47 protein-coding genes and 1 tRNA gene (2 of these 48 running past the window's edge) are annotated in these 57,671 nt (G+C 61.0%); 24 read left to right on the forward strand and 24 right to left on the reverse strand.

Going from position 1 to position 57,671, the window contains the following annotated elements; all coding sequences use genetic code 11:
* The 3 genes in view from polX to mazG are tightly spaced (at most 23 nt apart) and all read right to left on the reverse strand, a layout consistent with a single transcriptional unit that may run on beyond the window.
* Positions 1-88 carry the 5' end (the start) of a DNA polymerase/3'-5' exonuclease PolX gene (gene polX, locus N688_RS20205; protein WP_052890968.1) on the reverse strand. Its footprint begins 1,673 nt before the window's first position, so only the first 88 of its 1,761 coding nucleotides appear in the window; its start codon is at positions 86-88; its stop codon lies beyond the left edge, outside the window.
* 16 nt (positions 89-104) lie between these two features.
* On the reverse strand, positions 105-590 hold the full coding sequence (locus N688_RS20210) for a hypothetical protein (RefSeq protein ID WP_052890969.1): 486 nt from the start codon (positions 588-590) through the stop codon (positions 105-107).
* Positions 591-613: 23 nt separating this feature from the next.
* Positions 614-2,152, reverse strand: a complete 1,539-nt coding sequence (mazG, locus tag N688_RS20215; protein ID WP_052890970.1) for a nucleoside triphosphate pyrophosphohydrolase — start codon at positions 2,150-2,152, stop codon at positions 614-616.
* A gap of 239 nt (positions 2,153-2,391) precedes the next feature.
* On the opposite strand from mazG, the gene N688_RS20220 reads away from it, so the two are divergent.
* From N688_RS20220 to dtd, 8 genes are all read left to right on the forward strand, one after another.
* Positions 2,392-2,949 (forward strand): hypothetical protein, encoded by a 558-nt coding sequence (locus N688_RS20220; RefSeq protein ID WP_052890971.1) that lies wholly within the window; start codon positions 2,392-2,394, stop codon positions 2,947-2,949.
* 12 nt (positions 2,950-2,961) lie between these two features.
* Entirely contained in the window at positions 2,962-3,126 is a 165-nt protein-coding gene (locus tag N688_RS23050; protein WP_156025550.1) for a hypothetical protein, read from the forward strand.
* Positions 3,127-3,591: 465 nt separating this feature from the next.
* Positions 3,592-4,689: a prolipoprotein diacylglyceryl transferase gene (gene lgt, locus N688_RS20225; RefSeq protein WP_052890972.1), complete on the forward strand. Its 1,098-nt coding sequence runs from the start codon at positions 3,592-3,594 to the stop codon at positions 4,687-4,689.
* A gap of 314 nt (positions 4,690-5,003) precedes the next feature.
* Entirely contained in the window at positions 5,004-5,657 is a 654-nt protein-coding gene (locus N688_RS20230; protein WP_052890973.1) for an MBL fold metallo-hydrolase, read from the forward strand.
* A gap of 98 nt (positions 5,658-5,755) precedes the next feature.
* Complete coding sequence (locus N688_RS20235) at positions 5,756-7,180, forward strand: UDP-glucose dehydrogenase family protein (RefSeq protein WP_052890974.1); 1,425 nt, start codon at positions 5,756-5,758, stop codon at positions 7,178-7,180.
* Positions 7,167-7,799 (forward strand): holo-ACP synthase, encoded by a 633-nt coding sequence (gene acpS / locus N688_RS20240; protein WP_081839064.1) that lies wholly within the window; start codon positions 7,167-7,169, stop codon positions 7,797-7,799. Before N688_RS20235 ends, acpS begins: the two co-directional genes overlap by 14 nt.
* Positions 7,800-8,413: 614 nt before the next feature.
* On the forward strand, positions 8,414-9,163 hold the full coding sequence (locus tag N688_RS20250) for a 3-keto-alpha-glucoside-1,2-lyase-like domain-containing protein (RefSeq protein ID WP_052890976.1): 750 nt from the start codon (positions 8,414-8,416) through the stop codon (positions 9,161-9,163).
* Positions 9,164-9,234: 71 nt separating this feature from the next.
* Complete coding sequence (dtd, locus tag N688_RS20255; RefSeq protein ID WP_052890977.1) at positions 9,235-9,690, forward strand: D-aminoacyl-tRNA deacylase; 456 nt, start codon at positions 9,235-9,237, stop codon at positions 9,688-9,690.
* Between the two features lie 87 nt (positions 9,691-9,777).
* Here dtd and N688_RS20260 read toward each other — a convergent pair whose 3' ends face one another.
* The 6 genes from N688_RS20260 to N688_RS20285 all read right to left on the reverse strand — a co-directional run bounded on the left by N688_RS20260 (position 9,778) and on the right by N688_RS20285 (position 21,089).
* Positions 9,778-13,221, reverse strand: coding sequence for a BACON domain-containing protein (locus N688_RS20260; protein WP_238321098.1), 3,444 nt, complete (start codon positions 13,219-13,221; stop codon positions 9,778-9,780).
* 746 nt (positions 13,222-13,967) lie between these two features.
* A complete protein-coding gene (gene pheT / locus N688_RS20265; protein ID WP_052890979.1) occupies positions 13,968-16,547 on the reverse strand; it encodes a phenylalanine--tRNA ligase subunit beta in 2,580 nt (859 codons plus the stop codon).
* A 146-nt stretch (positions 16,548-16,693) separates the two neighbouring features.
* Entirely contained in the window at positions 16,694-17,740 is a 1,047-nt protein-coding gene (gene pheS / locus N688_RS20270; RefSeq protein ID WP_052890980.1) for a phenylalanine--tRNA ligase subunit alpha, read from the reverse strand.
* Between the two features lie 1,391 nt (positions 17,741-19,131).
* Positions 19,132-19,959 carry an SDR family NAD(P)-dependent oxidoreductase gene (locus N688_RS20275; protein WP_052890981.1) on the reverse strand — a complete coding sequence of 276 codons (828 nt, stop codon included), beginning with the start codon at positions 19,957-19,959 and terminating at the stop codon, positions 19,132-19,134.
* A gap of 188 nt (positions 19,960-20,147) precedes the next feature.
* Positions 20,148-20,600, reverse strand: coding sequence for a MaoC/PaaZ C-terminal domain-containing protein (locus N688_RS20280; RefSeq protein ID WP_052890982.1), 453 nt, complete (start codon positions 20,598-20,600; stop codon positions 20,148-20,150).
* Between the two features lie 39 nt (positions 20,601-20,639).
* On the reverse strand, positions 20,640-21,089 hold the full coding sequence (locus tag N688_RS20285) for an FAS1-like dehydratase domain-containing protein (protein WP_052890983.1): 450 nt from the start codon (positions 21,087-21,089) through the stop codon (positions 20,640-20,642).
* Between the two features lie 217 nt (positions 21,090-21,306).
* On the opposite strand from N688_RS20285, the gene N688_RS20290 reads away from it, so the two are divergent.
* From N688_RS20290 to N688_RS20300, 3 genes are all read left to right on the forward strand, one after another.
* Entirely contained in the window at positions 21,307-21,774 is a 468-nt protein-coding gene (locus tag N688_RS20290; protein ID WP_052890984.1) for a hotdog fold thioesterase, read from the forward strand.
* Between the two features lie 269 nt (positions 21,775-22,043).
* On the forward strand, positions 22,044-23,777 hold the full coding sequence (locus tag N688_RS20295; protein ID WP_052890985.1) for an AMP-binding protein: 1,734 nt from the start codon (positions 22,044-22,046) through the stop codon (positions 23,775-23,777).
* Positions 23,778-24,092: 315 nt separating this feature from the next.
* Entirely contained in the window at positions 24,093-25,430 is a 1,338-nt protein-coding gene (locus tag N688_RS20300) for a glycoside hydrolase family 3 protein (protein ID WP_052890986.1), read from the forward strand.
* A gap of 91 nt (positions 25,431-25,521) precedes the next feature.
* Here N688_RS20300 and N688_RS20305 read toward each other — a convergent pair whose 3' ends face one another.
* Positions 25,522-26,250, reverse strand: a complete 729-nt coding sequence (locus tag N688_RS20305; protein ID WP_202901980.1) for a cysteine hydrolase family protein — start codon at positions 26,248-26,250, stop codon at positions 25,522-25,524.
* A gap of 361 nt (positions 26,251-26,611) precedes the next feature.
* Between N688_RS20305 and N688_RS20310 the strand changes: the two genes are divergently transcribed.
* A complete protein-coding gene (locus N688_RS20310) occupies positions 26,612-28,336 on the forward strand; it encodes a peptide ABC transporter substrate-binding protein (protein ID WP_052890987.1) in 1,725 nt (574 codons plus the stop codon).
* 146 nt (positions 28,337-28,482) lie between these two features.
* Here N688_RS20310 and N688_RS20315 read toward each other — a convergent pair whose 3' ends face one another.
* The 5 genes from N688_RS20315 to N688_RS20335 form a co-directional block, all read right to left on the reverse strand.
* Positions 28,483-29,160: a tryptophan-rich sensory protein gene (locus tag N688_RS20315; protein ID WP_081839068.1), complete on the reverse strand. Its 678-nt coding sequence runs from the start codon at positions 29,158-29,160 to the stop codon at positions 28,483-28,485.
* 423 nt (positions 29,161-29,583) lie between these two features.
* Entirely contained in the window at positions 29,584-30,264 is a 681-nt protein-coding gene (locus N688_RS20320) for an alpha/beta hydrolase (RefSeq protein ID WP_156025554.1), read from the reverse strand.
* Between the two features lie 56 nt (positions 30,265-30,320).
* On the reverse strand, positions 30,321-31,547 hold the full coding sequence (locus N688_RS20325; protein ID WP_052890989.1) for a DUF4097 family beta strand repeat-containing protein: 1,227 nt from the start codon (positions 31,545-31,547) through the stop codon (positions 30,321-30,323).
* Positions 31,544-33,379: an MFS transporter gene (locus N688_RS20330; protein WP_052890990.1), complete on the reverse strand. Its 1,836-nt coding sequence runs from the start codon at positions 33,377-33,379 to the stop codon at positions 31,544-31,546. Before N688_RS20330 ends, N688_RS20325 begins: the two co-directional genes overlap by 4 nt.
* Before the next feature lie 54 nt (positions 33,380-33,433).
* Positions 33,434-34,183: an LppX_LprAFG lipoprotein gene (locus tag N688_RS20335; RefSeq protein ID WP_162179599.1), complete on the reverse strand. Its 750-nt coding sequence runs from the start codon at positions 34,181-34,183 to the stop codon at positions 33,434-33,436.
* A gap of 75 nt (positions 34,184-34,258) precedes the next feature.
* Between N688_RS20335 and N688_RS23055 the strand changes: the two genes are divergently transcribed.
* The 9 genes from N688_RS23055 to N688_RS20370 all read left to right on the forward strand — a co-directional run bounded on the left by N688_RS23055 (position 34,259) and on the right by N688_RS20370 (position 41,288).
* Complete coding sequence (locus N688_RS23055) at positions 34,259-34,402, forward strand: hypothetical protein (RefSeq protein ID WP_156025558.1); 144 nt, start codon at positions 34,259-34,261, stop codon at positions 34,400-34,402.
* Positions 34,403-34,451: 49 nt separating this feature from the next.
* Positions 34,452-35,375: an MBL fold metallo-hydrolase gene (locus N688_RS20340; protein WP_052890992.1), complete on the forward strand. Its 924-nt coding sequence runs from the start codon at positions 34,452-34,454 to the stop codon at positions 35,373-35,375.
* A 169-nt stretch (positions 35,376-35,544) separates the two neighbouring features.
* A complete protein-coding gene (locus tag N688_RS20345; RefSeq protein ID WP_052890993.1) occupies positions 35,545-36,276 on the forward strand; it encodes a site-2 protease family protein in 732 nt (243 codons plus the stop codon).
* A gap of 22 nt (positions 36,277-36,298) precedes the next feature.
* Positions 36,299-36,874, forward strand: a complete 576-nt coding sequence (locus N688_RS20350; protein ID WP_052890994.1) for an HD domain-containing protein — start codon at positions 36,299-36,301, stop codon at positions 36,872-36,874.
* 234 nt (positions 36,875-37,108) lie between these two features.
* Positions 37,109-38,137: a segregation and condensation protein A gene (locus tag N688_RS20355; protein WP_052890995.1), complete on the forward strand. Its 1,029-nt coding sequence runs from the start codon at positions 37,109-37,111 to the stop codon at positions 38,135-38,137.
* Between the two features lie 271 nt (positions 38,138-38,408).
* On the forward strand, positions 38,409-39,131 hold the full coding sequence (locus N688_RS20360) for a nucleotide exchange factor GrpE (protein ID WP_052890996.1): 723 nt from the start codon (positions 38,409-38,411) through the stop codon (positions 39,129-39,131).
* 382 nt (positions 39,132-39,513) lie between these two features.
* On the forward strand, positions 39,514-40,515 hold the full coding sequence (locus N688_RS20365; RefSeq protein ID WP_052890997.1) for a DnaJ C-terminal domain-containing protein: 1,002 nt from the start codon (positions 39,514-39,516) through the stop codon (positions 40,513-40,515).
* 76 nt (positions 40,516-40,591) lie between these two features.
* The gene (locus tag N688_RS23060) at positions 40,592-40,750 is read left to right on the forward strand and encodes a hypothetical protein (RefSeq protein ID WP_156025561.1); all 159 of its coding nucleotides are present in this window, start codon (positions 40,592-40,594) and stop codon (positions 40,748-40,750) included.
* Between the two features lie 133 nt (positions 40,751-40,883).
* Positions 40,884-41,288, forward strand: a complete 405-nt coding sequence (locus tag N688_RS20370; RefSeq protein ID WP_081839071.1) for a MerR family transcriptional regulator — start codon at positions 40,884-40,886, stop codon at positions 41,286-41,288.
* A gap of 167 nt (positions 41,289-41,455) precedes the next feature.
* On the opposite strand, the gene N688_RS23425 is transcribed toward N688_RS20370, so the two are convergent.
* The 7 genes from N688_RS23425 to N688_RS20405 form a co-directional block, all read right to left on the reverse strand.
* Positions 41,456-42,073 carry a DUF4870 domain-containing protein gene (locus tag N688_RS23425; protein ID WP_052890998.1) on the reverse strand — a complete coding sequence of 206 codons (618 nt, stop codon included), beginning with the start codon at positions 42,071-42,073 and terminating at the stop codon, positions 41,456-41,458.
* A gap of 277 nt (positions 42,074-42,350) precedes the next feature.
* Positions 42,351-42,926 (reverse strand): DUF4870 domain-containing protein, encoded by a 576-nt coding sequence (locus tag N688_RS20380; RefSeq protein ID WP_052890999.1) that lies wholly within the window; start codon positions 42,924-42,926, stop codon positions 42,351-42,353.
* 301 nt (positions 42,927-43,227) lie between these two features.
* Positions 43,228-43,791: a DUF4870 domain-containing protein gene (locus N688_RS20385; protein WP_202901981.1), complete on the reverse strand. Its 564-nt coding sequence runs from the start codon at positions 43,789-43,791 to the stop codon at positions 43,228-43,230.
* A 484-nt stretch (positions 43,792-44,275) separates the two neighbouring features.
* Complete coding sequence (lon, locus tag N688_RS20390; RefSeq protein ID WP_081839072.1) at positions 44,276-46,927, reverse strand: endopeptidase La; 2,652 nt, start codon at positions 46,925-46,927, stop codon at positions 44,276-44,278.
* Between the two features lie 437 nt (positions 46,928-47,364).
* Positions 47,365-48,645 (reverse strand): ATP-dependent Clp protease ATP-binding subunit ClpX, encoded by a 1,281-nt coding sequence (clpX, locus tag N688_RS20395; protein WP_052891000.1) that lies wholly within the window; start codon positions 48,643-48,645, stop codon positions 47,365-47,367.
* Between the two features lie 54 nt (positions 48,646-48,699).
* Positions 48,700-50,169, reverse strand: a complete 1,470-nt coding sequence (tig, locus tag N688_RS20400) for a trigger factor (protein WP_052891001.1) — start codon at positions 50,167-50,169, stop codon at positions 48,700-48,702.
* Between the two features lie 613 nt (positions 50,170-50,782).
* Positions 50,783-50,867, reverse strand: a tRNA-Leu gene (locus N688_RS20405).
* 307 nt (positions 50,868-51,174) lie between these two features.
* Here N688_RS20405 and ppk1 point away from each other — a divergent pair.
* Positions 51,175-53,343, forward strand: coding sequence for a polyphosphate kinase 1 (ppk1, locus tag N688_RS20410; protein ID WP_052891002.1), 2,169 nt, complete (start codon positions 51,175-51,177; stop codon positions 53,341-53,343).
* On the opposite strand, the gene N688_RS20415 is transcribed toward ppk1, so the two are convergent.
* Positions 53,318-54,340 (reverse strand): class I SAM-dependent methyltransferase, encoded by a 1,023-nt coding sequence (locus N688_RS20415; RefSeq protein WP_052891003.1) that lies wholly within the window; start codon positions 54,338-54,340, stop codon positions 53,318-53,320. The two genes, ppk1 and N688_RS20415, sit on opposite strands and share 26 nt — an antisense overlap.
* 7 nt (positions 54,341-54,347) lie before the next feature.
* Positions 54,348-55,196, reverse strand: a complete 849-nt coding sequence (locus N688_RS20420) for a methyltransferase domain-containing protein (protein ID WP_052891004.1) — start codon at positions 55,194-55,196, stop codon at positions 54,348-54,350.
* A 411-nt stretch (positions 55,197-55,607) separates the two neighbouring features.
* Between N688_RS20420 and N688_RS20425 the strand changes: the two genes are divergently transcribed.
* Both N688_RS20425 and N688_RS20430 read left to right on the forward strand, forming a co-directional pair.
* On the forward strand, positions 55,608-56,501 hold the full coding sequence (locus N688_RS20425) for a fumarylacetoacetate hydrolase family protein (protein WP_052891005.1): 894 nt from the start codon (positions 55,608-55,610) through the stop codon (positions 56,499-56,501).
* Positions 56,502-56,663: 162 nt separating this feature from the next.
* Positions 56,664-57,671, forward strand: the 5' portion of a protein-coding gene (locus N688_RS20430; protein ID WP_052891006.1) for an aldehyde dehydrogenase family protein. The gene runs 438 nt beyond the window's last position; 1,008 of the gene's 1,446 nt are visible here — the first part of the coding sequence; the start codon lies at positions 56,664-56,666; its stop codon lies beyond the right edge, outside the window.

Here is a 57,671-nt window from a genome sequence, read left to right on the forward strand (position 1 = left end):
CCCGCACCTCAAACGGGCTGGCCTCTTTCTTGAGTTGGAGTAAGGTGGCCATCTCTTCCAGGGCCTGAGCCACCTGGTTCTTATCCATCGGCGCTGCCTCCCCTCTACTGACGACCTTCGTCTTCCATCAGGCGGAGATCGAACATTTCCGGCTCGCGTAGCTCAACTTCGAAGGGGTTGCGCCCCTTGAGATCGCGCCCCAGATAGCGCTTACAATCAAAGTGGACAACCAGCCAGCAGTGCCAGTCGGCGCTGACGAAAACGGCGTCCCACGGATGGTCTGGCCCGTTGTCCAGTACCTGGCTGCAGACGAAACAGCGTGCGCGCCCGGCAGCGACAGCCCCTTCGAACCAGCGGAGAAGAAACCAGTGCAAGTCATCCAGAGTCATGAGTTCCAGACAGGACTCAGGATAGCCAAAGGCAACCGGATCAGGGCATTCCCGAAAGTCTTCGCGCCCTCGCCCCAGGGCCACAATGGGCGCACGCACGGTGACTTTAAGCTCATCGTGTTCAGGATCTTCTGCCCCAGTTGTAATATCTTGTAGCAGTAGCCCTTCTTGTGCAAACCAGGCGAGTAATTCTTGTCTCATGATGCCAGTAGCATTGCATCGTATCACGCCTCGGGCAGAGCGTCAACTTGCGCTTTGGCACGGCGCCAGAGCGCGCGCAGCTCCTCACGGCTGCGCTCTTGCAGGGGCCGCCCTTCGCTGCGCGCGAGTTCCTCCATGCAGCGGAAACGGCGGCGGAATTTGCGGTTGGCCTGCCGCAGAGCAGCCTCGGCATCGATGTTGAGTTCGCTGGCGGCGCGCGCGACCATAAAGAGCAGATCCCCCATTTCTTCGCGGCGCTCTTCATCGCTGCGAGCCTGGGCCAGCTCGCGCAGCTCTTCGTTCAACTTGTCAAGAACACCGTTCATATTGGCATAGGTGAAGCCCACTTTGGCGGCCCGTTTCTGGTATTCCTGGGCCACGGTGAGGGCCGGCGAGGCCAGCGGCACGCGATCGAGGACGCTTTCTTGCTGGACAGGGAGGCCCGCCGCCTGACGCTCGGCTCGCTTGATGGCCTCCCAGTTTTGGACAACCTGCCCCGCACCGCTCACTTTGACATCGCCAAAGACGTGGGGATGGCGCCGGATGAGCTTGGCATTGATCTGCTCGAAGACGTCGCCCAGGGCAAAGTGCCCCTCCTGACGGGCAATCTCGGCGTGCAGATAGACCTGGAGAAGGAGGTCGCCCAGCTCTTCAGCGAGCTTACTCATGTCATTCTCCTCCAGTGCCTCCACTACTTCGTACGTTTCTTCAAGGACAAAAGGAACAAGCGTCTGATGGGTCTGCTGGCGATCCCAGGGGCAGCCGTCGGGATCACGACGCAGCCGCTTAGTAATGGAGCGGAGGGTGTCAGGATGGCGCAGGGCAGTCAGGGCGTCTACCGGCGGCACGTAGAGCGTTGTCAGGTGATCCGCCAGTGACTGGCGATCCAGCTCGTAAAGGGCCAGGCGCTGCAGGCGGGCTGCTTCCTGAGCCTGATCGCTGAGGCGAACCAGGGTCACCTGCCACTCGTCGGGATAGCATTCACCAAGGGCCAGTTTGACAGCGCTGGCCAGGCGACGGTTGTAGAGGTGGGGGACCAGCAGGGGCGTGGTCGGTACAATCTTGCCAGCTACTTCGTCGCCGGGCAAGGCTGCCAGAGAAACGGCATCGATGATCTGAAGGCCAACCTCCAACGGATCTAGCTCCAGAGCTGTGCAGACCGGCTCGATGAAGGAAAGGCCAGCCACGAGGCGCAGCCCCAGGCCACGCTCCCTGGCCAGACGGAGCAGCAACTGCACGCTGGTGTCACCAACCAGGGGATGACCCGGGACGGCGTAGATCACAGGTCCCTCCCCAGCGCTGGCCGCTGCACAGATGGTCTCAGCCATGCGCTGATAGAGGGTCTCCCAATCCTGGGCAGCATCATAGAGGGCGTCAAATGATTGCAGCGCCAGGCCAGGAAAAGCCCGGCGCAGGGATTCTATCGTGGGATGAATCAGGGTGCGGAAGTAGATCGGCTGCCCGCGCTCTACCGCCTCAGCCAGCACCTCGTAGGCCTCGCGCGTCAGCAGCTCCCACGGTCCCGGTCCTAATCCCAGGATCGTAATCTGCGGTTCCGACATACTCTTTCTATCCTCTCTGCGACGCTCTCGCTGTTCTTGGAACAGTGTAGCGCCTGATAGGAGCGCTGTCAAAGGGGGAAAGGAGAGACCCAGATGACCAGCTAGCTCGTTTGCTTGTTGTCTAACAGCAGGGATTGTCGCCGAGGACCGGAAAATGTTATGCTTTTCTGTAGTACTATTCAGACTGGCTCTTCTGAGAAGCGAGCGCTATCCAACAATGAGGAGGTTATAGACTCACAATGGCGTCCGATCAATCCCGGCAGCAGCAGGGACAGACCGCGAAACCGCTCTGTCCACGCTGCCATAAGGCAGATCTGGTCAAGACCTCGCTGGAGGCCTACCGCAGCGGCATTAGCCGGCTGGCACCTCCCCCAATGCCTGGTCGGCAGACCCGCATGATTAATCTGGTGGGGCCTGCCGTGGTCCTGCTTGGGCTGGCAATCTTCTTTATCTTTGTGGTACTCGGCGAGAGCGTCTCTGGTATGGGCGGCCCGGGCCTGGTTGCTCAGGTCATCATTACTTTGCTGATCATCGTCGCCGCGCTGGTCGTTTCCTTTATTGCTTTCCAGCGCGTGGTGAAAAGCGACGCGGAGGCGACGCTGCGCTATCCCGCCTGGGACCGCGCCCTGGAGAATTGGCGCCATCTGTACTATTGCTCGCGCGATGATCTGATCTTCGATGGCCAACAGGGTAAGGTGGTTTCGGAGGAGGCCCTCAAGGCGCTGCTGCGCGTCGAGGCCGAGCCTCAGCAGGTTGCCCAGCAGTCGCGCTCGGCGGCTGCCCCCTCCCACTCGTAAGCGAGTCAACGCGTGAGCAATGGCGAGGTCCAGCCCCCACCGCACTCGCTACCAGCCCCGGCAGCGATTGCTGCACTGGAAGACAGCGAGTTGATCTGCGGCGCGGCTCCATCCGTCTGCGACGCGCCCGGGGAGGATTTTGCGCTGCGCATCGGCTCTCGCCATCCTGCCCGCTAGCCAAGGCCGCACGCCGATCAGCCTCTGACTGCGCTTTGCTCTTCTTCATTATTTTTCGGTTCGCACGCTTTCTTTGTCCGCCTGAAGAGGCGCCGGGGTGCTCTTCACGGTGAGCCGGCTCGCTGGGCCTCGCCATCCTCTTGCTCTCCCTGAGAAGGGCACCGCTTTCCCTTCTTTTCTTGCTCTTTCTCTTGCTTCTATTTTTCTTTTTCTGGTTCTCTTTAGTATCGTCGCTTTCTTATTATCGAGCATCCTGATGGCTGCTCGCCACAGTCCTCTTGCAGCTGGGAGAGATTGCCGTTATCATAGGGCGAGAAGGTAGTGGACCAACCAATTAACCTGGCTAGCAGGAATCTGCCGGCCCGGCTTCCCTGTGACGCTCTGGTTTCCTCACCTGGGGGAACCAGGTGCCAGGAGGGAGGAGTGAGGAAGTGGCGGTTTCTTGCGAGCGCAAGGAGAAGGGCAATGGGAAGTATCTGGCCCGTGGCTGTGGCCGACCTGATCAATTGGGGCTGGCTGCGCATCGGCCCGCCCTATATCTATATCAATATCGATCCGGTCATTGTGCACCTTGGCCCGTTGGCGCTCCACTGGTATGGTTTGATGTATGTTGTGGCCATCGTGGTGGCCCTCTGGGGCATCCAGGGCTATATTCGGCGCAAGGGCCTCAACGACGAGATCGTCTATCGCCTGCTGTGGTGGTGTATCATCGCCGGCTTAATCGGTGGCCGACTGTACTTTGTGATTCAGCAGCCGGATCTAGTCCAGGACTACTTGCTCCAGCCCTGGCGTATTCTGGCAACCTGGGAAGGTGGGATGGCCTTCTACGGCGCGATCTTCCTGGTGGTGCCGGTCCTCTTTTGGCGCGCGCGCGTCGAGGGGATCAATCCCTTTGTGGCCCTCGATAGCGGTGTGCTCTTCGCCTCGATCGGCCAGATCTTCGGTCGCATCGGCAACCTGATTAACGGCGATATTATCGGCTACCCCAGTACGTTGCCCTGGTCGACGGTCTACGTGCACCCCGCCAGCTTCGCCTGTCTGCAGGGCTACTGCAATGAGCCAGTGCAGCCCGCAGCGGCCTACGAGATGCTCTGTAACTTTGTGCTGCTGGGAGTGCTCTTTATCCTATCGCGTCGCCTGCGCCGTCCTGGTGTGCTGACCCTCGCCTATCTCTATGGTTACGCTATTACACAGTTTGTTGTTTTCTTCTGGCGTGCTAATGTTGTGGTCAGCTTTCTAGGCTTGAATTGGGGTCTGAAGCAGGCGCAGTGGACCTCGCTGGTGGTCTTGATCCTGCTGTTGCCCGTGACCTATCTGGTCCTGCGCTCGCGCTATGCGCGCCCGGTGCCGCCCGAGGAGGTTGCCGCTTTCTATGGTTTGCCACCGCGCCCAGGAAGCGAGGCCGCCGCGGCTGCAGCGAGCGCGCCGATGGAGGCTGCTGAGGAGCCAGAGCGTGCTGTCTCTGCCTCTGCTCTGTCCCCCAACACTGATGCGCGTTTGGATGAGGGGCCAGCAGCCAATCGCCGTGAGCCTCCTGCAGAGAGCCTGCAAGAACCATCCTGAGTGCTCCCCTGCCTCTGCCCAGCAGAGGCAGGCTCTTCCTGCTCTTGCCCGACGACGATAGTACTAATGGCCAGGGCCGCCAGACTGGCGCGAGCGAGGGTGATCCAGAAGCGCTACCCTGATGCCCATGACAACCAGCAGCGGGCGCGAGGGGCGGTCAGGAGAGAGGCAACAGGCGCTCTCCTGGGGTCGGACCCCAGCCAGGCCCGCCAGCCGCCCCACGCCGGGCAATGTGCTATAATAAAGCAAATCTTTCCCCGCATTGTAGTGGGAACGAAGTGAAGTTCTTTGCTGGACGTGGGAGCCTCCCTGCTATGAGTGAACGAGCTGACGCCAGGCCACTGGTTGCGACGGTCGTCGTCGGATTCCTCCAGGAGAATTGTTATCTCTACGCCTGCCCACAAACCCGCGAGGCGGTCATTATCGATCCCGGCGATGAGCCGGAGCGCATTCTGCAGCGCATTAAAGATCTGGAACTGGTTCCTCGCTATATCATCAATACACACGGTCATTTCGACCACATCTGCGCAATCGACGCAGTGAGCGAGGTCTACCCGGTGCCGCTGGCGATCCACTCCGCCGACCTCCCTTACTATACCGATGAGCACGCCGCCAGAAGCGCTGGACGAGAGCCGCCCCTCGTGCACCGTAAACCCGATATCCTGCTCCAGGATGGGCAGGTGATCACCTTTGGAACCCTGTCACTGGAGGTGCGGCATACCCCCGGACATACCCCCGGTGGCGTCTGCCTGGTGAGCCGCCCATACTGCGTCTTCAGCGGCGACACGCTCTTTGAGCGCGGCATTGGGCGCACCGATCTACCCGGCGGCAATTATGAGCAGCTGGTGCGCTCGATTCGCGAGAAGCTCTATACATTGGAGGATGACCTGGTCGTTTTTCCCGGGCACGGCGCGCCCACAACCATCGGCGAAGAAAAATATGAAAACCCTTTTGTGAGCCTGGCCTGAGCAGAACCGATCAATCAGGCAGCCAGGCAATCAGATAGACAGCCAGCCAGCCAGCAACAATCACGAAGAAGAGAGACGTAGAGGAGCAGGAAAGAGCGATGTCGAAGATTTGTGTGATCGGCACGGGCTATGTCGGGCTGGTAACCGGCACCTGTTTTGCCGATATGGGGAACGATGTCACTTGCGTGGATATCGCCGAGGAGAAAATCGCCCGGCTGAAGCGTGGCGAGGTTCCAATTTATGAGCCGGGCCTGGCAGAGATGATTGCGCGCAATGTCCGCGCTGGACGTCTCCATTTTTCTACCAGCTACCACGAGGGGCTCGCTGACAGCGAGTTTATTTTCATTGCGGTTAATACTCCCACCGGCAGCACCCAGGGCAGCGCCGATATGCGCTACGTCGAAATGGCGGCGCGTATGATCGCTGAGGAGCTGGATCACTACGCTATTATCATTAATAAGAGTACTGTGCCCGTCGGCAGCGGCGATGTGGTGACGCGCATCGTCCGCACCCATCTGGCACGTCCCGATATCTCTTTCGCGGTGGTCTCGAACCCGGAGTTTCTGCGCGAAGGGGCCGCCATCCAGGATTTCCTGAACCCCGACCGTATCGTGCTCGGCTCGTCCGATATGGAGGCCGCCCACCGGGTGGCCGCTCTCTATCTGCCGCTGCGTGCCCCCATCATCATGACCGATATCTATACGGCGGAAATGATCAAGTACGCTTCGAACGCCTTCCTGGCGACGAAGATTTCATTCATTAATGAGATCGCTCAGATCTGCGAGCGCCTGGGGGCCGATGTGAAGGAGGTGGCGGTGGGTATGGGCTACGATAAGCGGATCGGACGCGCTTTCCTCGATGCCGGCCTCGGCTACGGCGGCTCCTGCTTCCCCAAGGATGTGCGCGCCCTGGCCCATATGGCCGACGAGGCCGGGCTGCATCCGCAGCTGCTGCATGCGGTGATGGAGATCAATCAGGACCAGCGGCGCCTGGTGGTGGATAAGCTGGTTTCGATTCTGGGCTCGCTGCGCAATGCCACCATTGGTATCCTGGGCCTGGCTTTCAAGGCCAATACCGATGATATGCGCGAGGCTCCGTCTCTGGACATCGTTCGCTGGATCACTGGCCAGGGCGCACAGGTCCGCGCCTATGATCCGGTCGCCCGCGAGACAGCCCGCCAGGCAATGGAGCGCGAAGGTGTTCGCCTCGATCTGGTGACTTTTTGCTCCAGTGCTTATGAGGTGGCCGAGCAGGCCGATGCCATTATCATTGTGACCGATTGGAATGAGTTTAAGTCGCTTGATATGGTCCAGATTCGCAATTTGATGCGCCGTCCCGTGCTGATCGATGGACGCAATATTTACGAGCCACGCGAGATGGTGAGCCTGGGCTTCACCTACCGCGGCATTGGACGGGGTACAGGGCCAGCGGCAACGGTCTTGCCGGCCAGCGATAGTACGACACCGCCACCGGCCTCAATCCGCGAGCGGACCTTGATCGGGGAGGGTGATGAGTATCGCTGACGACGAGGCTGGGAGCAGCTTCTCTTCTGCTTCTTTTGACTCGCCTGGGGATGGGGCGGAGACTCCGCCTCTGTTGTTCACCCCCCTGGTGAGTCGACCAGATAGGTCGCCACCCGCCTGGCTCTTTGGTCCTGGGGGACTGGGCGCTCTCCCGGCTCCCTTCCTGCCAACTCAAGGGGTCAATGTGGCTGTGGGCATCGATATCATTGAGGTGGCGCGCGTGGCCCGAGCCTATGCCAGGCATGGCGAACGCTTCCTACGGCGCGTCTTCACAGAGGCAGAGGTGCTGCAGTGCCGTGGTCGGCGCGCGCTCAGCGGCGTCTCGCCCCTGCCGGAGCCGAAGCCTGCCCGCCTGGCTGGTCGCTTTGCCGCCAAGGAGGCGATTAGTAAGGCCCTGGGCACAGGTCTGCGGGGCGTGGCCTGGCATGAGATGGAAATTGTCCAGCTGCGCAGTGGCCGCCCTTCGGTGCGCCTCTACGGTCGCGCGCGCCGGCGAGCTGAGGAGCTGGGCCTCAGCGCTCTCGACGTCAGCATCGCCGATCTGCAGGGCCTGGCGATCGCCGTGGCTGTCGCCGTGCAAACAAGCGGCCAGGACGACAGTCCCCGCCAGCTTCGCTAAGGGCCTGGCCTCCACCGCTAAAGGACTTGGCCCGGTCCGCTTCCGGCCTGGCCCGGCCTAACGGCTCGCTGTCGTTCGACTGCAAAGTCGTCCGCTAGCCAGCTAGCCGGCGCCAGCCCAGGAGCGGAAGAGAGCTGGCTAGCAGGGCCACCCGCTGCGCTGGTAGAGAAAGGTGCTGCCTGTCTGTCCTGATGTTGTCTTGCTCCTTGCTTACAGCCCCGGCGGGCTAGAAAGGCTTTTTCCTCATGGAGACTGCTAACCCTGATCGCCTCTGCCCTATCTGCGGCAGGCACCTCGGGCCTTACGAGCTTTTCTGCAGCGACTGTGGCACGTACGTAGCTGCTTCCACTTTACCAGCAGCTTCTCCGGCTCCGCCCAAGCCGGAGGACGGCGAGGCCCCCCCTGCTCCGCCTCCTTCTGACCAGTATGGTCAGCAGCCCAACTGGCCCGTCAGTGCCTGGTCAGCAGCGTCGCCGCCCTCACCCCCCTCCTGGCCAACACCTTCGAGCGGCCTCAGCGAAAGGGGAGGCTCGTACCCCCCGCCCCCACCAGCCGTCTGGACTGCTCCGGCTCCGCCCACGAGGAAGCCCACCCCCTCCGGGCAGCGGCTTCCCATGCTCGTGCTGGTCACCGGTAGCCTGCTCGCATTGGTGCTCATCGGCAGCGCCCTGCTTCTCTTCTTCAGCCTCTCCCATCAGCCTGCGACCAACCGCAGCCAGGTGGCCGCTAGCGCCAACCCCAGCCCTTCGCCCGACGTGCTGGTTCAGGCTCGACCCGCTACGGCACCGCTGTTCAGCGATAATTTTGCCGACAATAGCAAGGGCTGGGATACCACCGGCGGCCCCGGCTTCAGTAAGACGATCGCTAACCACGCTCTGACAATGACCGATCGCAATCACCGTATTCTGGTGGCCCCTCTCCCCGTACGACAAACGTTCAGCGATTTCCAGATTACGGTAGATATGACCCTGCAAAGCGGCGATGGCAACGACAGTATGGGCATTTACATGCGGGGCGACGATCAGTTGGCCAACGATTACCGCGTCGATATCTTCGGCGATGCCACCTATGCAATTTCCAAGGAGGTCACTGGCCTTGACGGCAATACTCAGGTGCGCATCTTGTCGGGGATCTCTCCGAATAGGGCCATTAAGCCATTGGGGCAACAGAACGAGGTGACAGTGATCATTAAGGGCAACCAGATTATCCTGGGGGTGAACGGCCACTTGATCGCAAGCGTGACCGATAGCTCCTATTCCAACGGGATGATCGCGCTCTTCGTGAGCAATGGCAGCTCGTCACCCGCTGCCACGGCAGCGATCACCAGCGTGACGGTCTACCCCGCCCCCAGTCAGCTGCCTTAACTCCGAGATACCCTTTGGAAAAAGCCCAGGAAGATGAGAAAGGTAGAGAGAGCAGGAAATTCAGGAGGCTTATGAGAGCACTGCTGCAACGTGTCAGCTACGCCCGGGTCCGCGTAGCGAATGAAGTAGTAGCGGAGATCGGGCCTGGCCTACTGGTCTTGCTGGGAGTGGCGCAGGGCGATGGCGAGGCCGAGGCCAGGATCCTGGCAGAGAAAATTGTGCACTTGCGAATCTTTGAGGATGAGGCCGGCAAGATGAATCGCTCGTTGCTGGAATGCGGCGGGGAGATGCTGGTCGTCTCCCAGTTTACCCTCTACGCGGACGCCCGCAAAGGACGGCGCCCGAGCTTTACAGAGGCAGCCCCGCCGGCCCAGGCGGAGCCGCTGATCCGCTCCTTTGAGGACTTTGTACGCAGCTCTGGCCTGCGCGTTGGCAGCGGAATCTTTGGGGCACACATGGCAGTTGAGCTGGCTAACGACGGCCCGGTTACGATCTGGCTGGACAGCGCCGATCTGCCCCGCCGCTAGCCCACCAGCAGATAAGGCCAGGGCAGGCAGGCAGGCAGGCTGGCTGGCTGGCTGGCTGAGGTCACGGATCGAGCCGCCCCTATGCGCTCAGCTGCTTGGTAAGGCATTGATAACCACGGTCTGATTGTCAGAAACGTTCACTGCCGCTGAGCCACTGTACTGCTTGCCCTGGCTATCGCTGCCGCTGGCCGTCAGGGTATAGCTGCCCAGCGGCACGTTGTCAAAGCGGTAGTTGCCCATGCCATCGCAGGTCGTGCTGGCGATCTGTGTTGTGCCAGCATAGAGCGTTACACTCGCCCCCGCCAGCGGCGCGGTGCTGCTACAGCTGCTATCGGCGCAAGCCTGGACGTTGCCAGTGATGGTGTAGCCGGTGACGGTGAGGCGCACGGGCACGACCTGTACGTTATTCTGAATACCGCCGCTGCTGCTGGCAGTGATTGTAATCTGGCCGTTGTAGACCCCGGGCGTCAGACCTGCCGGATTGACCGCAACCTGCAGGCTGCCACCGCTCCCGTTATCGCTGCCGCTGCTGACCGTCAGCCAGGTGCTCCCCGTGCTCGGCGCAGCGGAGATCGCGATGGGATAGCGGCAGGTGCCGCTACTGCTGAAGGTAATGGCCTGGGCAGGCGGCGGTCCCTGACCCTGCACGGCGCTGAAGAAGAGACTGGAAGTGCCCACCTGGAAGACGCAGGGGGGCAGCACGGTCAGTGTGACACTGAAGCGCCGCGGGCTGCCCGCAATAGGGGTCCCAGTGCTGTCAAGCACCTTGACGATGACCTGGGTGCTGTAGCTTCCGACAGCCAGGCCCGCGCTGCTGACAGCCAGATTGATACTGGCCGTCTGGCCGTTGACCAGGCTGGCGCTGGAGTCGCTCAGAGTGAGCCAGGAAGCGGACGTGGTCAGGCTGGTGCTCCAGCTCAGGGGCCAACTGCAGGTTCCCGAGACCTCCAGAGTCACCGTCTGGGGGCCAGGGTTGGCACCACCAGCGATGGCACTGAAAGCCACGGAGTGCATCGAGGGCTGGCCCAGGGTACAGGGTGGCAGTACCTGCAGGGTGATCTGCAGCGTCTGCGGCGTACCAGCAGCCCCAGCGCCATCGCTCCCCCGCCCCAAAAGGAGAATCTGGCCGCTGTAGGTGCCCGCCGTCAGGCCGCTGGTCTTGACCTCAACAAGGATCTGGCTACTGCTGCCGGGGGCAAGGCTGCCGCTTGTCGGGTTAATGGTGAGCCAGTCACCAGTGAGAGCTGTGGCCTGCACCTGCCAGTAGAGGGTACTGCCTCCGGTATTGGTGATCACGACTGTCTGTGGCGGCGTGCTCTGCCCCTGGATGGCGCTGAAGTTGAGGCTGAGCGGCGTGATACTCATCACCGGCTGCTGAGGCGAAGGCGCCGGCTGCACGACCAGGAGCACGGGCAGGGTCTGCGATCCGTGCCTGGCAGTAAAGGTGATCAGGCTGGTGTAGCGACCGGGGCGTAGACCCAGAGCGTTGACGCCGATGGCGATGACACTGCTGCCCGACCCATGTAGCTCGCCGCTGCTCGGCGTTACGCTCACCCATGATGCATCGCTACTGGCCTGCCAGCTCAGATCGTCCAGGCAACCGGCGCGCTCGCTAAGGGTAACGGCCTGGTTCGGTGGGTTACTGCGTCCAGCCACGGTCATAAAGCTCAGGCTGGAGGCGTTGACCATGATCCCACAACTCGGGAGCACAGTCAGTGAGACAACGACGCTCTGCGGGGTATCGAGGATGCTCTGCGACGATGCAAAGTTCAGCAGGGCGGTATAGACGCCCGGCAACAGGCTGCGACTCTGGACAGCCACGGTCACGCTCTGGGCTGCTCCGGGGGCGACCGTGCCGCTGCGCTGGTTGATCGAGAGCCAGTCGGCCAGGGGTCCCAGGGCATGAGCATAGGGTGTCTGGTCCGGTGCCGTCAGCGACGTACTGCTGCTAAGCTGCCAGGCCAGGGGCTTGCTGCCAGGGTTGCTGATCGTCAGGGTCTGGGGCGCTGGTGTTGCCCCCCCATCGGTAGCAATAAAGGAGAGAGCCGCCGGCGTCACCTGCAAAACAGGTCCAGGATTCGCCGGCAGTGCGCGCACTACCATCTTGACCTGGACGCTTTGCTGACCTCCTACATCGGAAGTGAAGGTCAGCAGGCCGCTATACTCCCCCGGTTTCAGATGGGCTCGCTGGACAGCCACCCAGATCGTCTGGCTACCGCTAAAGAGGCCCTGCGAGGGGGTGAGCAGCAACCAGGGCTGATTGCTACTCCCCTGCCAATTGATGATGCCGCCACCCGTATTCCGCAGCGTCAAGGGCATGATGGTATTGGCTCCCTGGTAATCTTCACCCATGAGCAGGGGGCCAGTGCTATCGATGACGAGCTGAGGGGGGCGAGTCAGACCCTGGCCCGCCACCTGGAGCGTGGCGCTGGCTGTATAGCGCGTCGCCACATCTTCGGCCTCGACCAAATGCAGGCCCGGGCCCCAGCTGGAATCAATCTGGACGGTGAGCACCAGGTTGCCGGTAGCGCTGACCTGCACGAGCGAGGAGCCATTGCGACCCACCGGCACCGGCTCCTGTAGATCACGGCTGAGCAGCACCTGGCTCGAAGGAGAGAAGCTTTCTAAGGCTAACTTGACGCGCTGACCAGTCTCGACCACGTTCGGCGTCAGTGTCAGGCGCGGAGGGCCAGCAGCCGTGATGGCCGGCGGCTGATGGCGTGTGAGCACCAGAAGCACGAGGAGGCTGTCGCCCAGTAACGCTAACAGGGCCACCATCAACAAGGCGAGAAAGAGCAGCCGTAGACGCCTGGGATAGAGCGCCAGCCAGGAGAGCAGATGACCTCGTGGCCGGCTCTCAGGCTGGACAGGCAAAGGGTTGGTCGCAAAGGCCGCCGCTTGCGCACGCCTGATATCTTCGGCTTCGATGGCAGCAGCCTCAGCGCTGGAGGGAAGGCGGCGTGAGAGGAGAGGATCAGTACGCTGCAGCCAGATAGCATCTCCCTCATCCTCATCGGCATCCTGAATCCAGGGCCAGAGATCGGGCAGACGCTGCTGCAGATCATTGAGGGCATCTGGCTCATTGCGAGTTGCCGGGCCTCCTCCGGCAGAAGGCGAGATCTGACCGCGGCCCGATGGAGGCGCCACCAGCGGGGTATTCTGACGATGAATATCGAGAGAAGAGAGATCAGGCTCAACCAGTGGGGTCAGACGCGAAGGGCGCGGCAGTCTCAGTGCACCAGGATCACTCTCGCTGATAAACTCTGCCGCCTCGCTCATCTCCAGCGCCGGATCGCCCACAACCTCCCCATTGCCGGCTGGCTGCATTAGCTGGGAGAGCAAAAAATCGGGCGGGATCTCCGGCGGTGGAGTCACTGGCCCTTGCTGAGTGGGTACTTGCGCCTCGGGATCAGTCCGGCGTTCCCGATGCGGAGGCTCTGTGTCCGCCTCTTCTCCATCGGCAGCAGCATCCCGCCTGGCGGCGGAAGTCACCGATGTAGCGCTCCGCTCACGCCCTTCGCCCCGGTCCAAGGGCTGCCCCGCCTGTAGCAGGTACGCCCGGCATTCTTCACACAAGCTTGTATCTGCTGCGCATGGCTTGCCGCAACGCAAACACTGACTCATAGACGTACTCTGTTTTCCCCAGCCTTGCCGGTACTCAACGCACGGATATGCCGCCCGCCAGAGTCCTCGCTCTCCACCCCCCTTAGCGTACGATCAGCTCTCCGCCACGTCAGCTGCCGAGACTCAGCCCTTGCCTCACACGCTCGCTCGCTCGCTCCTACGCTCCTCATCCAAGGCAGGGCCATCTTGTGAGCCTCAGCCCCCAGCTCGGTCGCGCCCCTTTCCTCCACTCGCTTGCCCCACATTCCGGACGTCGCCCCGCTCGACCTCGTCCGCTCCGCAGGCACTTGGTCCGCTCACTCATCGCTACTCTGACCAGGCACTACTTTCCAAGAGGTGGTCAGAGTTCCAGAGCAAGCAGAGGCAGCAGTTCTTTATCTGATGCCGGCAAGCCCCTTTCAGTGAGTCAGGTGCAGCCGGAAAAATGATCAGCCACGTCTCTCTACTATATCACCTTTATAGAAGGATTGCCAGAGGGAAGCGATCGGTACCAGACAGCGCGAGGCGGGCAAGAGCCACTGCACCAGCCTTCAGAGCGATGGCTGCTCACCCGCCTCCTTCCTGGTGAAGCAGAAAGCGCGCGCTTTTTTAACCCTGGGTGGGCAGCGACTCCACCCGGTAATGGCTCGCTGCCCGCGCCTCCCTTATCTGCACTAGCTTCGCAGGACAGCCCCAAACTCCTCGCGTAGGGCGGCCACAATGCCCTCCTGGAGGGTATTGGCCTCGGCATCGGTGAGGGTCCGATCCTGAGCCTGATAGAGCAAGGTATAGGTGAGGCTCTTCTTGCCCGGTGGGATCGGGGCCCCCGTATAGACATCAAAGAGAGCCACCGTACGCAGCAGCTCGCCGCCGTGGCGCTCGATGGCCTCCTGCACTGCACGGGCCGGCACCTGCTGATCAACTATCACCGCCAGATCGCGTGTCAGCTCCTGGTGACGCGAAATGGGGGCATAGCTCAGGCGATCGGGGACGGCAGCATAGAGGGTCTCCAGGTCCAGCTCGCAGAGATAAGTACGGTGAGGAAGATCATAGCGCTGCTGGACCAGCGGATGTACCTCGCCCAGGAAACCGACCGGCGTGAAGCGCTCGCCGCCATCCGGCCCTGATCGCTCTACCTCCAGCACGGCGCTGCGTCCAGGGTGAAAGATCGGATGCTGGACCGGCGTGAAGCGATAGCGCTTGATGTGCAGGCGCTCCAGCAGCGCTTCGACCACACCCTTCAGATCGTAGAAGTCTGCCGGGCGCGCCAGCTCCGGTACCCAGGAAATGGCCGCCGGCCCACAGAGAGCAATGCCCACGCAGCGCCTCTCTTCGGGCAACTCGCCCGCTCCCCGAGGCAGGTAACGCCGCCCGATCTCGAAGAGGCGCAAGCCCGCCCGATTGCGCTTGCTGTTCTCCTGCAGCGTCTCCATCAGCCCACTCAGCAGTGTCAGACGCATGCATTCCAGCTCATTGCTGAGCGGGTTGGTAATGGTCACCGCTGGCAGCGAGCGGGCCTCGAAGGGTTCCTTGCTGTCTGCCGCGACACCGTTGCCAGAGCTTGCGCTCGCCTCCGTGCCGGCAGTGATCCAGCCAGCTTGACCGTCATCCGCCGGCTTCTGTAGCAAGACCTGGGCCGTGCGGGCGTTGACCTCGGCGAGCAGGTTGAGCATGCGCTGGCGGCTAGTCATCGCATAGGTCAGGATCTCATGGAGTCCAAGGCCGATGAGGATCTCGCGGACCTCGTATTCGCGCTCAAACCAGTGGTCGCTCTGTGACTCCGGCAGCGGTCCCTCGGGCACGATGGCCGGCAACTGATCATAGCCGATCATGCGCAGGACCTCCTCGACCAGATCGGCCCCTTCCTCAATGTCACCACGGAAGGTCGGCACGGCAACGCGCAGGAGCTGCTCACCACCGGCAGCGTCAGCAGCGGCAGAGACCTCTTCGACCTTGAATTCGAGGGCGCTGAGGGCATCATGGACCTGGCGCGAGGTTACCTTGAGGCCCGTCAGCCACTCGACCTCGGAAGGCGAGAAGAGAATAGTGCGCTGCTCTACGGGTCGGGGGTAGACATCGACGATGCCCGGATGCACCTGGCCCCCCGCCAGCTCGGCCATGAGCTGAGCCGCGCGGTTGGCTCCGAAGACAGTCAGCTCTGGATCAAGGCCCTTCTCAAAGCGGCTGGAGGACTCCGTGCGCAGGCCCAGCGCCACTGCCGTCCGTCGGATGCTGACCGGCTTGAAGTTCGCCGACTCCAGCAGGATGCGCGTGGTCCCTTCGTTGACCTCGCTGACGGCTGAACCCATGACGCCAGCAATGGCCGTCGGCCCCTGGGGATCGGTGATGAGCAGCATATCGCCTCTCAGACGCCGCTGGACGCCGTCGAGGGTGGTAATTTCTTCACCGTCACGGGCGCGGCGGACAATAATATGCTGCTCACGCACCAGGTCGTAGTCGAAGGCATGGAGCGGCTGGCCTACCTCTAGCATGACATAGTTGGTGATGTCAACAATGAGATTGATCGGACGCATGCCAGCCATCAGCAGCCGCCGCGCCATCCAGCCGGGCGAGGGACCAATGTTGACCCCACCGATGACCCGCGCACTATAGCGCGGGCACAGCTCTGTATCCTCGACCGTCACCTTGACCAGCTCCGCCGCAGGCTGCCCCTGCTCTCTGAAGCGCGGCTCCGGCAGGCGCAGAGGCTTGTGGGTCAGGGCCGCAACTTCACGCGCAATGCCGATGACCGAAGAGAGGTCACCCCGATGGGCTTTGATGGCAAATTCCAGCACTACATCGGAGAGCAGATCGGCAAGCTTGACCCCCAGCGGCGTCTCCGGGTCGAGAATGAAGATACCCGAGTGGTCGCCGCCCAGACCTAGCTCGCGCGGCGAGCAGAGCATGCCCTCTGAGACATAGCCCATCTTGCGCGCTACCCCAATGGTAAGGTCGCCGAGACGCGCCCCCGGCAGGGCCAGCGGCACCTTGTCCCCTTCTTTGATGTTGGGAGCGCCGCAGATGACGCCGATCTCTCCGCTCCCGGTGTTGATGCGCGTGTAGCTCAGGTGATCAGAGCCGGGCACCTTCTCCAGGTGCGTAATTTGTGCTGTGATAACGCGGTCCCCCCAGTCAGCTCCAACGTAGTCCAGCGCCTCTACCTCAAGCCCCGCCATTGTCAAGGTGTGAGCCAGCTCCTCCGGCGACTGGGTAATCTCGACGTACTCTTTTAACCAGCTCAGTGGCACTCTCATCGCTGGTAACTCCTCACTGATTTCCTTCCTTCCTTCCTACTGACCTCTCGCTTTGCCTGCCCACAAAAATTGTCTTCTACTCTAAACGCTCTATATTACTTTTTCTGTGCGATTCCGTGATCTCTCGAACCAGGTTATCTTCTTCACTAGAACTGACGCAGGAAGCGCAAGTCATTACCCGAGAAGAGGCGGATTTCGCCGATGGCGTACTTGAGCATGGCGATGCGCTCCACCCCCATGCCGAAGGCATAGCCTCGATACTTGCGCGGATCGTAGCCAACTTCGCGCAGGACGCGCGGATGGACCATGCCAGAGCCGAGGACTTCTAGCCAGCCAGTGTATTTACAGAGGCGGCAGCCGCTGCCCTTACACAAAATGCAGTCGATATCAACCTCCGCGCTGGGTTCCGTGAATGGGAAGTAGCTGCCGCGGAAACGGACACGGCGATCTTCACCGAACATCTCACGTGCGAAGCGGGCCAGGCTCCCTTTGAGGTTGGCCATCGTGCACTGCTCGTCGACAAGCAGGCCCTCGATCTGGTGAAACATCGCCTCGTGGGAGGCGTCAATGGCTTCGTGACGGAAGACCTTGCCGGGCACGATGACCCGGATGGGCGGGCGTGTCGCCTGCATGACGCGGATCTGCATCGGCGAGGTCTGAGTACGCAGCAGGATCTGACCGGGCACAACCCAAAAGGTATCTTGCATGTCGCGGGCTGGATGGTCCGCCGGGATATTGAGCGCCTGGAAGTTGTAGTAGTCCGTTTCGACCTCGGGTCCCTGCACGACCTGGAAGCCCATGCGCGTGAAGATGCGCGCCACCTCCAGAATCGTGCGCGAAATGGGATGCATATGGCCCGCGGGCACCGCCCGGCCCGGCAGGGTCACATCGAGGCGCTCGCGCTCCAGGGCCTCACGCAGCTCTCGATCGCGCAGCTCCTGACGGCGGGCCTCCAGCGCGCTTTCGAGTCTCTCCTTGACCGCATTAATCTTCTGGCCAATGACCGGGCGCTCCGCCTTGCCCAGCTTCGGAATGAGGGTCGAGAAATTTTTCAGCTCCCCGCGATGGCGTCCCAGATAGCGAACATCCCAGTCTTCCAGCTCCGCCGAGCTGTTGATCGCCTCGAGCTCGCGGAGCGCTCGCTCCTGTAAAGCATCGAGCTGAGCCAACAATGCATCAAGCTGTTCAATCATAGCCATCCATCCTTCTCTCAGCAGCACAGCGCAGCATACACAAGGTCAACAAGAGAGCGCTGGCGCCCTCTCTGGCGAGAGGCCAGGAGACGGGCCGCCCAGATTCCCAGACTGGCAGGCAGGCTTGCTTGCCCGCTGACAAGACCCAAAGAGCGGCGCCAGTACGAGCGAGCAGGCGAGCGATCTCCTAATCAATCAATCAAGCAAGCAAGTAAGCAGGCAGTCCGAAGTTGTTGCCGGCCAGGGGTCTGGCGAGCTGGCCGAATCAAAAAAACCGGCACATTCGTCAACTGGGACGAAGCTTGCCGGTCTTGCCAGTCGTGCTGGTCTACCACAACAGGGCCATATCCTCATCTCTCGCCGTGCTGCAGTATTTTTCTGCTGGCTCTCTATGAGCACATGAGGGCATGACAGCCACAGCTGAGAAGAAGACGCCCGTTGTGCTGCATGACTCCGCGGTACCACCCGTTTTGGATTGCCTCATCTCGTTCGTTCGTTCGTTCGTTCGCTCGCTCGCTCGTCCGCCCACCCGCTCGCCACCAAGACACCGACACCCGACAGCAGGCGCGAGTGTTGACCTTGCCCGTCGGGCTGGAGCTGAGCGTCCAGCAATCCCACTCGGTTCGTCCGGTAACGGGGACGGGCCGGGACTGCCTACCGGGGCCGAACATAAGCCGCACGCTCTCTTCTATTGTCAGAGCGTCAGCCCCCTTCAGCAGCCAGCTCCAGGGTGAACTTCCGCGCAGCGGATCGGCGAAAAGGCTCGCAGCCACTGGCCTTTTCTCTCTGCCGCATCTCCACCGCTCGTTTGTTACGGTGGAGCGCTTACCCTACCTCCCGGTGTGCGCGTACTCTCCCTTTCAACGCCTTTCTCTCTGACCTCTTTGCCTTGTGCAGGCTGGCCCATCCTGAACTGAAGGCGAGATCCACCTGGCCTGGCGACCAGAGTGAGTCTTTCCCCTGCAGCTCTTTCGCCTGTAAGCGCTCAAGCTATAGTATGCCAGATCCGGCGTCGAAAGTCTAGCAGGTAGCCTTGCCTCATTCCCGGCTCGCCTGGGCTGACAACCCAGCCTGACCGGATCGGACTGCCTCTAGCCTCGCGCGCGGAACCAGACGGACCGGACTTGAGGAAGGCAGTCTCTCCAGCCCATAGGCTGATTACCCCGGCCAGATCAGGCATGGGGACAGAACCCCCACAAAGAAACCCGCCGATGCCGATGGCCAGGGATGCCAGCAATCGGCGGGTCCAGGTCAATCTGAGGAGCTGTATGGCCGACAACTGAGCCAGGCCGCCTCTCGATGTCTCATGGCTCCGCCAGACAGACAGGCAGGCCGATCAGGGCGCCTGCCCGACTCGCAGGGGCGCTCGCTCGCTACGGGCGACCAGCCGCCTAAAGCGAGCCGCCGCCAGTGACCTCCAGGACGTGACCAGAGACATAGTTTGAGAGCGGAGAGGCCAGGAAGAGCAAGGCCCCCGCTGCCTCCTCGGGGGTTCCCGGGCGCCCCAGCGGAATCAGCATCGTGGCCATCTGACGCATCTGACCGGGAATACCCAGCTCAACTTCCTCACCCTCACGCTCAATCTTCTCACCGCCCTCCTTGGGCGCCGTCAGCCGCGTCTCAATGAAACCGAAGCAGGCGCAATTCACCTGTACATTGTAGCGCCCCCACTCCTTCGCCAGCGTCTTCGTCAGGCCGACAATGCCCGCCTTCGCCGTTGCATAGTTCACCTGGCCCGCGTTGCCGTGCAGCCCCGAAACCGAGCAGACATTGACGACCTTACGTGGATTGGCGCGCCCATTGGCCTCCTGCTCGCGCTTGGCCGCCTCCCGAATAAATTGGGCCGCCTCCCGCAGGATGCGGAAGGGAGCTGTATTGTGGACCTCAAGCATGGCGTACCACTGCTTATCGGTCATCTTGTGAATGACGCCATCCCAGGTGTAGCCAGCGTTATTGACGATGATGTCGAGGCCGCCAAAGGCGTCGAGGGTGGCTTTGATCAGCTGAGCCGGGAAGGCTGGATCAGTCACGTCGCCAGCCACAGCGACGGCCTTGCCACCAGCATTGCGAATAGCCGCTACCGTCTCATCAGCGGGACCCTGATCAAGATCGCTCACCACAACAGCGGCACCCTCCGCCGCAAAGAGCTTCGCAGCAGCCGCTCCGATACCACGCCCAGAGCCAGTGATAATGGCGACTTTACCGTCAAGCAAACCCATTGCCTTGACTCTTCCTTTCTTCACTCAGATCAGGATGGATAGACGACCGCGCAACGGCTCGCCCAACGAGCGCGCGCCGCTGCGCGCCTTGATTGCTCGTTCCTGCTCTCCGCCGCGCTCCTCTGCGGAGCGGAGAGGAATAGATTGAAAGCCATAGATGAAGAGCGGGGCGAGTCCGCTCTGCCTGCCTACTCGCCGCGCTTGGGCAGGGCCGCTACGAAGGTCCCGCTTGCCTTGACATCGCCATTCTGATCCACCGCCTGGACCTTGCCAGCAATGCGTGCCTCGCCGTCTGCCTCGTATTTCTCGGTGATCGTTCCGCTGCAGGTAATCACGTCGTCAAGACGGGTCATGCTCTTGAAGCGCACGCCGAACTTGCGCAGAGCCGTCGGTCCCACATAGTCGCTGAGCAGCTGCCCGAGAAAGCCCATGATCAGCATGCCATGTGCAATAATGCCGCCAATGCCGAGCATTTCCCCAATCTTGGGATCGGTATGGAGGGGATTGAAATCGCCTGAGGCGCCAGCATAGCGCACAAGCTGCAGATGGGTCACAGGAGCCTTGACCAGCCGGGGAATCTCATCACCGACCTGGACGTCTTCGAAATAGCGCTTCGTGGGAAGTTTGGCTTCCGTTGTCATCAATGAACTCCTTTGGTCGCTCTCTCGACTCTCGTCGCGCTAGCGAACTATCAGCACCTGACGCGCCTTCAGAACTTCCTGCCCGCTTTGATTGGTATAGCGAGTCTCTAGCGTCAGAATATCCATCGACGAGCCATCCTTGCTCTGGCGCGACTTGCCATCCACAAGAGTAGTCACACCAGTCAGAACATCTCCAGCGTAGATCGGTGCCAGGTATTCGTATTCCTCTTCACCGTGGATGATGCGCATCACATTGACGCCGATCGCCACCAGATGCTTGACAAAATCTGCATTGCCCCAGAACTGGAAGGTCGTCGGCGTCGTCGGTGAGGCCGGAACATCGGGATAACCCGCCGCTTGCGCCGCTTCTTTGCTATGGTAGAGCGGGTTTTCATCGCCAATCGCCAGATTCAGCTCGTGAATCTTAGAGCGCTCCACCTGATAGGTGAATGGGGGAAAACTCTGCCCGATCTTGCTCTGGTCGAACATCAGACACCTCTTTTTCGGCAGTACGGCAAGTAGCCAGAAATAGTATATAATGATGGACGAAACGACGGCAACTGAGCCGCGGCCTGGCGGTCCGCCGCCTGCTTGGGAGGGGGCGACGGTTCAGGCCAGGCGTCAGCATTTGCCTGCTGTACAGGGTATTGTAATTGTACCCGCACCAGAGCTGCAAAAACAACGAACGTACAGAGGAAAGCCATAGATGGAACTGTCGAGCCAGGAAATCGTTGAGCGCCTCAATGGCACGCGGGCTGGCACGCTGTGGGAAGCCCTGGATATCTCGCTGGTCAGTGCCGACAAGGAGCGCGTGGTCTTAAGCATGCCAATTGGGCCCCGCCACAAGCAGCAGGCCGGCTACTTGCACGGAGGCATCTCGGTGCTATTGGCCGAGACGGCGGCCTCCATTGGCACAGCTCTCAATATCGACATGGAGGAGCAGATGGCTCTGGGTCTGGAAATCAACGCCAACCACCTGCGCCCCAAGCGCGAGGGCCGTCTCACCGCCATCGCCACCCCCATCCACCGTGGACGCAGCACCCAGGTCTGGGAGATTCGCATTCAGGACGAACAGGAGAAGCTGGTCTGTATCTCGCGCTGTACCCTCGCCGTGGTACCGCGCCCGCCCGAGGCCATCAACCCACTCATGGCTTCATCTCAGGCGTCCGAGTGATTCATCTACAGGTCTTGACAGCCTCTGCTCCAGCAGGTACCCTACCTACCAGTAAGAACGCTGACGTTCCTTGTTCAGCATAGCGGGCCATCTGGCTCCACTTCACAGGTACTGATAGGCAGGAAGGCTTTCTTGCATCGGCTGCGGGAACAGGAGAGCGGCAGGCGTGAAGGTGAGCAGGAGAGGCTATCAGACGCGCAGAGCAGTCCCCCCTCACGTCTCTCGCCGCCTCATCCTGTTCCTGCTAGTGTCCCCCAGGAGCAGACGCTATGGGCCTGACCACCGCTGGTCTCTCCCACTGGCAGGGCGAGCCTGCCGAAATTCCCCTTCTGAACATGACCATTGGCGACCTGCTGGATCATCGCGCTGAAGAGTTGCCCTCAAGCGAGGCCGTCGTCTATAGCGGCTACCCCGAGTACGGCGGAGCGCTCGATCTGCGCTGGACCTATCGTGACCTGCGCGAGCATGCCGAGGCAGTGGCGCGCGGTCTCCTGGCCCTGGGCTTGCACAAGGGCGAGCATATCGCCGTCTGGGCAGCAAATTTACCCGAGTGGCTGCTGCTAGAGATGGCGGCAGCCAAGGCCGGGCTAGTGCTCGTAACTGTGAATCCCGTTCTGCGCGCGCGTGAGTTGGAGTATGTGCTGCGGCAGGGCGATGTCGCCGCCCTCTTCTTTATGGCACGCATCCGCGATCACGACTGTCTGGAGACGGTGCGTCGGCTGACGACTCCCGCTGGCCCCCCCGGTGCTGTGCGCAGTGAAGCTTTGCCCTGCCTGCGCTACGTTTGTCTGATTGGTCCACAGCCCGCAGCCCTGGCTCAGCAGAGTGATTGGCGGCCCGCCCTCTTCCGCGAGCTGGTGGCCGCCGGGACAGCGATTCCTCCCGAGGCTCTACGCGAGCGCCAGCGCAGCCTCTCCCCTGACGACGTCGTCCAGATCCAATATACCTCTGGCACGACCGGCTTCCCCAAAGGGGCCATGCTGACTCACCGCAATGTCCTCAACAACGCCATGCTCTTCGTGCGCCGCTCCAACGGCATCCCCGCGGACCGCGTGTGCAATCCGATGCCTTTTTTCCACACCGCTGGTTGCGTGCTGGCGGTGCTGGGCTGCCTCTACATGGGCACAACGCTGGTCCCTATGCTGGCTTTTGATCCGCTCAAGACCCTGCAGATTGTCAGCCGCGAGCGCTGCACGCTGCTCGGAGCTGTGCCAACTATGCTGCTGGCCCTCCTCCAGCACCCCGATTTTGGTCGCTACGATCTTTCGACGCTGCGGGCTGTGACCTCCGGAGGGGCGCCGGTACCGCTCACACTCATGCAGCAGGTCAAGGAGCAGATCGGGGCCGATATCACCATCGTCTATGGACTGACCGAATCGTCTCCGGTGATCACGCAGACCCTGCCGGATGATAGCTTTGAGCTGAAGGCCAGTACGGTCGGCGTACCGCTGCCCTACACAGACGTCAAAATCGTGGACCCGGCGAGCGGCACGGTGGTTCCCTGCGGGACGCCCGGGGAACTCTGCTGTCGCGGTTACCTGGTGATGAAGGGCTACTACAAGATGCCGGAGAAGACAGCGGAGACGATCGACAGCGAGGGCTGGCTTCATACTGGTGACCTGGCAACGATGGATGAACAGGGCTATGTACGCATCGTGGGCCGCTTGAAGGAGATGATCATTCGCGGCGGGGAGAACATCTATCCGGCGGAAATTGAGGATTTCCTGCTGCAGCATCCAGGTGTGGCCGAGGCCCAGGTGATCGGCGTGCCGGACCCCTTCTTCGGTGAGGAGATCGCCGCCGTGATTCGCCCGCGCGAGGGTGCCCAGCTCAGTGCCGAGGAGCTGCGCGCTTTCTGCCAGGGTCAGATCAGTCACCAGAAGATACCACGCTATTTCCTGTTTACCGACACTTTCCCGATGACGGCCAGCGGCAAGGTGCAGAAGTTCTTGCTTCGCGAGCAGGCCGTCAAAGAGCTGGGGCTGCAGGAAGCCAGGCCCTAGCTAACACGACTATGCCAGAACAACGGAACAAGAGTCGGAGCGGAGGGGCGCGTCCTCAGTACGGCAGTCTCCAGCAGCTCCCGCCCCTGGGCATGCGCTTCTCCCCTCGCGGCCCAGTCCTACCCCTCATGCAGGCCGAGAGCCCGATGGCCACCCGGTTCTGGCGACGCACCTCTCCCTCTGAAGCTCCTTCGATAAACAGGAAAAAAGTACTGGTCTCTCTGCTCGTCTGGCCCTCGCTCGTTCCCAGAGCCAAAAGAGGATTCAGGCCAGGGCGAGTCGCCGGGCCGGTCTCGCACACAAAGGCCAAGCCAGATGAGCATCAGTAAACGCTATTTCCTGCTTGTACTGCTTTTCGTGCTGCTCAGCAGCAACGCCTGCAGCGCCGTCACCAGCTCGCCTGGTAGCGGGCAGACCCTGACCACAACGAGAGGGTCGGCGACAGTTCGAGCCAGTCCGACCGTGCCCACCGTGGTTCCCTCCACGGCCACCCCAACGCTCGATGAGCTTGCCCGTGGCATCGTACGCAATCTGACCCTTGAGCAAAAGCTCGGCCAGATGGTCATTGTTGAATTCTCCGGCGCCAGCTACAGCCCCGACCTGCAGCAGATGATCGAGACCAGCCAGGTCTCAGGCGTCCTCATCGAAAACAACAACGGTAACGTCGAAAGCAGTACCCAGCTCACAGCCCTCAACGCGACTCTGCAAGCCCACGCCCATATTCCCCTCTTCATCAGCACCGACTTTGAGGGTGGCTACGTCAACGAACTGCGCCGGATTACGGGCGAGCGCCCTTCTGAGGCCGCTATCGGCGCCAGTGGCAGCACTCAATATGCCTACAATCAAGGGCTGGCCGCAGCCCAGACCCTCAAGGCCCTTGGCCTCAACGTCAATTTTATGCCCATCGTCGACGTTCTCACCAATGCGAACAACCCCGGTCTTCCTCAGCGGACCTTCGGCTCCGATCCGACGCTGGTCACCAACATGGGACGCGCCTATCTTCAGGGCCTGACCGCTGGCGGAATCATCGGCTGCCTCAAGCACTTCCCGGGCCTTGGTGCGGCCAGCGTCGACCCTCACCGCGTGCTGCCCAACGATAACCGCAGCCTGGCTCAGCTGGCCAGCATCGACCTTGTCCCCTATCGCACCCTCATCAACGAAGGGATTGTCCCGATGGTCATGACCACCCATATTCTCAACCCCCAGCTCGACCCGCGCCTGCCTACCTCGCTCTCCCCAGCCGTGGTCACCGACCTCCTGCGCAATCGTCTCCATTTCGAGGGCGTCACCATCAGCGACACCCTCTGGATGGGTGGCATCAGCAACACTTACCCTCTTGCCCAGGCAGCTGTCTTGGCCGTCAAAGCCGGAGAGGACCTCCTGCTCGGTCCGCGTGAGCTGAGTGAGACGCGCAACATGCTGGCTGCGCTGAAGGAGGCTGTCCTCAAAGGGGAGCTGCAGGAAAGCCAGATCAACGCCGCCGTCGAGCGCATTCTGGCCCTCAAGCTACGCTACGGCATCCTCAGTCAGACACGCGCCCTGCAGTTGCTGACCACTCCCGGAGATGACCAGGCCCCGACAGCTCACGCTCCCCATCCCCAAAGCATGGCCGAGGTCGACCGGCGCCGCTCAGCCTGGCAGGCAGTCCTCTGACCAACGCCCTTGGCAGGCAGACAGACGGACAGACAGATAGGCAGATAGCGCCGCCAGAGCCGCTGGCCTCTCCCTGTCCCTCTGTCCCTGGTCATTCCCCTCCAGGCTTGTCCGCGGCCACCTCCCTGGCGTCAGCCTTGAGGCGCTGCAGCTCTGCCACGATCTCGGCAGTCCTCATGATCGAGACCCCGATGGCCTGCAGCTCCTGCTTGCCCTGCTCATACAAACCGGAAACCGCATCTTCCACCAAGACCAGGCGGAAATCACGCTCGCTCGCCTCGTAGAGAGTGGCACGTAGAGCATGGGGAAAATTGCAGCCGCAGATCGCCAGCGTCGAAACACGGGCCCGACGCAGATAGTCCTCCAGGGGCGTGCGATAGAAGGCTCCCCAGCGTGGCTGGCAGATGACCACCTCGCGCGGCCAGAGATACTGAATCTGGCCGGCCAGCAGGCGCTCCTCCTCCAGGCGCGAGAAGCGGTCAGGCAGCAGCGCTGGCACGATCTCACAACCTGGGGAACCGGCCAGGGTCCAGCCGGCTCCGCGCTCCACCGCCGCCCGGTGGCAGAGATCGACATTCGAACCATCGGCCAGATAGATACGCACGACATGAACAATTGGGCGCTCTGCTGCCCGAAAGGTCTGCAGCAGGCGTACAATGTGGGGTACAACTGCTACAGTTCCTGTCACTCCCGCCGGCTGACCATCGAGGAAGTCTCTTTGCATGTCAATTACAATGAGAGCAACAGTAGTAAAATCAGGCACCGTATAGTGATCCATAAAGCTCACCAGGACCAACTCTTGGCTCATATCAAACGGCATGTTGTGATCATTGTATCACTACCAAGCCGCAGGAGCCGCAGAAAGCAAAGGAGAGAACAGGTAAGCGATCGCTTGTCCTGGCACTTTCTTCCCAGGGAAAACCAAACCAGAGCCATAACACATTGTGAGATTTTTTCCCCCAGTGACGTAGTACTTAAGGGGTCAATGAGGAGAGAACCGCGCCCGGAACAGGGTGCTGATGGTGCCAGGGTTCTCTTCGTTGCTCGTTGCTATCCCTAGTGTTTCGTCATCAGTACGTGTCGCTGAACAACTATCCACCGAGGACGCTTCTCCTCCAGCCATCAGACAGCGAACTGTGGGAATGACATATTCGAATGGTGCGGGAAGGAGTATCAAACCTATGAGGAAGCAGAAGGTAACCACAGGCGTTCTTCGCTTGCTGCTTCTGGGGGTGCTGACCCTCTTTGTTGTCGCCTGCGGTGGCGGCGGACAGAGTGGCACCACCACCAAGACCAAGGCGCCAGCCAGCCAGCAAAAGTTTATCTTTACCAACGCCGGTGTCCAGGATATCGAGACCTTCGACCCGGCGCTGGTGACCGATCTTCCCTCGTCGACCGCCATTAACCTGGTCTTCACCGGATTGGTGTCGCTGGACGGGAACCTCAACGTGCAACCAGAGATTGCCTCATCATGGGACATCTCTCCCGACGGCCTCACGTATACTTTCCATCTGAAGCCGAACGTCAAGTTCAGCGATGGTACAGCAGTCACCTCGACAGATGTGGCCTACAGCATTGATCGCGCCCTGCAGCCGGCCACGAAGTCACCAGTCGCTGGCAGCTATTTGAACTTGATCAAGGATGTCGATCAGCTCAGCACGGGCAAGCTCAAGACTCTCATTAACGACAGCCTGAAGACGCCCGATGCGCAGACGATCAGCATCACGCTCAGCAAGAAAGCCGCTTACTTCCTGGATGCGCTGGCTTACCCCACCTCCTACGTGGTGGAGAAGAGCATCGTTGAGAAGTATGGCAAGAGCTGGACCGACCACCTTGAGGAGGGGGGCGGTACTGGCCCCTTCAAGGTGCAGTCCTACCAGCACAACAAGCAGATCGTCTTTGTGCCCAACCCCTACTACTATGGGCCCAAGCCGCAGCTGCAGCAGATCATCATGCCCTTCTATCTGGACGTGAAGACGGCTTACCAGGTCTACCAGACTGGCAAGGTCGATATCACGCCGATCCCCATCACCAACATCCAGCAGGCGCGCGCGAGGACCGGTGAGTACAGCGAGACGCCGCAGCTCTCGATCGACTACCTGGGCATGAACTACCTGGTCAAGCCCTACGACAATGTCCACTTCCGCCAGGCGCTCTCGCTGGCCATCAACCGCGACCAGATCATGTCGGCCATCTGGAAGAACACCCGCAAGCCGACATATCATATCGTGCCGCAGGGCATGCCGGGCTATAACGCCAGCCTGACCGGCCCGGAGGGCGTCACCTCGACCGCGGGCGATAAGACCAAGGCCAAGCAGCTCCTGCAGCAGGCCCTCCAGGAGATGGGCCTCTCGAGCGCAAGCCAGTTGCCCCCGCTGCAGCTCTACTACCCCACCGGCTCACAGGACGTGACCAACGAGATCACGACGCTGACCAGCCAGTGGCAGAGCGTGCTCGGGATCACCGTGAAGCCCGTGGCCACCGACTTTAACAAACTGCTGGAGGACTTGAACGCGGCTCCGGGGAACTCCAAAGGCATCGGCTTCTGGTCGATCGCCTGGATCGCCGACTATCCCGATCCGCAGGACTGGCTGACGCTCCAGTTCGATAAGGGTTCTCCCAACAACCAGGTCAACTACGGCCAGAACAATTCCACCAATGCCGCTCAGCAGCAGCAGGTCCAGAAGAATCTGGAGGCGGCTGACGCTATGGACAATGGCCCAGCCCGCTACCAGGCTTACAACCAGGCAGAGCAGCAACTGGTCAACGATGTGGCCTGGCTCTCGCTTGATCAGCGCATCGGTGTGCGCCTGCTCAAGCCGTATGTGATCGGCCTGAAGTTCAACGCTCAGGGTCTCTTCCCGCCTGAGCTGTGGGCTGACGTCTACATCGCTCAGCATTCCTAGCCTGACCGGTCCCTGAGCGCAGGATAGAAGCCCCCGGAGGAGGTTCAGTCAGACACACGCTGGTGAAGCAAAAGCCGGTCTGCCAGCCGCCGCGGTCTCGACCGATCGCCACTCAGCGGCTGCGCAGACCGGCTTTCTCAATTGCTCTACTTTGTCCGTTTCAGGAGGCGCGGCATCGGCTCAGCAAACGGCCCTACCCCGTAGAAGGCGTCGCGGTTCCACAGGGCCTGAAAGATCGCTGCCGTGGAGGCCAGCAATAGCCAGAGGAAGAGGGTGGCCAGCGAGAGCGCGACCAGCGTATCACGCAGACGCAGTAAGGCCACAAGCACGCTCGCTATCGTCAGACCCAGCATGAACAGCGTCAGCAGGAGCGCGTTCAATGGTGAGCGCAGGCCGAAATAGGCGGCGCTGAAGACGATATAATCGAGCCATGAGGCGGCCTGCAGAACCAGATAGGCTCTGCGCCCCTCACTGCTGGCCGGCTTGTTGAGAACCCGCAGCAGCCCCCAGATGGCCGCCAGGTTGTTGATCGTCCAGGCCGGACCAAAGACCCAGGCCGGCGGCGCAAAGATCGATTGTCTCAGTGCTTCGAAATAGGCGACATCCCCAAGGAGCTGCCCCGGACTGCTGATCTTCCTCCCCTGCCAGCGATTGACAAGGCCGCTCAGAGCGAAGGTCAAACCTTGCACGAGCAGATAGAAGAGCAATCCATGATACCAGCGCCAGGGCCGGCCCGCTTCTCGCGCCCATAGCTCTCTTGCCCGGCTCTCCCAACTCCTCCCTCTCTTCGGACCGTGATCGCCCCGCTTGAGCCTAAGCGCCATATTCGTCTCCTCCTTCCCAGACAGGGGAGGGTCTGCACCCTTGCACACCCGCCTCTGCCCACGATGGCCAAGAGCTAGCGATCTTCTACTCCTTTCTGCCTGCTATTGTACCTCTCTCAACAAGCGAGCTGTCACTCAGGAAGGCGCCGTCCGCTCTGACGATGCCAGCCAGCGGACAGGATAAACAGTCAGGCTAGCAAGCTGAATAGGAGAAAAACAGCAAGGGAGGAAAGCAGCAAACGTTCGAGACGTTTACCCACTAACAGGCTCCAATAGCGCAGATACAACCACTGCCAGACCGGGCCGGCGCTGCTTCCCGCCAGCCTGGCAAGTGGAGGCAAGCAAGGAGCAGATGGAGGGGAAGGCTGCCTGCGGTGGGCCGAAAATGGCAGACAGGCTAGCAAGCAGGCCGCCACCTGGCTGTCACAACGTCTGAACGAAGCTAGCAATAATCGTCTGCACTTCGTCTAGCCGCCCCTGGAAGAAGTGGTCCGCTTCCTCGACCGCAATCATCGTCTTGGGAGCCGGTAACTGCTCGAACCAGCGCGCGGTCAGAGCATAAGGCGCCACTTCGTCCCGAGTCCCGTGGATGATCAGCTTGGGCTTGGTGCAGCCCTGCAGGGTATCGCCCTCGAAGCTGCGCGCGGGCACGCCCAGGCCGATGAGCGCCCGCACCCTGCCATCGGCAGCCCCCACCCGCAGGCCCACATAGGCGCCAAAGGAGAAACCAGCAAGAATGACCGGGAGGCCCGGATAGCGATGGCTGAGGAAGTCCAGCGCATAGCGCACATCATCCATTTCCCCCCTCCCCTCATCATAGCTACCCGAACTTCTCCCTACCCCCCGAAAGTTGAAGCGCAGCGCCGGGATCTGCAAAGCCTGAAGGATCTGGGCCACCTTGAAGACAACTTTGTTGTCCATCGTCCCCCCATAGAGCGGATGCGGATGACAGACCAGGGAGACGTAGTGCGGTTTGACGCCTGTTTCCTCGGGCTTCAGAATGCCCTCAAGGCGGCCCAGCGGTGACGGTATGTCAACATGTAAGATCTGTGCGATAACATCCCCCGCCTTTCTAGTCTGAAAATAAAGAGCTACCCATAGCAAGAGTCGTCACTCTCATAGTATAGCACGAATCTTTTGTCCGCTACAGATATGCTACTTTATGCACTGTGCAGATTGATAGTGCCGGTGCCGACATCGAGGCGCAAGAGCGCTGTTGGCGTTGGCCCACTCCCTGGTACTAGAGGCCCATAGTAGGTAGCTGAGCCAGCATTAGTACTGACCTGGATGGGGAAGGCGCTGACGATCTTGCCGCTGTTCACGTAGGCATCCACCACTACAGCGATGGAAGCTGGCAGAGTAACATCGAGTTGGCCAACCTCACTGTGAATCTGAAAGAGCGGCCTCCCGTTGCCCACAGGACGAGTATCGAGCGACCCGTTGAAGGTTACCTGGCCATTGACTGTGCGCAGGCTGCTGCCATTGGTCAAGATCGCCCTGTCAACGGTGATATTGCCCGCCTCATTCTCGACCACCAGCATGCCATTGAGGCCCTGGATGTGGACATCGCCCACAGCCAGCTCGACATTCAGCTCGAAAGGGGTAGCTCCCTGATTGACCTGAGTCGGCAGTTTGAAGCGCAAATTGACGGTGTCGTTGGGGCCATTCAAGCCCTCACTCTGCGGCAACGTTGTCGTGACCTGCAAGCTGGTTAGTCCCGGCTGTATCTGAACGCTGATGCGCTTGAACTCTTCATCGGCCTCGGCCTGTCCCCCCGCTTTCACCTGTTTGATGATCGTCAGCTCCGGGGCAGACAGGCTAGAATCGACAGCGATGTCCACGCTGCCGATCTGGCTGCTAACCTTGAGCTGCTGCAAATTGTTAATAGGGATGGTCTGCTGATTCGTCTGAGTATAGGTGTTGAGAGTTGGCCCCAGAATCGGCAAAGGGCTGCTGCCGGTGACGCTGCGCAGAGCCGCAAAGACGGCCACGGCGATCCCGAGCAGTAGCAGAAAGATAGCCGCGCTGCATCCGCCGAGAAACCAGAGCCAGGGGTGGCCACGGCGCTTGCGCCGTCGCAGGTAGGCTGTCTGGTGCCCGCCTCGATAGCTCGAAGGCTCCTCCTCCTCGGCAAACAGGAGACTCTCCCGTCCTCCTCTCATGGCAACCTCTTCCACTACCTCCTCTTCAGCGTCCTGTCCTTGCGACTGAGATGCCCTTCTGCGCCTCAGCCGCTCCTCCGCTGGCTGCCAGTACGTGGCCTTGTAGTCGCTGGCCTGAGCGCGGCGCTGCGCTCGACGGCCTGGAGGTAACCCTTCTTCATAGCCAGGCCAGCTATCCTCTTCTGGCTCCTCAGACCAGCGAGGCCCCTTGCTCTCTCTGCTCATAGCTGCTCCCCTTCTCTTGGGTCCGGCGCCGGGATGGCTTCGCTCTCGCTCGCGGTCCGTCCTGGCCGAACCACGTCAGTTGTCGCTTGGGAAGACTCCTGCCTCCCTTGTGAAGTACGCTTGAAGAAGGCCACAGGTTGGCTCTCTCGAAAGGCTAAAGCTGGCAGCACAGCCAGCAGACAGAGTACACCAGCTACCAGGAAGATCGTGGTGTAGACGGTGTGGGCAGAGGCGACCAGATAGGCTGTATAGGCGTCCAGGTAGGCAGAGCTGAAGGGAGTGACTCCAGGCGGGGGGACAAAAGCAGCAGCCAGCGCACGAAAATAGCCCAGGCCCCAGGAAGTGAGCGCCGCCAGGCCGAGAATCATCCCTACCATGCGCAGCATCGTGACGAGAGCCGCCGCCAGGCCACCCCGTTGCTCGCGCGCCGCATCCAGCGCAATCACCCCAATGGGGGCAATGACCAGGCCAAAGCCCCAGCCTCCCAGCATGGTGCTCAGCGTGATCTGATTCCAGTCCACGCGCAGCGGCCACCAATGCATCAACCAGAACGCCGCCGCGGCGCACAGGAGCCCGGCAATGGCCACAGGCCGGCTTCCCAGACGCTCGCAGAGCCAGCCACCGACCAGCGCCCCGACAGGGATCATCGCCGTCAGCCGCAGCAAGGCAAGACCACTGGAGATGGCCGTCTCGCCAAGCACAGTGGCCACGAAGATCGGGATGTCTACCATCGCAATGATCAGAGCTGCCCCCACGAGCAGACTGACCACAGCCGCCGCCACAAAGGAAAGGCGGCGAAAGAGCCGCAGGTCGAGCACGGGCACACCTCGACCAGGAAGCTTCAGCCTGGACCAGCGCCCTCTCCTCGCAGGACTGACCTGGCCTTCTTCAGCCGACTCCACTGGCTGTAAGCGCAGCTCCACCAACACGAACAGGATGAGCAGCAGCAGTGCCAACCCGATCAAGAGAGGATTGCCGTGGGCACCAGCGGTCTCGGCCACGCTGCGAGCCTGGAGGCCGCCGGGTTGTCCCCCTGTTAAGAGAGCAGCCTCCTGGGCCAGGCCAAGGCTCAGGCAGAGGAGGACAGCGCCAAGCAGAGCAGCACCAAGCAGGTCAATCCCTGGCCGCCTCTCTTGCCCTTGCCCTTGCCTTTGCCCTGCCCCTGGCACCCGCAGCCAGAAAGCCAGCGGCACGATGAGGACAGCCACCAGAGGCAGGTTGAGCAGAAAGATCGCGCTCCACCCGAACGTCTGCGTAATCCAGGCTCCGTAGAGGGGGCCGAGCACGCCCCCAGCCTCGGTGACCATCCCAATCAGCCCGAGAGCTGGACCTAACCCGCGTGCGCCATAGTAGTCGCCGGCAATGGCCATAGCGATCGGGACGATGGCGCCGCCGCCCGCGGCCTGGAGCACGCGCGCCCCCACTAACCAGACCAGGCCGGGCGATTGCGTGTCAATGCCGAGTATCTGCAAGAAACTCAAATCATTCAGCGATCCTAGCCAGGGAGCCAGCCCACAAATCAACGAGGCACAGGCAAAGACAGCCAGGCACAACAGCAGCAGACGCCGCCTCCCATAACGATCAGCTAGCTGCCCCAATAGCGGCATCGCAATCACATATCCCAGCAAGTAGCCGCTGATAATCCAGGAGGCGCGGTCGAGCTGCAAGATTGGTATTTGTAGATCAGTGATGATCTGGGGAAGCGCCGTGACGACCACTGTCTGATCGAGAGCCGTCAGGAAGACAGCCGCGCAGACAAAGACCAGGGCCAGCAGGGGTAACTGCCCAGGCATCTCACGCTGACGGCGCCCGGCACTTGCAAGAGAGCGCACCCATTCACCTCCAGTAACCAGGAGGCACCAGCAGCCCTCAGCCCCCAGGGGCCGTTAGATAGCTGGCGCACTAATCGTAATCGCTTCGTTGAACTTGGAGAGCTTCAACGTGCGCACCGTCTGGTTGGTGTCGCCATCGGCAGCAACGCCAGTCAGGCGCAGCTGATAGAGCAGGTGATCGCTCTTGCCGATCCAGACCACGGCGTCCAGTTGCGAACCAGCTCGCGTCTGGTCGCCCAGCAAGCCGCGCAGATAGCTGGCATCGAGCTTGCCGGAGATTTGCCAGCAAGCCACCCCGCCGACGCTGCTCTCGCTGGGTGTAGACGGATTGCGGATCTGCCCCAAAAGGGCGGAGATGCCGGTGCGCGAGTCAGAGAGCACACGGGGATCAGGCAGTCCATTGATGGTTTGCCAGCGCCCCGTAACCGGGTCGGTAATGTACTGCTGCCCACCCACCACAATGATCTTGACCTGTACCAGCGAGCCAAGTACAAGCGCGCCGGCATTGGCCTGCAAGCGATCAGGTACGACCAGATCGCCATCAGCACTCTGAATGACCAGGGTAGCGCTGCTGCCAGCGTGTTCGACTTGGAGATTGAAATGGTAGGAGTGAACCTTTTGCATGGCTGCCTGGGATGCGGCGAGCACTTGCCGCGCATCGGGGGCCGAGCTGCCGCCGCAGGCCACTAACAAGAGCAGGGCCGCCAGCGCCACCGCTCCAACCACCGCCGACAACCATCCTCGTTGGCCTGGCCTGGCCCTCCCTGCTCGCCCGCCACAGGGCAGGCTGCTGGTCGCCTTCATACCGTTCGACACCTGTCTCTTCTGATGGTGCATGCTCCGCCTCGTCCTATGTTTCTGCTAAGGATTGTACCAGCTATGACGACTGAAGGTAAGGTGGCGATTCTCCTGCTTTCCCCGGACCTTCCGCCTGCCCCCAGTCTGCCATTACCGCCGCTCTTGCTGGTCAGCCTGCCGCATGGGAAGAGCAGCCCTTTTCAAGGAGAGCAGCGCAAGCTATAATTACCATGCAACGACAGGCAATACATTAGCAGGCACGAAGGAGCAACTGATGGCTGAGCAGCCGCGTTTCCGTGTTCGCTTCTGGGGCGTGCGCGGCAGCTACCCGGTACCAGGAACACAGACGCTGCGCTACGGCGGCAATACCGCCTGCGTCGAAGTGAACGCCAGCGGGCGCACGCTGGTGCTGGATGCCGGCAGCGGCATTATCGCCCTGGGCGATTCACTGCTGCGGCGCAGCCACGGTAACGCGCTCCATATCGCGCTGTTGATCACCCACGCTCACGGTGACCACCTGCAAGGATTGCCTTTCTTTGCTCCTCTCTATGAACCAACGGTCAGCATCGACTTCTTTGGTCCCCGCCTTGCTGGACGCGATCTCGAAGGGCTGGTTGCACCCATCATGTCGCCACCCTACTTCCCTGTCGATATTCGTCAGCTACCATCGCAGCGGGCCTTCTACACCCTGGAAGATAACATGTGGATCATTTGGAAAGCCGGTTGCAAGCAGCCGCTCTTGCTGCAAGAAAACCAGGCCGCACGGGAACCGCCGCCCCCGCCGGAGGAGGTCCGCGTCCATGCCCGGTTTACGACCCTTCACCCACAAAATGGCTCGCTGCTTTACGCCATCGAACACGCCGGACGGCGCGTGATCTACGCCACCGATTTGGAGTGGGGAGAGGAGTACCAGAGCGAGATGCTGGCCTTCCTGGAACGGGCCGATCTTCTCATCCACGATGCTCAGTATACTCCCGAAGATTATCGCCATTCGCGACGCGGCTTTGGCCATAGTACCTATGAGATGGCGGCCACGGTGGCCCAACTGGCCGGGGTACGCGAGCTGATTCTCTTCCACCATGAGCCAACCTACGATGATCACAAGCTGGAGCGCATCGAGTTCGCTACCCGCCAGCGGTTCAGTCGGGCGCGCCTGGCCCGCGAAGCGATGGAGATCGACCTGCTGGTCAGTCCATAAACGCATCTGTCAGTTTGCCACCTGAAGGAGGTTGAGCGCCTGAAGCAGAGGCACCAGGCCACCAAGGCCTCAGCTCATCGGCAGCTCTCCCTGGCCAGAAGCGCCTGGAGTCACACGCCAGCCTCTACGGGGCCTGCACAGAGATCCGATATCGACAACGAGGAGAGCGATGGAGACGAAAATCAATGTGGTTTTGGCGTTGATGATCGTCGTTTCATTTCTGATCGCCATCGTGCTGCACGAGTTCGCTCATGCCCAAATGGCGATCTGGCTCGGCGATCCAACGCCCCGGGTCGAAGGACGCTATACACTGCGCCTGCGCCGCCATCTCGATCCCCTTGGGACGCTGCTGTGTCTGATTCTCGCCTTTATGCCCATTACCTTTGGGCCCGTTGGCCTGGGCTGGGGTCAGCCGGTGAAGACCGATCCCTGGAAGCTGCGCGGCGGACGTACCAGCGGTCCCTTGTTGGTTACTCTGGCCGGCCCGCTTGCTAATCTCCTGGTGGGCCTGATCTTTGCCTTGCTCGCTCGCCTCATCTATCCGCTGCTCTCGGAGAACCTGGTACTCTTACGCATACCGCAATTCCTGATGGTCTTCGGCTGCACCAATCTGGCTTTGACCATTCTAAATATTCTGCCGGTCTATCCGCTCGATGGCTACCAGATTGTCTATATCCTGCTGCCGACTCGTCAGGCCCTGCAATTTGCACGCTCTGGCCCCTGGGGTCCCCTGATCATCCTGGCGCTTTTCTTTATTGTCCCCTTTATTGCCGAGATCGCCCAGATGCCTGGCTTCCCCCTGGCCCATATTCCTGACTATATTCGCACTGGGGCTTTTTTCCTGGCTGGCCTGGTAACCAACCTGAGCATTACAAATGTCGCTGCAATCTACAGCTTCTGAGCAGGTGGGTGGTGAGGCACCAATGGAGGGAGAACAGCGCCAGGCGAGCTTAAGACTCAGGCCACAGCGGTCGAGCGGTCTCTTGCGCTTTGGACGCCTTGGCTATCGCCTCAAGCAGGTCTGGGCTCAGCTTGGTCCCAGCCGTCCCCTGAGCAGCGCCGAGCGGACCGAGGTGGCCGCTCTCTTACCTCCTGCCGCACTGGCTCTTTTCGAGAGCATGTCGCTCGCTGACCAGGCTCACTGTCTGCGCGTCTATCACGGCTTGCTGGCGGGCGGCTGCCGCGACCAGGAGCTGCTGATCGCCGCGCTCCTGCACGACGTCGGCAAGGGGAATGGGCGCGTGCCCTTCTGGACCCGGCCCGTGATCGTGCTTGGCAAACGCTTTGCACCTCGCTTGCTGGCGCGCCTGGCGCTCTATCCACAGCCAGAGCGGCCCCGCTGGCAGCAGGCGCTCGGTTACGCCTGGTGGCACGCTGAAGTTGGCGCTGCTCTGGCAGCTCAGGCCGGCCTCTCCGAGCGCACAGTACTCTATATCCGTACCCACCACGAGCCAGATGGGCCTGCCGCCGAGCTGCACCGCGTTGATGAGCGATCGTAGTCTGGGCGGGGAGAAGATGGATGGATGGATAGATAGATAGGTCGCAGAGTGGGCGGGAGCGATTGACCCGTCCCCCATCTCCCTCTATACTGACCTTGCTGGCCCAGGCCCATCCATCAGGACCAGCACAGTGCAGCCATTTACTTCCATTCCGCCAGAGCAGTCCTGGCGCCGTCCAGGACTGGAAGTGAGCAACCAGCGATAGGCCACCCACCACGGACGAGGTTTGCCGGCATGACACAGGACAACGAGCGCAACAGACAGGCTCAGACAGCGGCTCCTTTCTCCACTCCTCCGGCTGACACAGCGCCCAGGTCGCGCCGTGCCCAGGCCTCCAGCCAACAGGAGCAGCCGGAGCCGGAGCAGGGAGCATCAGAGACAAGGGGAGACCAAGAGCGGCCCTCTCAGTTTCCTCTTCAGGGCGCCTCAGAACTTTGGGGGCTGCCCCACACTGGCTACATCGTGCGTCTGCCGGTTTTCGAGGGACCTCTGGAGCTTCTGCTCTACCTGATCGAGAAACGCCAGATGGAGATCACCACGATCTCTCTGGTGGCCGTGACGGATCAATACCTGGCCTATCTGCGCCGCTGGCGCGAGGAGGAGCTGCCCATCGCCAATATGGCCGCCTTCGTCGCCATTGCCGCTCGTCTGCTGTTCATCAAATCGCAAAGCCTCTTGCCGCGCAATCCACGTCAAGAGACCTCGGAGGAGGCGCGCCAGGCCGAGGAAATGGCTGCCGAGCTGGAGCGCCATTTGAAGGAATACAAGATCGCTAAAGAGATAGCCTCAGTCCTGCGCCAGCGAGCGGAAGCGGGCCTCCAGACGTACGGGCGCTCCAGCCTGCTGGCCGGCATTGAGGCCCAACTGGCCTGGACCCCGCCAACACTCGTCGGCCTGGAGGTTGAGGCTCTCGCCCGCAGCTTTCGCCGCTTGCTGGAGACTCGTAGCCGCGCCGAGCCAGAGGCCAACGGGGGCCTGGTCCTTCCCCAGGCGCGCGTGCGCGTGAGTGAACGCATTGCCGTCATTACCGCTCGTCTCCGCCAGGCCCCACGCCTCTGGCTGAGTGACCTGCTAGAGCCAGGCGCTTCGCGCCTGGTGATCGTGGTGACTTTTCTCGCCATGCTCGACCTGTGGAAACACGAGCGCATCAGCGTCCGCCAGGAAACCCTTTTTGGGCCGATCCTGCTTGAACGCGGATCGCGCTGGCAGGAGAGCGAGACAGAGCAGGAGGAGTCGGCCCAGATGCTGACAGAGAGCGACTAGCCGCCCTTCTTGCCCCTCTCAGACTCGCTCCCTCTCGGTCCCTGACGCCCAGGCAACGCGAGGATCGGTTGCTAGTTCGTTTGGGCACAACTTGACAAGAGCTGGCTCAAAATTTATACTAAAACAATAGTAAATCCCCTGAATAAAGCGCTTGCAGCAGAGCAGGTGCAGCAAAGCAACCGAGAGAGAACCTCTGGCGGGGTGCGGCGCCAAGCTGCGCCCTGTGCCATTCTAGATAGACTCAAGACCCAAGCACGAGGGGAGTGTTGTTATGACGGACGAACCCAGGGAAACTACCGAGAGGCCGCAGCCTGAGCAAACGCGCCAAAGTCAGGAACCGGCATCGGCGGCTGAGACGCCTCAAAAGGAACAGCCGGCAGCTACCGCCGACGCAGCAGCTGCGCCAGCCGAGTCTGCCGAGACGCCAGCTGCCGCGGCTGAGGGGCAGCCCGCCCCTACGCTAGAGGAGCGCATCGCTCAACTGGAGGCCCAGCAGGCTGACCTGGCGGCCCAGCTCGCCCAGGCTCGCCAGGAAGCCCGCGAGAACTGGGACAAGTTTGTCCGCGAGCGCGCTGATCTGGAAAACTTCCGCAAGCGGCGTGAGCGCGAGATTGCCGATCGTGTCCTGCAGCAGAAGAAGGCCCTCTTGAATAAGCTGCTGGAGGTAATGGATAATCTGGATCGCGCGCTGGTGTATCAGGACAGTCTGGATCGCCAGGGCCTGCAGCAAACTTTGCGCCTGGTGGCCTGGCAGATGAACGAGCTGATTCGCAGTGAGGGCCTGACCCCAGTGCCAACGGTGGGCGAGCAGTTCAATCCCTATATCCATGAGGCCGTCGAGGCCGTCGAGGATAGCGAGAAGCCAGAGGGCCTCGTTGTAGAGGAGGTCCGCAAGGGCTATAAGTTGAGCGATGAGACGCTGCGCCCCGCCCGCGTTAAGGTGACGGTGGCCGCTAGCAAGAAGGAACAACGCGAACAGCAAGGGGAAGCCTGAGTCGCGACCACCAGGGGAAGGCTCATTTCAGGCAAGAGACTTCCAGTCACTCCAGCTGAACCAGACGAGTCATCAATGCGCTCGCGGGGCAGGCAACAGGCAGGAGCGAGAGCATCCCGGTCCGGTGGCGAGCTGCAGCAGCTTACAGCGCTCCTTTCTGGTCAAGCCCCCAAACAACAGCGCGGCCTTTCCCTGCACTCCGGTTCCGACTGACAGGCCGGGCACTACCAGAGATTGCCGCAGGCCAGGGGCAACGTGGTAGGGTTCTGCGACGATGATAGACCCGTAGTGGCTCCGCAAGCAAGCACGCTGGCAGCAGCTGGCAAGCCAGCCATCCAGCTATCAGAGCTAGACAGCTCTCAACGTCCAAAGGGGCGGGCAGATGGAATACAAAGACTATTATAAGATCCTCGGCGTTGCTCGCGGGGCCAGCGCCGATGAGATTAAAAAGGCCTTTCGCAAGCTGGCCCGCAAATATCACCCTGATGTCAACCCAGGCGACCGCTTCGCCGAGGAGAAGTTTAAGGAGATTAATGAGGCGTACGAGGTGCTCTCTGACCCGGAGAAGCGACGCAAGTACGATGCGCTCGGCCCCAATTGGCAGGATCAGTTTGCCGGTTTCTCGGGCTTCCGGCGCTCCTACCCCTATGGCAATGGGCGCTCCTCAACCATCGATTTCGACACGAACAGTGGCTTCTCCGATTTCTTCGAGGCGCTTTTCGGGCGCGGCGCTCGCACGCCGCGCCAGGAGTTCCGGCGGCGGACTGGGGACAATATTGAGCAGCCGGTTGAGGTGACGCTGCGCGAAGCCTATACCGGCGGCACGCGCACTTTCAACATTCAGTCGACCGAGATTTGCCCGGTCTGCCAGGGTATTGGCGAGGTGCATGGACGAGCCTGCGCAACCTGCGGCGCTCAGGGCACGGTCGTACGTAGTAAAAAAATCCAGGTCAAGATCCCTCCCGGCGTTGACAATGGCTCGCGCATCCGCGTCGCCGGTGAAGGCCAGCCCGGCAGCGGAGGCGGGCCCCGCGGCGATCTTTACTTGATCATCAGCGTGAAGCCTGACCCAGTCTATGAACGCCGCGGCGACGATCTCTATCTGGATATCGATGTCGATCTCTATAAGGCCCTGCTGGGCGGGGAGACACTCGTTCCTCTCCCCGATGGGCGCAAGTTGATGCTGACCATTCCGCCGGAAACGCAGAATGGGCGGCTCTTCCGCCTGGCGGGTAAAGGCATGCCCCGCCTGCGGAACGAGGGCCAGGGCAATCTCTATGCGCGGGTGCGTGTCGTGCTACCAATGCACCTTAGCGATGAGGAGCGCCAGCTCTTTGAACAGCTGGCCCGTACCCGCAACGTCGAGGTTCGCTCGGCCACCTGATCAGTCGGGCGCGCCCTGCCTGACTCGCCTCGCTCGATCGCCTCAACCTATCAACTAGCCGTCAGCCAGTAAGCCAGTGGCCCTGCTGGTTGCCCACTTCCAGCCCGGCCTGACCTGGCTCGGCTCGCTCGGCCTGGCGCGTCCAGGGCACGATCTACCCACCCGCCCGGTCCGATCGCCGGTCTCAGAGGCTGTCGATGATCTGATGAGCGTTGTGATCGACCAGCTGCTGTGATCGCCCATTGGCCCGCGCGATCACCTGTCTTCACGAACCGATTTGACTGACGTGATCATGCGTTCATGTAGCATGGCAGGCCGGGCAGCGACCAGGCACGGCCTGAGCATTAGGAAGGAAGGAGGGAGGTACCGTGTCGGAGCGTGATGATGGTGCCTGGTATATCATTAGCGTCGCCGCGGAGAAGGCCCAGGTGCATGAGCAAACCCTACGCCACTATGAGCGCCTCGGGCTGATCTCTCCTGCCCGGAAAGGCAATAGCCCCCATAGTCCACGCCTCTACTCTGATAAGGATATCGAGCGCGTGATCCACATCCGCCGGCTCATGCGCGATCTGGGGGTGAACCTGGCCGGTGTGGAGGCGATTCTCCATATGAAGGATCGTATGGAGCAAATGCAGCAGGAGATGGAGCAGGAGATCGCCCGTCTGCGCGAGCAGCACGAGGCCGAGACGCGCCGCCTCAAGGAGATTATCCAGCGTCTACAGCAGGGGCTGTCTTCGCCTTCGTCGCCCTCGTCGCCTTCGACTTCCTCGTGAGGCGAGGCAGGCGTCCTTGCTAGAGCCGCCCTCTTGCACCAGGCCGGCGGGGGCTTCTCTGGGTGTAACAGGCATCGCCTGTCTGTCTGCCTGCCTCGCTGTGAGACTGCTGCGCCTCCGTTGTTCGCGGAGCGTCTCCCACGGCCTTCTCGTGCTCCTCCTTCCTGTCAGGCAGTGGGTGGCGTCGGCTGGGTCGGCTTCTTCATGAAGAGGCCCGCCAGGCGCTCCGCGTAATCCCCGACAACTGGCAACTTAAGGTAGGAACCACGGTAGGCCATCACCATCAGGAAGAGCCAGGAGAGTCCCCCAACTACCAGGATCACACCGCTGGCGCAGCTGACAGGAAGAGCAAGAATGATGGTGCCCAGTAGAGGAATCAGCCCGATCGCCCTCACCAGGGCAAAGAGAAGGGTGAGTCCCCCAAACCAGAGAATCGATTGCGCGGCGTGAAAACGCACAAAGCGATTCTTGCGCTCCACCAGAAAGAAGATGATGCCAGTGAAAAACCAGAACAGGTAGCTCAAGAGCGCCTCGCTCTTGGCATCCATCTTCAGTGAGGTGGGATCAAAGACGCTGCCAGCCCGCGTGACGCTAGACGGCGGCTGATAAGTGTAATACTGTTGTTGCTGTTGTTGTTGCTGTTGCTGACCGTAAGGACTGTAGCTATAGGGCGGGCTGCCTGGGCCAGGCTGGTACCTGCCATATCCCCCATAGCCAGGTCCCGGCTGCTGTGCTTGTGATGATTCTGGCCCCTGCGCCGGCTGCTGGTTCGGATTCCAACTCATAGGCAATCACTACTCCTGCTCTCTGGGCCTGCTCTGCATTTCTGGGAAGCGAGCTAGCGCCTTCCCAGAGAGAAAAACGGCAGCTCCGCGCCCCTCAGCGGGAAGGCACCACCCTCAATGGCGAGAGAGGACACCTCGCCTTAACCAGGCTGAGTAAGGTTACTTTGCCTCACCTCAGTCAAGTCCGTCCGCCGCCAGCTCAGAGTCCTCCGCCTGCCATCTTCCATATTACGTGGGACTCCAGAGAAGGGTTGTACTCTTTGGGCGAAGGCTGGCTTCAAAAGCGAGGGCCAGCCGGGCCACTGTAGCGCTCGGCATAGTCTCCAATGACAGGCAAGCGTATATGGCGTCCTACGAAGGTGAGGACGATCAAAGCAACCCAGCCAACAGTAGCCAGCAGCTGGATCAAGGCATCGAGAAAACCGGCAACGGCCCCAATCACAGGGATGAATTCTACAATACGTAGCGCGATCAGCACCAGCGTGACGAGTCCAAAGAAGATCAGCGACTGCATGGCATGGAAGCGCACAAAGCGATTGCGCTTTTCCGTCACGAAGACGATCAGCCCGCTCAGCCAGAAGAAGAGGTAGCCCAGGGCTGCCGCTACACTCGCGGGCAAACCAGAGGAGGTCGGCGCACTCGCCTCGGCGGCGATGGCGGCGTCCTCGGCAGACGAGTAACCCAGTCTTCCCCAGCGGCCAGGCTGGTACTGCTGCTGTTGCTGCTGACTATATTGACTGTATTGACTGTAGCCACCACTATAGGGCTGACCATACTGATAGCCCTGATAAGACTGCTGAGGGTCTTCATAAGGTGGCGGTGTCGGTTCTTGCGGATTCGGATTCCAGCTCATCCTTTTGCACTCACTCTGTGATAATGACAATGCCTCTGTTTATTACTCCCCTTATGATATTACGCACAGGGAACGGCCAGAGTTGTAGGAGACCAGGAGACCTGGAGAGGGTGGGTCAGCGGAGCAGAAGAGGGCTGCTGCTGGCTGGAGCGCAGTCCAGCAAGCGGACAGTGACAGGCCAGCGGCATTGGTTGGGAAGGAAGAGAGAAGCTGCAGGAATACAATGCGGAGAAGGAGAGTGCTGCTGCAGCGCTCTCCTTCTCTCTAAGGGCCTATCAGGATCTTTCTCTGAGCAGGGGATCTAGAAACCGGTGCCAGTGGGCGGCGGGCTCGCGTAGCGCTCGGCGTAGTCACCGACAACCGGCAGTTTAAAGTACTTGCCCTGGAAGGCCATGATCATGAGCACGATCCAGGAAACGAAACCAAGCAGGCCGATGAGTCCTTGGAAGCAGAAGGCCAGCAGCCCCAGGAAGGGGACTATCCACACGATTCTCAGAGCTATCTCCACGACAGTCAAGGCGCCGAACCAGATGATCGATTGCATGGCGTGGAAGCGCACAAAGCGATTCTGCTTCTCGACAAGGAAGAAAATCAGCCCAGTGACCCAACCCACCAGATAGCTGAGGCCGGCGGCCAGATTGGCCTCCATTCCCATTGAGGTGGGACCAAGAGCGCTTGCCGCACCGCTCATTCCATAGGGCTGCTGACCATACTGGGCCTGCCCATAGCTGGCACCAGAGGGAGGGCTACCGTACGGATTATTCGGAGGGGAGCCATAAGCACCGCCGGGCTGCGAGGAATAGCCTCCATACTGACCACTACCCGGCTGATTGGGCTCCTGCCCAGGCGTGGGATTCCAGCTCATTATTAATGCCCCTCTTTCTTCTCTCCTAAGAGAGAACTGTAATGCCAGGAAACTCTGCGCGATCGCCACTGGAGCAAGTGCACAATCACAGGATCACTGCGCGCCCGGACCGTCCTGTCCGAAGCAGCACTCAGCAGTCTTTTGCTCTATGTGATCCCTCTACCTGCCCATGAGCCGTTTGCTCCTCTGCCTGCCCCCCTTGTGCTCTGCCCAGGTCATGGGCCTTTGCTGCTCTCGCCATCTCGATCAAAAGCGAGACTGGCGACATGGCACTCCAAGGAAACAGGCAGATCGGCGTACGACTCAGCATGGCTACCAGCGTATGAGCGTGCACAGGAACATGATAGGCTGCCTTCCTTCTTTGCACAGACAACTCAGCGCTGCTCAGAGATTTCCCTTCTTAAGAGTAAACGCCCCAGCTGGGGATTCGTAGAGGATCAATTTGATCCTTGATCAGAACTGGAGGCAGAGAAGGAGACAGCGCTCAGACTTCCCCTTCAGACGTTTCATCCAGAGCACGGGCGCCGAGCTGCGCTTGTGGCGCGTCGGCGGCATGATCCTCCTGCACGGGAAGAATCAGCGACGGTGGCTCCTGGGGTTCTTCTCCCTGACGAACCTGTTCTTCAACCCGCCGGTTCTCAATAGCAGCGTGACGCGAGCGCGGGCGCCCACGCGAAGCCGGCAAACGTTCATCGGCATGTAAAGGACGCGGCTGAGGCTCGGCCAGCGTCTGACTGTCGCTGTTGGCCTCACTCTCCCCGGGGGAAGACTCAGCCAGAGCCGCAGTGATCACCTGGTCCATCGTCTCCACCAGAGTAAAACGCATCTGCTGCCGGATACGAGCAGGGATCTCCATCAGGTCCTTTTTATTCTCCACAGGCACCACAATATGGCGCAGGCCGGCCTGGTGGGCAGCGAGGATCTTCTCTTTCAGGCCACCGACGCCGAGGACCCGTCCCCGGAGCGTAATTTCGCCGGTCATGGCCACATCGCCGCGTACCGGGCGGCGAGTCAGGGCCGAAATCAGCGCTGTAGCGATCGTGATCCCGGCAGATGGGCCATCTTTGGGAATGGCGTTCTCCGGCAGATGGATATGCAAATCCGTGACATCCTGGAAATTGGGATCGATGTTCAGCTCTGTGGCTCGCGAGCGGATGTACGAGAGAGCCGCAATAGCCGACTCGCGCATCACATCGCCGAGCTGGCCCGTAATCAGCAGGTCGCCCTTGCCGGCCATTGTTACCACCTCCACGGGCAAGAGAATGCCCCCATTCTCAGTCACGGCCAGACCCATCGCCGCGCCAACCTGCATGCGCATACTCAGCGACGGTGTCGAATAGCGGGGCATACCCAGGTAGTGCTCTAGTGAGGCGGTAGTCAGGCGCAGATGAGTGGAGGGGCGAGCAATGATCCGGCGCGCAGCTTTGCGACAGATAGTAGCTAGCTGTCGCTCCAGATTGCGCACACCAGCCTCGCGCGTATAGTCCGTCACGATGCGCTCCATTACCGAGCGCGGGATCTTGAGCTGCTCCGGAGTCAGGCCATGCTCTGCCAGGACCTTCGGTAGCAGGTGGCGCAGGCCGATATTGACCTTCTCCTCCAGCATGTAGCCGGGAACGTCAATAATATCCATGCGATCGGCCAGCGGGCGCGGGATCTGGTACTTGACGTTACCGGTACAGATAAAGAAGACCTCGGAGAGATCGTACGGGACCTCCAGATAATGGTCGACGAACTGTGCATTCTGCTCGGGATCAAGCACCTCCAGTAAGGCCGCCGCCGGATCACCCCGATACTCCGATGAGAGCTTGTCGATCTCATCGAGCAGAAAGACCGGGTTGCGCACCCCTGCGGACTTCATCGACTGGATGATCCGCCCGGGCAGAGCACCAACATAGGTGCGGCGATGTCCACGGATCTCAGCCTCATCATGCACCCCGCCCAGGGCAATGCGCACAAACTTGCGCCCCAGGGCGCGGGCAATCGACTGACCCAGGGAGGTCTTGCCGACACCGGGTGGACCGATAAAGCAGAGAATCTGCCCCTGACTGCCACGCTGGGGCTGACCCTGCTCACTGGCGCGCTGCAGGCGCAACTGGCGCACAGCCAGAAACTCAATGATGCGCTCTTTGATGCTCTCCAGGCCGTAGTGATCTTCATCCAAAATGCGGCGCGTACGCTCCAGATCGAAACTATCCACCGTGCGCTCGTTCCAGGGCAGAGCCAGCATCCAGTCGATATACGAGCGCACCACAGCGATCTCCGCCGACTGCGGCGGCATATGCTCCAAGCGATCGATCTCCTTGCGCACCTTGGCCGCCGCCTCGGGAGGCAGATTCTTCTGGCGCAAGCGCTCGCGCAACTCATCGGCCTCCGAAGGCGTCTCCATGCCCAGCTCTTCTTGAATCGCACGCAACTGCTCGCGCAGATAGAACTCTTTCTGCGAGCGATCCACCTGCGAGCGCACGCGATTGCGAATGACCGACTCCAGCTCCAGAATCTCGATCTCGTTACCGATAAAGACGCAGACCTTCTCCAGGCGCGCCAGGGGATCAAAGGTCTCAAGCAGATCCTGCTGCTGGGTCACATCGCTCACTACATGGGCAGCCAGCATATCGGCCAGACGAGCCGGGGACTTAATGGCCACGATCGAATTGATGTCTTCGACCGAGAAGCGACGATTCAGCTGAGCGTAATGCTCGAAGAGGTTGGTAGCATGACGCACGAGAGCATCGGCCTGGGGACCCTGCGCCTGGGGCTCGGAAGGCACCTCCACGCTCACCCGCATGAACGGCTCCAGATCCTGAAACTCCAACAGACGCACACGGCGCAGACCATTGAGCAGCACCTGCAGGCTCCCATCGGCCTGACGATGCACAGTGACAATTTCGACCAGAGCACCACAGCCATAGAGGTCCGCAGGCTGGGGATCTTCAATCTCCGACGAACGCTGCGCAACCGTGACCAGCATACGGTCAGCCCGTAACAGCGCCTCCTCGACAGCTCGCACCGACTTCTCGCGCGCAATCGCCAGGGACATGCGCGTGCGCGGGAAGACAACCATGTTTTTGAGCGCTACCAGCGGATAGACCTCTATCGTCTCTGGCTCCACCGATGGGCGTTGCTGCTCATTCATGAGTTCCGCCTATCTACTATCTATTATTTCTCTTCTCTATATAGACTATAACAACAGAATAATTGTTGATTTTTTGCGAGAGCTTTCTCACAGAAGAGAAGCAAACGGCTCAGTGATCAGACGAATGAGAGCGAGCCATAGACGGACGGGAATGAACTGGCCAGGGGAGAACCCTGGGAGCACCCCCTCACCGCTTGCCTGCTGTTTCCATCCTGCTCAGCCGCTCCTGGTTGCCCACGTCACGCTCTCGGCTCTGCCGCGGAGCCGGAGCGGAAGAAAGGGCAACGCGGGCAGGCGACCTTTCCGGCGCCCCAGACCCTGGGCGATGGCTTCCCTGCAGTCTTGCCCTGGCTGGCCTGATCCTCTTGCCTGACCGGTCACGGCCTGCCATCAAGCAGGCGCTGAGTCAGAGCAAGAGAAAAACAGATGAGTCTGCGTTATGCAGACTCATCCTCAGAATAGGCCGCAGAGCGTTCGCTGCGCGTTACCAGCAGCGGTTTATGCCGCTGAGCAATAACCTCGCCGTTAATGATTACCTTTTTCACATCGGCGCGCGAAGGGATCTCATACATCACATCAAGGAGCACATCCTCGATGATGCTGCGCAAGCCACGCGCACCAGTCTTACGTTTCAGGGCACACTCTGCGGCGGCTTCAAGCGCGTCAGGAGTAAAGACCAGCTCTACGCGATCGAGCTGGAAGATCTTCTGATACTGCTTGACAATGGCGTTCTTCGGCTCCGTCAGGATGCGGATCAGCGCCTCCTTATCCAGGTTATCGAGGGCCACCACCACGGGGAGGCGCCCGATGAACTCGGGGATCAGCCCGTACTTGAGGAGGTCCTCGGGAATGACCTGCGAGAGCACGGACTCCTGAGCGCGCTGCTCAGACTCGGCCTTCGTTTTCTTGAAGCCGATGGTGCGGCTGCTACCCAGGCGCTGCTCGACGATTTTATCGAGACCTTCGAAGGCGCCGCCGCAGATAAAGAGAATATTTGAGGTATTGATCTGAATAAAGTCTTGATGCGGGTGCTTACGGCCACCCTGGGGGGGCACATTGGCAACCGTGCCCTCGATGATTTTCAGGAGGGCCTGCTGCACACCTTCGCCGGAGACATCGCGCGTGATCGAGGGATTGTCAGACTTGCGGGCAATCTTGTCGATCTCATCGATGTAGACGATGCCGCGTTCGGCCCGCGCTACATCGAAATCGGCGGCCTGGATCAGGCGCAGCAGAATGTTCTCCACATCCTCGCCCACGTAGCCAGCCTCGGTGAGGGCCGTGGCATCGGCGATGCAGAAGGGCACATCGAGGATTTTGGCCAGCGTCTGCGCCAGCAGGGTCTTACCGCAGCCGGTGGGACCGATGAGCAGAATATTGCTCTTCCCCAGCTCCACGTCATCGATCTGCATGCCCACGCTAATACGCTTATAGTGGTTGTAAACCGCCACAGCCAGCGTCTTCTTGGCCCGCTCCTGCCCGATCACATACTGACTCAGTTGCTCATAGATCTTCTTCGGAGTGGGGATCTTCCCGGTCTGAAGACGCGGCTTGCTAAAGGTGGCCTGCTCCTCCTCGATGATCTCCCGGCACAGGTCGATGCATTCGTCGCAGATATAGACCCCTGACGGGCCGGCAATCAGCCGCTGGACCTGATCCTGGCTCTTGCCGCAAAAAGAGCAGCGATAGGTTGTGCGAATATTCTTAGAGTTTGCCACGTCCGTTGTTACCTTTCCCTCAATTACGACGCTTGAGTCTTGGCTGGTGTCTTACTACTGGCCTCCGGAGTCAGCCGGTGCCCCCGCGTCTTCTACTACTATTGTAGCAGGAGAGGAAGACGTTGCCTCGTCAGTCGGCCCTGTCTCCGGCTCCGAGGCGGTGGCCTCTGCCTGAGCTGCGGCGGCCTCACTCTGCTGCGTCTCCTCTGGCCGCTGTGCTTGCTCTTCGCTCTCCCCGCCCTGCTGCTCCTCTTCCTCCGCCGGACGTGTCGCCAGCTCTACCAGGCGCGAAAGCGCTTTCTCGCGCCGCAGTGTGATGATCAGCGCCCGCACCTGGGCCTCGCTGCGCTGCAGCGGCTGCCCCGCCTGGGCATACATGCGAAAAACGCCTTCAACTTCTTCCGGCGTGACCTCGATCCCTTCCTGCCTGGCAACCTCATCCAGGACTAGCTGCTGCTTGACGCGCCTCTCCGCGTCCGGCTCCAGCTCCTTCGTGTATTCCTCCCGACTCTTGCGCATCAGCAGGAGATACTGCTCAAGCGACATCCGCTGTCTCTCTAACATATGGGACAGCTCATGCAGCATGTCCTCGACTTCCTCCTTGACGAGAACCGGATGGAGGACGATTGTGGACTGAGCTACCACAGCCTCCAGCACCTTATCGCGCAGCTCCTGGCGCTTCTGTCGCTCTTTGCGGTCCTGGATGGCATCGCTGATGACCTTGCGCAGGTCTTCCAGGGTCTCGTACTGGCCGACGCGCGCGGCGAAGGCGTCGTCTAATTCGGGCAGGACCTTCTCCTCTGCCTGATGGAGGGTCAGCTCATAATGGGCCTCCTTGCCGGCCAGCTCCTCATTGCCATAGTCGGAGGGGATGGTCAGGGTGAAGCTCTTGCTCTCGCCGCCCTGCATGCCAACGATTTGCTCATCCATGCCGGCGAAGAGGCCGGGCCGATCAGCGGCCAGTTCGAAGGGATTCTCCTTGTAGTCGGAAATGGTGCGTCCCTCGACCGTCAGTTTGAGATCGACCGTGACGCGGTCCCCCATCTGGGCAGGGCGTTCGACCTTCTGCCAGCTCGCATACTGGTTACGCAGCGCCTCCAGTTCCCGCTCGACCTCCTCCGCCGTCACCATGACCTCTTCATTCTCAAAGTGTAGCGAGCGGTAGTCGCCCAGCTCCACGGGCGTCAGGATGGGAACCTTCAGACGGAAGTGATAGGGCTGCCCCATCTCAAACATGGGGGCATCCAGCTCCGGCTGCGCAAGCGGGGTAAGTTGGTGCTCCTTGAGCGCTTCTCGGTAGGCCTCACTGATCAGGTCGTCAAGACCTTCCTGATAAATGTACTCCTTGCCCAACCTGCGCTCGAGCAAGGAGCGGGGGGCCTTGCCCCGACGAAACCCTTGAATATCAACCTGCTGCACCAGCTTACGATAAGCCTTTTCCGAAGCCTTCTCCACCTCTTCCCAGGTGAGATCTACATCTAGAATGGCTTCGCTGCTCGGTAATTTCTCAACTGTGACCTTCACTGTTCCTCCAACACAAGCATCATCATCGTACGTACGCGCCGCCCGCCTGTTTGCTTGCTTCACTGACTGGCTGAGCGGTGTGATCTGATGTGGCAGGACACAGGGCACAACAGAACCAGGTGCGACGGACGAATCTGGTCTTGCTTGATCGACGCAGAGCTATCTCTCTCTGCCGCGTCCCGCCTGCCTCCCTCGGGCTGCTTGTTCGACGCGCTCGCTGCTCAGGCTCAGGCAGGCCGCCATCTCTCCATTCCTTCCTTCCGGCCAGCCTGCCCTTCTTGCCTGGCGCGCCTTCCGCTCGTTTCTTCACCCATCGGGACCGCGAAACAAACGGGAACTGCAGCGGGAAAGAGCACTCAGGGGAGCCAGTTATTGGCTGTTATCTTGCTGAACAGGCAAGCCAGCTATCAACCACCTGGCCTCTGCTGAGAGCGATCCCCCCTCCTCTACCTTCGGACGTGAGATAAAGCTTGCTTGCCTGGTTGCCTGCCCTCGTGCCGCTTGTGTGCTTTGCCTGGCCCTGTCGGTGCCACTGCGCGCAGGCGCTCTGCTCCGCCCCGCTGGCGAATGGAAGGAGTCACCCCCGCTGCAGGTGACCCCGGGACCTTTGCGATGGTGGGCGGTGAGAGACTCGAACTCTCACGGTTTGCACCAACGGATCCTAAGTCCGTCCTGTCTACCAATTTCAGCAACCGCCCATGATGGCCTTGCAGCGTTTCCACGCTGCCAGCCGTTGTGCTTCAGGGGTGCTGCTCCTCGCTCCTACACCCCTGCTGTCTGGTAAGGGGATGAAACGCTCTCACCTGAGTGATGATACATCAGGGGGGCTATCAGTGTCAAGGTGAGCACTCCCTCCGGCCAAAGAGGGGGAGCACTGGCCGCGGGGCACTCCTGGGCGCGGGCCGTTACTCACCGGGACCTTGCTCTCTCGCTGGACATTGCGTGCTATCATAAAGCTAAGGAGACGCCTGCCAGGCTAAGGTGCAGAGGTCAGCTGAAGAGAGCATGGAGCAGCCGCCGCATTCCCCATCTACCTCGTCCTCGATGGACCTGGAACGACCCGATCTCTATATCAATCGCGAGTTGAGTTGGATCGAGTTTAATCGTCGCGTTTTTGAGGAGGCCCAGGATAGTCGCCATCCTCTCTTGGAGCGGGTGAAGTTTTTGTCCATTTTCGATACCAACCTCGATGAGTTCTTGATGATCCGCGTGGCCGGGCTGAAGGATAAGGTGGCCGCCCGCGCCACGACGCCCAGTCCTGACGGCTTGAGCGCTGAGGAGCAGCTGCGCGAGGTGCGTCGACGCCTGGCCCCTCTGGTGCAGGAGGTGCGCCGCTATTGGCGCCAGGAGCTGCTGCCGCGCCTGGCAGAGCAACATATCTATATTCTTGATTATGAGCAGCTCGATGAGGAGCAGCGCGCCGCTCTGGCCGAGTATTTCGAGTATGAGATTTTCCCCGTGCTGACGCCGCTGGCGGTCGATCCCGGTCATCCTTTCCCGCATATCTCGAACCGCAGTCTGAATCTGGCTGTGGTGATCAATGATGCCGTCCACGGTGAGCGTTTTGCACGGGTGAAGGTCCCTCCGCGCCTCCCCCGCTTTATTCAGGTGCCGCTGCCGCTGCATGCCCGGACGGTCTCAGGCGTGCAACCGGTGGCCTTTGTATGGATCGAGCAGGTGATCGCCGCTCATCTGAGTCGTCTCTTCCCAGGCATCGATGTCTGGGAGTCGTATCCCTTCCGCGTCTTGCGCGATGCCGATATCGAGCTGCAGGAGGATGAGGCCTCGGACCTGCTGGAGGATGTGGAGAAGAGCGTCCGTGAGCGCCGCTTTGGGTCGGTGGTCGATCTGGCGGTCAATCCGTCGATGCCGCTACGCATCCGCAGTCTGTTGCTCGATAATCTGGAAATTGAGGCCTCGGATCTGACAGTGATCGATGGCCCGCTTGGCATGGGCGATCTGATGGAGTTGCACGCCCTCAATCGTCCCGATCTGAAAGATCTTCCGTTTACTCCGCGCGTGCCCCGCTTTCTCTCGAAGTACTGCGGCGATCTCTTTGCAGCCATTCGCGAGCAGGATCTGCTGCTGCATCGCCCTTACGATAGCTTCGAGGTGGTGGTAGACTTTATCCGCGCCGCGGCCACCGATCCCCAGGTCTTGGCCATTAAGCAGACGCTCTACCGCGTGGGGACGAATTCGCCTGTGGTACATGCTTTGCTGGAGGCGGTCGAGCATGGGAAACAGGTGGCTACCCTGGTGGAGCTGAAGGCGCGCTTCGATGAGGAGAATAATATTGAGTGGGCACGGGCATTGGAGCGGGCCGGCGTCCATGTGGTCTATGGCTTGATCGGCTTGAAGACCCATGCCAAGGTGGCGCTGGTGGTGCGCCGCGAACCCGATGGGCTGCGCCGCTATGTTCACCTGAGCACGGGGAACTATAACGCTTTGACCGCTCGTACTTATGAGGATTTCTGCTTGCTGACTTGTGATCCGGTGATCGGAGCCGATATCTCGGATCTCTTTAATTCGTTGACTGGCTATTCGCGCTTGAACGCTTATCGGAAGTTGCTGGTGGCCCCAGTCAGTCTGCGCCGCGGCATCCTGGAGCGTATCGAGCGAGAGATTCGTCTGCAGCGCGAGTATGGCTACGGCCTGCTGATCTTTAAGTTGAATGCGCTCGTTGATCCGGAGATCATTTATAAGCTCTATGAGGCGTCTCAGGCCGGGGTGCAGGTGGAGCTGATTGTGCGCGGGATCTGCTGCCTGCAGCCTGGCATCCCGGGGGTGAGTGAGAATATCCGCGTGCGCAGTATCGTGGGCCGCTTCCTGGAGCATAGTCGCATCTTCTACTTCTATAATGGCGGCGCCGAGGAGCTGTTTCTTGGAAGCGCCGATATGATGCAGCGCAATTTGAATAATCGGGTGGAGACGCTGTTTCCAATCGAAGATCCCCGTCTGCGTCAGGCCATTCGTGAGCGGGTACTGGAGGTGCTGCTGGCCGATACGGTCAACGCCCGCGAGTTGCTGCCCGATGGGACCTACGCCCGGATTCGCCCGCAGCCCGGTGAGCCGCCGCTGGATTGCCAGGCCTGGTTTCTGCGCCATCCTCTGTTAGAGGAGGATGATAACGATGAGGCCGGCCCGACCATTAGCGCGCTGCCCTCGGGCGCTTGATTCCTGCTGGCTGTGAAGGTTCCTCCGCCTGACGCCTGCCGTACGCTGAGATGATGACCCCCCAACCCCAGAGGTCAGGGTCCTGCAGCTCATGTTCGGCTTGCTCAAACAGGGCCGCCAGCGCCGACGGACTCACCAGTCCTTGCTGAATGATCAGCGGAGCTGCCAGGCGTACTTCGGCCAGGCATTGTTGTAGAAAAAGGGTGGTAATCGTTCCCGCTGGCCCAGCGCTTCCGACCCCTCTGTCTTGCATGGGATCTGGCCGCCGCCCCAGGTCGGCAATGTGGACATCGTAGGCGACCTCTCGCAGGCCCGCCGCCAGGAGCATGCCGTAGAGGCGGCTGGCGACACCGAAGCTGAGCCCGCTTTCATCCAGGGCATGGCCAAGCCGGTACCAGCAGCGATTGAAAAGCTGGCGCAGTTCGAGAAAGGCGCTGCTGCTACTTTCGCAGAGTTCGATCTCGACCAGGGCAAGCCAACCGTGGGGACGCAGGACACGCTGACATTCGGCGAGAAGCATCGGCCAGGCGTCGGCGGCGATAAAGCGCGCGCAGGCGCGCATGTGCAGGAAGTCAAAGGAGCTTTCGGCTAGAGGAAAGGGACGGGTGAAGTCCACCTGGCGAAATTCTACCTGGCCCAGGCCAGCCCGATTGCGCTGGGCCTGCGCTCGCTGCAGCAGGCGCCGATCAAGATCAATCCCACAGATGAAGAGCCGCGGATAGCGCTGCGCCAGGGCAAAGACCCATTCACCGCTGCCACAACCTACATCAAGGACACGCTCTACACTTTCGATGTCAATACTTTCGGGAAAGAGACGCTCGCCTTGCATTTGCAGAAAATAGCGATGACGAATATTTTCTTCGCGCACTTCTGGAGGAAGGTCGGCAGGGGTTGCACGAGTGGGCGCAGATGCCCTCCTGCGTCGCGTGCTGGCCTGCCGCGTCTGCTGCTCTTGGAGGCCACTTGACTGGCCTTTGTTCGTCAATGACTGGCTCATGACAGCTCTATCGCTTTCGCGCCGTCACCGAGACGAGGGCCCCAGAGGCACAGAAAGCTTCGGTCTCAAGATCACTCTCTGCCTCGGTAAGGAGACTGGCATAGGTGGCTTCGTCACAGCCACTCTGCGCCAGGACGAGGGTCTGTTGCAGGGCCAGGTCTTGCAGTAGGCGCCGAGCGCAGGCCCGGCCCGCGGGATTGTTCCACCCTCCCAGGTCGACAGGATAGAGCCGATAGCGCACTTGCTCAAACCCTTGCTGCCGCAGGAGATGGCCCAGGTGAACGCCGCAGTCGACGAATAGGCCGCTGCTCCCCTCCCTCGCGCTGGCAAAACTGTAACCCAGCGTTTGCCAGGCGGCAATGACAAGGGAACGGAGACGCTGGTAGGCGGCGCTGGAAGAGGGGCCAGCAAGAAAGGCAACTATGTTGATCTGACCACGAAGCTGCAGTACGCGCCGACACTCTTGCAATAAGGTCGGCCAGGCCGTCGGGCGCAGCAGTGGACCCATGAGGAAGAGATGCACCAGATCAAAGAAGTCGGCGGCAAAGGGAATGGGTCCGCTGAGATCGATCTCTGCGATGCTTAGCCGCCGCAAGATGGCGCCATCAAGCTGTTGCCAGCAAGTAGCCAGAGCCTGGGCGCTGGCAAAAAGAGCTACAACGCTGATGGACGGATGAGCACGCGTCAGCGCTTGTGGCCAGGCCAGATCTCCATAGCTCAGGTGCAGGACACGCTTGAGACGCCTGGCATCGATCTCTGGTGGCAGGAGCCCATGCTGGGCGTGATACAGATGCTGTAGCTCCTCCAGCTCTGGAATACTGTATGAGAGTTGCTCTTCAGGGTGGGTGTGCTCCATCACGCGCTGTCCTCTTCCCCAACCAGTACACACTCAGCAGACCATCGCGCAGCTGCGCGCCATTCAGCTCGATCGCAGCGACGCCCCTCTCTCTCGCTTTGACCTCCCTGGCCTGCCCGATCGCTTCTCAGGTCGCTTGCCGCTCATGACCGCGTGAGCAAGGGTCTGGCGGCGCACTCGCTCCTGTTCGACCGGCAGCTGAACAATAATGTACTTTATAAATATGCATTGATAATGACGAGCGAGCCGGCTTCCAGTAACAGGGGGCGCCGGGGAAGCGAGCTAGCGAGCCTGCGAGATTGCTGATTGGCAGAGGTTGACAGGCTGGCTTACGGGGGCTATATGGTTAGAAGATGCACTTCCTTTGAAGCTTCCGCATCGCTACAATGGGCAAGGACAAGGAGCATAGCCATGCAGATCATTCGTTACCGCGCCGCGGACGGTCGCGCGCGCGTGGGGCTGCTCACCGGCGAGGGCGCGGTGCGAGCCTTTCCCGATGCCGGGCAGCGCCTTTCTGACCTCTGGGCCCTGCGCGTCGCCGAGCTGCGTGCCCTGCTGGGCGCGGTAGCGGCGCGCGGTGAGTCGGTGGAGGCCAGACCGCCCTGGCTGGCGCCGATCGACGGTGAGAGCGAGGTCTGGGCAGCAGGTGTGACCTATAAGCGTTCCGAGGAAGCGAGGCGCGAGGAGAGCGCCACGCCTGACATCTATGCGCGTGTCTACACAGCGGAGCGCCCTGAGCTCTTCTTCAAGGCCAATCCACGGCGGGTGGCTGGTCCCGAGGCAGCCATTGCCGTGCGTGCCGATTCCAACTGGGACGTACCTGAACCGGAGCTGACACTCGTCATCAATGCCCACGGGGAGATCGTCGGCTACACCATCGGCAACGACGTCAGCTCCCGCAGCATTGAAGGTGAGAACCCCCTCTATCTTCCCCAGGCCAAGGTCTATGCTGGCAGCTGTGCCCTGGGCCCGGCCATTATCCCGGCCTGGGAGATCCCCGATCCTTACGCCCTGAGCATCGAGCTGACCATCGAGCGCAACGGACAGCTCTGCTGGCAGGGTCACAGCTCGACCGCCGACCTGCGACGTCGTCTGGACGAGCTGGTTGCCTATCTTTTCCGCGAGGATGAGTTTCCCGCCGGCGTCTTTCTCTGCACTGGTACCGCTTTGGTGCCAGAGCAACCTTTTACCCTGCAGGCTGGGGACCTGGTAAGCATCGCGATCAGCGCTCTCGGACGGCTGCGCAACCGGGTGGTACGTGGCCAGCTGGCCCTGAAAGCGGCGAGCGCAGATCTGTGCTGCTGATCCGGTGAGCTGGCCACCGGCTGCAGCGAGATGGCCCATTCAATGGGGACGCCCGAGTGCGCCCTGGCCGGCAGCGACCAGCGATTGGCCTTCACTCACCACCAGATGAACGGCGATGCAGTGCCTATCTTGAGCAGAGACAGAGGAAGGAGTGGTCTCTCTATGACTCTTGAACTACGTTCGTACATCGGCAGCACCTGGCGCGATGGCGTGCGCCTGAGCGACGATCTTAACCCAGCCCATCCGAGCGAGGTGGTGGCGCGGACCTCGCTGGCCGGGGCAGAGTTGGCCGCTGAGGCGGTGCAGGCCGCCCACTCAGCCTTTGCCGCCTGGCGCGCAACGCCAGCGCCAGCGCGGGGCGAGATCCTGCGCAAGGCCGCCGATCTGTTGGAGCAGCGCGCCGAGAGCGTCGGGCGTGACCTGACGCGCGAGGAGGGCAAGACGCTGGCCGAGGCCATTGGGGAAACCAGGCGTGCGGTCTCTATCCTGCGCTACTACGCGGGGCAGACCGTGGAGCCAGACGGGGAAACCTATCCGAGCAGCTCGCGCGTGACCTTCCTCTATGCCCGTCGCGAACCGGTTGGCGTGGTCAGCGTCATTACGCCCTGGAACTTCCCGATTGCCATTCCAGCCTGGAAAATCGCCCCGGCTCTGGCTTATGGTAACACCGTGGTTTGGAAGCCTGCCGAGCTGGTGCCGCTAACGGCGGTCCACTTCACCCAGGCCCTCCTTGATGCTGGCCTGCCGCCTGGTGTCCTTAACCTGGTGCTGGGCAAAGGCTCCGAAGTGGGCGATATCCTGGTGACCCATCCCGCGGTCGATGCGATCACCTTCACCGGCTCTAATGCTGTTGGTCGCGCCCTCCAGCATAAGGCCATCGAGCACGGCAAAAAGGTCCAACTGGAACTGGGCGGCAAAAATCCGGCAGTCGTGCTGGCAGACGCCAATCTCGACGTCGCCGTTGAGCAGGTCGCACGCGGCGCCTTTCTCAGCGCGGGACAAAAGTGCACGGCCACCAGCCGCGTGATTGTCGAGCGGGCCATCCTCCCGGAGTTTCAGGAGCGCCTTGCGGCCCTGGCCCAGAGCTGGAAACTCGGCGACCCGCTGGAGCCTGATACGCGCGTCGGTCCGCTGGTCTCAGAGGATCAGCAGCAGAAGGTGAGCGGTTAC

Source organism: Thermogemmatispora carboxidivorans, from assembly GCF_000702505.1.
Taxonomy (GTDB): domain Bacteria; phylum Chloroflexota; class Ktedonobacteria; order Ktedonobacterales; family Ktedonobacteraceae; genus Thermogemmatispora; species Thermogemmatispora carboxidivorans.

Coding starts and splice junctions, on each gene's coding strand:
- lgt (WP_052890972.1), top strand. CDS start 3,592: ATGGGAAGTATCTGGCCCGTGGCTGTGGCCGACCTGATCAATTGGGGC.
- N688_RS23055 (WP_156025558.1), top strand. CDS start 34,259: ATGACGACTGAAGGTAAGGTGGCGATTCTCCTGCTTTCCCCGGACCTT.
- N688_RS20425 (WP_052891005.1), top strand. CDS start 55,608: ATGCAGATCATTCGTTACCGCGCCGCGGACGGTCGCGCGCGCGTGGGG.
- N688_RS20310 (WP_052890987.1), top strand. CDS start 26,612: ATGAGGAAGCAGAAGGTAACCACAGGCGTTCTTCGCTTGCTGCTTCTG.
- N688_RS20380 (WP_052890999.1), bottom strand. CDS start 42,926: ATGAGCTGGAATCCGAATCCGCAAGAACCGACACCGCCACCTTATGAA.
- N688_RS20235 (WP_052890974.1), top strand. CDS start 5,756: ATGTCGAAGATTTGTGTGATCGGCACGGGCTATGTCGGGCTGGTAACC.
- N688_RS20420 (WP_052891004.1), bottom strand. CDS start 55,196: ATGGAGCACACCCACCCTGAAGAGCAACTCTCATACAGTATTCCAGAG.
- mazG (WP_052890970.1), bottom strand. CDS start 2,152: ATGTCGGAACCGCAGATTACGATCCTGGGATTAGGACCGGGACCGTGG.
- N688_RS20360 (WP_052890996.1), top strand. CDS start 38,409: ATGACGGACGAACCCAGGGAAACTACCGAGAGGCCGCAGCCTGAGCAA.
- N688_RS20345 (WP_052890993.1), top strand. CDS start 35,545: ATGGAGACGAAAATCAATGTGGTTTTGGCGTTGATGATCGTCGTTTCA.
- N688_RS20385 (WP_202901981.1), bottom strand. CDS start 43,791: ATGAGCTGGAATCCCACGCCTGGGCAGGAGCCCAATCAGCCGGGTAGT.
- pheS (WP_052890980.1), bottom strand. CDS start 17,740: ATGATTGAACAGCTTGATGCATTGTTGGCTCAGCTCGATGCTTTACAG.
- N688_RS20335 (WP_162179599.1), bottom strand. CDS start 34,183: ATGAAGGCGACCAGCAGCCTGCCCTGTGGCGGGCGAGCAGGGAGGGCC.
- N688_RS20325 (WP_052890989.1), bottom strand. CDS start 31,547: ATGAGCAGAGAGAGCAAGGGGCCTCGCTGGTCTGAGGAGCCAGAAGAG.
- N688_RS20355 (WP_052890995.1), top strand. CDS start 37,109: ATGACACAGGACAACGAGCGCAACAGACAGGCTCAGACAGCGGCTCCT.
- N688_RS20415 (WP_052891003.1), bottom strand. CDS start 54,340: ATGAGCCAGTCATTGACGAACAAAGGCCAGTCAAGTGGCCTCCAAGAG.
- N688_RS20305 (WP_202901980.1), bottom strand. CDS start 26,250: ATGCCGTTTGATATGAGCCAAGAGTTGGTCCTGGTGAGCTTTATGGAT.
- N688_RS20250 (WP_052890976.1), top strand. CDS start 8,414: ATGCTCGTGCTGGTCACCGGTAGCCTGCTCGCATTGGTGCTCATCGGC.
- N688_RS20290 (WP_052890984.1), top strand. CDS start 21,307: ATGGAACTGTCGAGCCAGGAAATCGTTGAGCGCCTCAATGGCACGCGG.
- N688_RS20300 (WP_052890986.1), top strand. CDS start 24,093: ATGAGCATCAGTAAACGCTATTTCCTGCTTGTACTGCTTTTCGTGCTG.
- N688_RS20350 (WP_052890994.1), top strand. CDS start 36,299: ATGGAGGGAGAACAGCGCCAGGCGAGCTTAAGACTCAGGCCACAGCGG.
- ppk1 (WP_052891002.1), top strand. CDS start 51,175: ATGGAGCAGCCGCCGCATTCCCCATCTACCTCGTCCTCGATGGACCTG.
- acpS (WP_081839064.1), top strand. CDS start 7,167: ATGAGTATCGCTGACGACGAGGCTGGGAGCAGCTTCTCTTCTGCTTCT.
- pheT (WP_052890979.1), bottom strand. CDS start 16,547: ATGAGAGTGCCACTGAGCTGGTTAAAAGAGTACGTCGAGATTACCCAG.
- N688_RS20340 (WP_052890992.1), top strand. CDS start 34,452: ATGGCTGAGCAGCCGCGTTTCCGTGTTCGCTTCTGGGGCGTGCGCGGC.
- N688_RS20280 (WP_052890982.1), bottom strand. CDS start 20,600: ATGACAACGGAAGCCAAACTTCCCACGAAGCGCTATTTCGAAGACGTC.
- N688_RS20220 (WP_052890971.1), top strand. CDS start 2,392: ATGGCGTCCGATCAATCCCGGCAGCAGCAGGGACAGACCGCGAAACCG.
- N688_RS20295 (WP_052890985.1), top strand. CDS start 22,044: ATGGGCCTGACCACCGCTGGTCTCTCCCACTGGCAGGGCGAGCCTGCC.
- N688_RS20275 (WP_052890981.1), bottom strand. CDS start 19,959: ATGGGTTTGCTTGACGGTAAAGTCGCCATTATCACTGGCTCTGGGCGT.
- dtd (WP_052890977.1), top strand. CDS start 9,235: ATGAGAGCACTGCTGCAACGTGTCAGCTACGCCCGGGTCCGCGTAGCG.
- N688_RS20315 (WP_081839068.1), bottom strand. CDS start 29,160: ATGGCGCTTAGGCTCAAGCGGGGCGATCACGGTCCGAAGAGAGGGAGG.
- N688_RS20210 (WP_052890969.1), bottom strand. CDS start 590: ATGAGACAAGAATTACTCGCCTGGTTTGCACAAGAAGGGCTACTGCTA.
- N688_RS20365 (WP_052890997.1), top strand. CDS start 39,514: ATGGAATACAAAGACTATTATAAGATCCTCGGCGTTGCTCGCGGGGCC.
- N688_RS20230 (WP_052890973.1), top strand. CDS start 5,004: ATGAGTGAACGAGCTGACGCCAGGCCACTGGTTGCGACGGTCGTCGTC.
- N688_RS23425 (WP_052890998.1), bottom strand. CDS start 42,073: ATGAGTTGGAATCCGAACCAGCAGCCGGCGCAGGGGCCAGAATCATCA.
- N688_RS20285 (WP_052890983.1), bottom strand. CDS start 21,089: ATGTTCGACCAGAGCAAGATCGGGCAGAGTTTTCCCCCATTCACCTAT.
- lon (WP_081839072.1), bottom strand. CDS start 46,927: ATGAATGAGCAGCAACGCCCATCGGTGGAGCCAGAGACGATAGAGGTC.